This is a genomic window from Paramesorhizobium leguminum, assembly GCF_003217235.1.
GTDB lineage: Bacteria > Pseudomonadota > Alphaproteobacteria > Rhizobiales > Rhizobiaceae > Paramesorhizobium > Paramesorhizobium leguminum.
This window is the reverse complement of record NZ_QJTF01000009.1, coordinates 1-57,671: the sequence shown is the minus strand read 5'-3', so window position 1 is coordinate 57,671 and position 57,671 is coordinate 1. Positions and strand designations below refer to the sequence as shown.

Here is a 57,671-nt window from a genome sequence, read left to right as displayed (position 1 = left end):
ATCGGCAGCGAAATGGTGATGATCAGAAGCAGACCGATGAAGATGGACATGACGATGCCGGGCACGTTCAAAAGGCCAAGGCCGAAGGTGACGAGGCCCATGACGAAGGCGGCGATGACGACGCCGCCGATGGTGCCGGAGCCGCCGAGGATCGAGACGCCGCCGAGCACGACCATGGTGACCACTTCGAGCTCCCAGCCCTGCGCGATGGATGGGCGGGTGGAGCCGAGACGCGAGGTCAAGCAGACGGCGGCGATGCCGCTCATCAGGCCTGTCAGCAGGAACAGGATGAATTTCACCCGCTCCACCGGAATGCCGGAAAAGCGCGCGGCGAAGGCATTGTTGCCGATGGCATAGACGCGGCGGCCGAAGCTGGTGGCGTGGAGCAGGATGGCGAAGAGGACCGCGCTGACGGCGAACAGCACGAACTCGAACGAGAAGACCCAGAAGACATAGCCCTGTCCGAAGTAAGCGAAGCTTTCCGGATAGTTGCCATAGGCCTGATCGCCCAGCACAATATAGGAAATGCCGCGGAAGAGGCTCATCGTGCCGATGGTGACGACGATGGAGGGAAGTCCGAGGCCCGCCACCAGCAAGCCGTTGAAGGCGCCGCACAGAAGCCCGACGCTGATGCCGATGCAGACCAGACCCGGCGTGCCGATGCCGATTTGCGCCGCCGCGCCCATGGCGGTCGAGGCGAGCGCGATGATGGCGGCGACCGAGAGGTCGATCTCGCCCGATATGATCAGCAGCGCCATGGCGAAGGCGATGAGCGCCTTTTCGGTGAAGTTGAATGTGGCGTCCGACAGGTTCCAGGCGTTGAGGAAATAGGGCGAGGCGAAGGAATTGGCGATGAAGATGGCGATTGCCACGCCGAGGAGGAGCACCTCCCAGCTTGCCAATGCCCGCGTGAAGGAAGTGCCGAGACGGTCGGGGATAGGGCGTTTTTCGGGGACAGCGCTCATGCCGTGGCCTCCGAATAAGTCTTGGCCGCCTTGTCGCGCAGGATGATGCGGCCGCGGCGCTTTTCAGCCCTTGCATTGAAGATGACGGCGAGGATGATGACCGCGCCGGAGATTGCCATCTGCCAGAAGGGCGAGATGTCGATCACCGGCAGCGCATTCTTGATGACGCCGAGGAAGAGCGCGCCGAGCACGGTTCCCGCCACCGTGCCGATGCCGCCCAGCGTCGAGATGCCGCCGATGACGCAGGCGGCAATGCTGTCCAGCTCGAAGCCGGCGGCGATATCGACATAGGCGACGGCATAGCGCGACACCCAGAGATAGCCGCAGAGCCCAGCCAGCGCGCCTGACAGCACGAAGGCGAAGAAGCGGGTGCGTCCGACATCGATGCCGGCATAGACCGCCGCGGTGGGATTGCCGCCGGAGGCATAGAGCGCGCGGCCGAAGAAGGTGCTGACCATCATGATGTAGACGAGGATGACGATGGCCACCGCCGCCCAGCCGAGGATGGGCAGGCCGAGGAAGACGTGGCGCGGGGTGTTGAGGAAGACCGGCGTCATCTGGTGCGCATTGACCCAGCCGCCGCCGGAGAGGACGAAGGCCATGCCGCGATAGATGGTGAGCGTACCCAGCGTTACGACGATGGGCGGGATGCCGATCTTCCAGACGAGCAGGCCGTTGATCGCGCCAAGGATGGAGCCGATGCCGAGCGCGATGACGATAAGCAAGGCGAGAGGCAGTTCCGGGTGGGCGGCGTTGAGCATCGCTACGGCCATGCCTGTAAAGGCGAGATTGGCGGCGACTGACAGGTCGATGGATTTGGTCAGGATCACAGCCATCTGGCCGAGCGCCAGGATGATGAGGATCGACGTATCGTTGAAGATGCCGGCGAGGTTCTTTGGCGATGCGAAGCCCGGCGCGCGGCTGGAAAAGCCGGCAACGAGGATGGCGATGATGCCGAAGAGCAGGATTTCGCGATTTTTGAGGATACGGTTCATGTCAGGCATTTCCTGTTGCCGCGCGCACCAGCGTTTCCGCATCGAGCGATTGCCTGTCGAAGAGACCCGCCGACAACCCCTCGCGCATGACGAGGACGCGGTCGGACATGCCCAGAATTTCCGGCAGTTCGGATGAAACCATGATGATGCTGAGACCCTCCGCCGCAAGCTCGCTGATGAAGGCGTGGACGGCGGCCTTCGAGCCGATGTCGATGCCCTTGGTCGGCTCGTCGAGGATGATGACCTTGGGCCGGGTGGCGAGCCATTTGCCGATGACCACCTTCTGCTGGTTGCCGCCGGACAGCGTACCCACGGGTACGGAAAGGGCGGCGGCGCGCAGGTCGAAGCGTTCGGCATAGCGCCGCGCCAGGGCGAATTCTTCCGCCGAGCGGAGGAAGCCCGCGCGGGAGGTGCGGGCAAGCGATGGCAGCGAAATGTTCTGGAAGATCGGCATTTGCGCCACTGTGCCGTGCCGCCCGCGCTCTTCCGGCACATATACGATGCCATGAGCAATCGCATCGCGCGGCGAGCGGATCGTTATCTCGCGGCCTTCGAGCGTCAGGCTTCCGCCGGACGGGCGCGTCACGCCGAAAAGCGACTGGCAGAACTCCGAGCGGCCCGCGCCGACGAGGCCGTAAATGCCGAGGATTTCGCCGCGCCGGAGTTCGAAGGAGATGTCGCGGAATTCGGTCGGGTGCGAATAGTTCGCGACATCAAGCACGGTTTCGCCCAGCTTCACGTCCACCTTCGGGAAGGCCTGATCGACCGAGCGTCCGACCATCAGCCGCACGATCTCGTTCTGGCTCGCATCCTTCAATGAGCCATGGCCGACAGCGCGGCCATCGCGGAAAACGGCGTAATTTTCCGCGATTTCGTAGACCTCATCGAATTTGTGGCTGATGAACAGGATCGCCTTGCCCTGGCTTTTCAGCCGCTCGATGATCTTGAAAAGGTCGTCCACTTCCTTGCGCGACAGGGCGGCGGTGGGCTCGTCCATGATGACGATGTTGCTATCTACCGAAAGCGCGCGGGCGATGGCGACGAGATGGCGCTGGGCGATGGAAAGTTCCTTCAGCTTGGCGCGAACATCGACCGTTGTCTCCAGCGAATGCAGCAGCGCCAGCGAGCGGGCATTGAGCGCCTTCCAGTCGACAAGGCCGAGCCTTGTTTTGGGCGCGTGGCCGAGATAGATGTTTTCGGCTACCGACAATTCATCGAAAAGAACGGTTTCCTGATGGATGGCGGTGACGCCGTGGTTGGTGGCAGCTTGTGCCGTACCGAAGGTTACGGGCTTGCCGTCGACCAGAATCTCGCCTTCGTCCGGCTGGTAGATGCCGGTGAGGATTTTCACCAGCGTCGATTTCCCCGCGCCGTTCTCGCCGATCAGCGCCGTCACAGTGCCGGGATAGAGGGCGATGTCGACGTTATCGAGCGCCCGCACGCCGGGAAATGATTTCGAGATGCCGCGCATTTCGAGGAGGGGGGCTGGATGGGCTCGCTCCTGAAGGGGTGGTTGGGCGGCTGAATTCATGGGTTGGACCTGGAGTTTTAAATAGAAACGTTGGTGGGGCACTTCACCCCCCTCTGCCCTGCCGGGCATCTCCCCCTCAAGGGGGGAGATTAGACCTTCATGAATGCTCGGCACCAATCGCAGACGTTGCAGATTGAGCGCGGAGGGTTGTGTCAGCCAATCTCCCCCCTTGAGGGGGAGATGTCCGGCAGGACAGAGGGGGGTGAAGTGCCCCACCACATTTGAAAGCTTTAAACAGCCGCACCGGCAGTTCCATTCTGCCGGGTGCGCCGACCCTCACCCGCGATCAAAACACCTTGGCGAACTCGTCGACGTTCTCAGCGTTATAAACAAACGGATCAGACATAGCCGCCTCGCCGTTTTCGCCGATCTTGATCTTGCCCATGCGTCCGGCGTCGATCTCGGTGCCCGGCTTGCCGTCGGCGTCGCCCTTGACGAGGTGATAGGCGATTTCGGTGGCGGTGTAGCCGAGGTCGATCGGGTTCCAGATGGCGAATTCCTTGGTCGCGCCGGACTTGATGGCGCCGGCCATTTCCGAGGGAAGGCCAAGGCCGGTGACGTAGACCTGGCCGATCTTGCCTACATCCTTGACGGCCTGCGAGGCCGCGAGGATGCCGACGGTCGTGGGAGCGACGATGACCTTGACGTCCGGGTGTGAGGTCAGGATGCCCTGCGCTTCGCGATAGCTCTTATCGGCCAGATCGTCGCCATAGACGGTGGTCACAAGCTTGAGGCCGGGATATTTAGGCAGCTGCTTCTTCATTTCCTCGATCCAGATGTTCTGGTTGGTCGAGGTGGTGGTGGCCGAGAGAATGGCGAAGTCGCCCTTGCCGTCGGGCAGATGATCGGCGGCGAGCTTCAGGCACATATTGCCGATCAGTTCGTTCGACGAGGGGTTCAAATGCATGATGCGGCCCGCGGGCGCGACGCCCGAATCCCACGAGATGACCTTGATGCCGCGCTGCGCCGCTTTCTTGAGCGCCGGAACGACCGCGTCGGGATCGTTGGCGGAGATGGCGATGGCATCGACCCCCTGCGCGATCAGCGAATTGATGACTTCGATCTGGCCTTCCGCCGTGGTGGTCGTCGGGCCGGTGTAGATGATCTCGACATCGCCCAGCTCCTTCGCCGCTTCCTGCGCGCCCTTGTTGGCGGCTTCAAAGAAGCCGTTACCGAGCGATTTGACGACGAGCGCGATCTTCATCGGCTCAGCCTGAGCCTGCGCGGCGATCATGGATACGGCAAGTGCCGTGCCGAGCGCCAGTTTCTTCAATAAATTCATGCTTTAGTCCTCCCTTGGTTGTTCTTGCCCGCCTCTTCCATTGCTATGCCACGGAAGAGGAATCCTCCTTCTTCGTCGCCGCCGTCTGCGCCACGATGAGCTGAATGCCCGCATCCTCCACCATGCGCCGTGCCGCGTCGCTTACACCATCGTCGGTGATAACAGTCGTCACCCGCGCCAGCGGGCACAGGATCAGGCTGGAGCGGCGCGTGAACTTGGTCGAATCGACCATCAGCACCAGCTCATCCGCCTGATTGATCAGCTTCTGCTCGCTCTGGATGATCAGCGCATCGGATTCCATGACACCGAGCGGGCCGACGCCTTGCGACCCCATGAACATGCGGCGCGCATAGAAATTGCGCGTCACGTCATTGTCGAAGGGGGAGAGGATCAGGCTCTGCTCGCGATAGATCGCGCCGCCGGGCACGATGACCGTGCTCTTGGAATGCTTGACCAGATGTTCTGATATGGCGAAGGAATTGGTGAGCACTTGCAGGCGACGCGCTGCCAGATAATGCACCATCTGGAAGGTCGTCGTGCCACCATTGATGATGACCGCGTCGCCTTCCTCGCAAAGCGCCACGGCCTCGCGCGCGATGGCGCGCTTCTTGTCGATGTTTTCCGATTCCGAAACACGAAAAGGGCGGCCGGCGAGGCTGGCAAGCTGGGGCGGGTGGACGGCTTCCGCGCCGCCGCGCACACGGCGAAGGCGGCCCTGCACATGCAGCGCGGCGATGTCACGGCGGATCGTCGCTTCCGATGCCTCGGTCAGCTCGACAATATCCTGAATGGTGACAACAGGCTTTTCCTGAACAGCGCTCAGGATGATGCGGTGGCGCTCGCGTTCGTGCATGGTTCCTCCCTCATCTTTCTATCTCGCAACCGAGTTGAACTTGTCAATCGGAATCAGTCAAAAATAATCATGCTGCATCGCAATATGAAAATTCATGATCGAATATGATTGACAGTGAAAGTTCGCTTGCGCCATATCTCTCGCCAATAACCAGGATTGGGAGGATGACATGGCGGCTGAGGTTCGGCTTCTGGAAAACCGTTGGGACGATGCGAAGGCGGCGGCCTTGGACGAGCCGGGCAAGCTGCTCTATCGCTCCAATCTGCTGGGCGCCGACAAGCGCATCACCAATTATGGCGGCGGCAACACCTCCGCCAAGGTGACGGAGACCGACCCGCTGACCGGCCAGCCGGTGCAGGTGCTCTGGGTCAAGGGCTCCGGCGGCGATGTCGGCACGATCAAGCTCGACGGCTTCGCGACGCTCTATCAGGACAGGCTGGAGGCGCTGAAAGGCATCTATCGGGGCGTCGAGGATGAGGACCGCATGGTCGGCTTCCTGCCGCATTGCACGTTCAACCTGAACCCCCGCGCGGCTTCCATCGATACGCCGCTGCATGGCTTCGTACCTTTCATGCATGTGGACCACATGCATCCCGATGCAATCATTGCAATCGCGGCTTCGAAGAATTCGAGGGAATTGACCAAGGAGATTTTCGGCGATGAGATCGGCTGGCTGCCGTGGCGGCGTCCGGGGTTTCAGCTTGGGCTCGATCTCGAAGCCTTCGTCAAGGCGAACCCGCAGGCCAAGGGCGTGGTGCTGGAAAGCCATGGCCTCTTCACCTGGGCTGATGACGCCAAGGCCTGTTACGAGCTGACGCTCGACGTGATCAACAAGGCGATCCGCTGGCTGGCGGAAAAGACCGAGGGCAAGGCGGCTTTCGGAGGCGCTATAGTCAAGAGCCTCGATGCGGCGGAGCGTCGTGCTGTCGCCGCGCGGCTGATGCCGGAAATCCGGGGGATGATCGGCAAGGGCGAGCGCAAGCTTGGTCATTTCGATGATCAGGACGCGGTGCTCGAATTCGTCAATTCCAGGGATTTGCGCCTGCTGGCTGCGCTGGGTACGAGTTGCCCGGATCATTTCCTGCGTACCAAGATCCGTCCGCTGGTGCTGGATTTCGATCCGGCCAAGCCGGATGTCGACGCGGTGGTCTCAGGGCTGGAAAAGGCGCTGGAGGATTATCGCGCCGATTACACGCGTTATTACGAAGCGTGCAAGCACCCCAATTCGCCTGCGATGCGCGATCCCAATCCGGTGATCTTTCTCGTTCCAGGCGTCGGCATACTGTCGTTTGCGCGCGACAGGGCGACGGCGCGGATCGCGGGTGAATTCTATGTCAACGCCATTAATGTGATGCGCGGCGCTTCGTCGGTTTCCGAATATCAGGGGTTGCCGGAGCAGGAGGCCTTCGACATCGAATATTGGCTTCTCGAAGAGGCCAAGCTGCAGCGCATGCCGAAGCCGAAGAGCTTGGCTGGCCGTATCGCGCTCGTCACCGGCGGGGCGGGTGGTATCGGCCGGGCCACGGCGGAGCGGCTTGCGGGCGAGGGCGCGTGCATCGTGCTTGCGGATATCGACGCGGAATCGCTCAAAAGCGCTCATGCGGATTTCGCCAAGCGTTTCGGCGCCGATGTGGTTCGCAGCGTTGTGCTTGATGTCACCGACGAGGCCGGCGTCATCGCTGCCTTTGCCGAGACGGTCGTGGAATTTGGCGGGCTCGACATTCTGGTGTCGAATGCCGGCATTGCCTCTTCCGCGCCGGTCGAGTCCACCGAGCTTTCGATGTGGAACCGCAATATCGACATTCTGGCGACCGGTTATTTCCTCGTCTCGCGCGAGGCCTTCCGGCTGTTCCGCCGCCAGAAGCTTGGCGGCAATGTGATCTTCGTCGCCTCCAAGAACGGCCTTGCCGCATCGCCCGGCGCGTCCGCTTATTGCACCGCCAAGGCTGCTGAAATCCATCTGGCGCGATGCCTGGCGCTGGAAGGCGCGGATGCGGGCATCCGCGTCAACACGGTCAATCCGGATGCGGTGCTGCGAGGGTCGAAAATATGGAACGGCGAATGGCGGGAGCAGCGGGCGGCTTCATCGAAGATCGAGGTGACCGATCTGGAGGAGCATTACCGTAATCGCTCGCTGCTGAAGCTGAATGTGTTTCCGGAGGATATTGCGGAGGCGATCTATTTTCTCGCGTCGGATGCGTCGGCCAAATCGACCGGGAATATCATCAATGTCGATGCGGGGAATGCGCAGAGTTTTACGCGGTGAGGGTGATAACGTTTAGATAAATGCGCCTGAAACACCCCCCTCTGCCCTGCCGGGCATCTCCCCCTCAAGGGGGGAGATTGGCCTTCATTGATGCCGGCACTAATCGCTAACGTTGCAGAACGGGGGCGGAGCGTCATGTCAGCTAATCTCCCCCCTTGAGGGGGAGATGCCCGGCAGGGCAGAGGGGGGTGTCATCCAGTGACAACGAGGGAGGAACACATGTACGACTTGAGGATGTCCGGTGATCTCATCGCCGCCGAAAACGCCGCGCGCGAGGGTGCGCTGAAGAACGACTACGAAGCGCTGGGCGCAAACCTGGCGCGCCGTAACATCGATATCGAGGCGATCACGGCGCAAGTGGCGCAGTTCTTCGTCGCCGTCCCCTCCTGGGGCGTGGGGACGGGCGGCACGCGCTTTGCCCGCTTCCCCGGCATCGGCGAGCCGCGCAATATCTTCGACAAGCTCGACGATTGCGCCGTCATCCAGCAATTGACGCGGGCGACGCCCAATGTCTCGCTGCATATCCCGTGGGACAAGGCGAATCCGAAGGAGTTGAAGGCCAAGGCTGAGGCGCTGGGGCTGGGCTTCGACGCGATGAATTCCAATACGTTTTCCGATGCGCCGGACCAGCCGCATTCCTACAAATTCGGCTCGCTCAGCCATGTCGATCTGGCGGTGCGGGCGCAGGCGGTCGAGCACAATATCGAATGCATCGAGATCGGCGAGGCCATCGGCTCCAAGGCGCTGACGGTTTGGGTTGGCGATGGATCGAATTTCCCCGGCCAGTCGAATTTTACCCGAAGCTTCGAGCGCTATCTCGCCGCGATGGGCGAGATTTACAAGAATCTGCCCGATGACTGGCGCATCTTCTCCGAGCACAAGATGTATGAGCCGGCTTTCTATTCGAGCGTGGTGCAGGATTGGGGCACGAATTATCTCATCGCCTCGATGCTTGGGCCGAAAGCCTTCTGCCTCGTCGATCTCGGCCATCACGCGCCGAACACCAACATCGAGATGATCGTCGCGCGGCTCATCCAGTTCGGCAAGCTGGGCGGTTTTCATTTCAACGATTCCAAATATGGCGATGACGATCTCGATGCGGGGGCTATCGAGCCTTACCGATTGTTTCTTGTTTTCAACGAACTGGTGGATGCGGAACATCGCGGCGTTAGGGGATTCCACCCCGCGCATATGATCGACCAGTCGCACAATGTTACCGACCCGATCGAGAGCCTGATCTCCAGCGCCAACGAAATCCGCCGCGCCTATGCGCAGGCGCTGCTGGTGGATCGCGAAGCTTTGAGCGGCTATCAGGATGACAACGATGCGCTGATGGCGTCCGAGACGCTGAAACGGGCCTATCGCACGGATGTGGAGCCGATTCTCGCCGAAGCGCGGCGCCGGGCGGGCGGGGCGATTGACCCGGTCGCCGCCTATCGCGCGAGCGGGTATCGGCGGAAGGTGGGTGACGAGCGCCCGGCGGTGAAGGGCGGCAGCGGCGGGATTGTATAGTCGTTATTTAATCGCATGATCTTATCCGAAAAGTCTGCAACTTTTCGGAATCATGCTTTTGTCGCAATCTTGCGCGGGCGGCCACCCTTGAGACCGTTCGCGCGGGCTGCGGCGGCCTTGGCTGGTGATGTCGCCCGTCCGGCGAGACTTGCCATATAGGCTTTGGTTCCGAAAATTCCTGCGACCAACCGCGGCACGTAGAGGTCGGCATCGAGACGGGGCCAATGCAGGTTGAATCCCATACCATCGATCTCGATTATTTCGAGATCGTCGTCATCGGCGCCGTTCAGATCTTGTATGAGATGGGCGGGGAATATGTAGGTGCATCCATTCATAAGATCGACTGTCACCCGCCCCGTGGCGCGGTCGTAACGGGCCGCTGATGCGCGAGGTTCCGTTTCCAGCATCTTCCGACCGCGCGCTTCCGCCGCCTTGAATTCCTCGTCAGTCAACTCGCCCATGAATTCGCTTCCATTCCAGCATGAATTCGTGGAGCTTGCAGATTTGCCCCTCACCCTTACCCTCTCCCCGTGAAACGGGGAGAGGGGGACGTTTCGCATTTGCGCCTCGTTGTTCTATCCGAGATGCCTGGCACAACGAAGAATGTATGCAGGCACCGCCTATGTCTCCCTCTCCCCGTTTAAACGGGGAGAGGGTAAGGGTGAGGGGCATTCCACAATGCTTGAAAGTACTATCACAGGTGAAGAACTTCCGGAACAACAAATAAAAACGGCAGCCGTGAGGCTGCCGTTTTATTTTAATATTGATGCCGGAAGGCGAGATTACTCGCTGGCGGCTTCCGCCGGGGCTTCGGCTGCAGCCTTGGCTGCGGCTGCCTTGGCGGCTGCATCTTCCTCGGCCTGCTTGGCCATGGCGACGCGCTCCTGGGCCTTCTTGCCCGGAACGGCCTTTTCAGGGTTGCTGCGGGCAGGGCGCTTGGCGAGGCCGGCCTGATCGAGGAAGCGGAGCACGCGGTCGGTCGGCTGCGCGCCATGGCTCAGCCAATGGGTGATGCGGTCGGAATCGAGCGTGATGCGCTCGGCATCCTTCGGCAGCGTCGGGTTCCAGGCGCCGACCTTTTCGATGAAGCGGCCATCGCGCGGGGCGCGCACGTCGGCGATGACGATGTGGTAGTAAGGACGCTTCTTCGAGCCCGCGCGGGCCAGACGGATTTTCAACGACATTTCATTCTCCTGTTGGTCTTCTTATGCCGCTCGCGGCAATGGTTGGTCGATGCCGCGCCGCGACATTCGGTTGGTTAGCCGCCGTTAAGCTCGGCAGCGGTGTTTTCGTGATGACGGATCACTTCCTTGACGATGAAGTTCAGAAACTTCTCGGCAAAATCGGGGTCGAGGCTCGCATCCTGCGCGAGGCGGCGCAGGCGCTCGACCTGGGCTTTCTCGCGGACCGGATCGGCGGGGGCGAGGCCGTGCTCGGCCTTGAGCACGCCCACCGCCTTGGTGCAGCGGAAGCGCTCGGCGAGCATGTGAATGAGCGCGGCGTCGATATTATCGATCGAGGCGCGAAGGGAGGCAAGCTCAGGGGGGAGGCTCTTGTCGTTCATGGCCATCACTTCTTCTTCGGCAGGCCGGGGAGGCCGCCTAATCCACCACCAAGACCGGGAAGCTTCGGTCTACCAAGGCCGGGGAAGCCACCGCCGGGCAGGCCCGGCAAACCGCCGCCCTTGGTCAAGCCGGCGGCTTCCGCCTGTTTGGCAAGCGCCTCAAGCTGCTTGGGGTCCATGTTCGAAAGGTCGGGCATCCCGCCTATCCCGCCCATGCCGCCGAGACCCATCTTGCCGGCGAGGCCGCCCATCATCTGTTTCATGATGCCGCCCTTGCCCTTGCCGCCCATGGCTTTCATCATGTCGGCCATCTGGCGATGCATCTTCAGCAGCTTGTTGATGTCTGCAGCGTTGGTGCCGGAGCCCTTGGCGATGCGCTGCTTGCGGCTGTGCTTCAGCATATCCGGATTGCCGCGCTCCGCCGCCGTCATCGAGCCGATGATGGCGAGCTGGCGCTTGAAGAGGGTGTCGTCGAGGCCGGCGGCGGCTACCTGATCCTTCATCTTGGCCATGCCGGGCATCATGCCCATGATGCCGCCCATGCCGCCAAGTTTCTGCATCTGACGCAGCTGGTCGGCAAGGTCGTTCAGATCGAACTTGCCCGACTGCATCTTCTTCGCCATCGCCGCCGCTTTTTCGGCGTCGATGTTTTCGGCAGCCTTCTCGACCAGCGAGACGATATCGCCCATGCCCAAGATGCGGTCGGCGATGCGGCGGGGATAGAATTCCTCCAGCGCATCCATCTTTTCGCCGGTGCCGATCAGCTTGATCGGCTTGCCGGTGACGGCGTGCATCGATAGAGCCGCGCCGCCGCGGCCATCGCCGTCCATGCGAGTGAGCACGATGCCCGTGATGCCGACGCGCTCGTCGAAGGAACGGGCGAGATTGACGGCGTCCTGTCCCGTCAGCGCGTCGGCGACGAGGAGAATCTCATGCGGATTGGCCTTTTTCCTGATGTCGGCCATCTCGACCATCAGAGGCTCGTCGATGTGCGTGCGGCCCGCCGTATCGAGAATGACTACGTCATGGCCGCCGAGCTTCGCGGCCTGTACAGCGCGCGCCGCGATTTCCACCGGTGACTGGCCCGCGATGATGGGCAGCGTGTCGACGCCGGTCTGGATGCCGAGCTGGCGAAGCTGCTCCTGCGCGGCGGGCCTGCGCGTATCGAGCGAGGCCATCAGGACTTTCTTCTTCTGGCGCTCGGTCAGCCGCCTGGCGATCTTGCCCGAGGTCGTCGTCTTGCCGGAACCCTGCAGGCCGACCATCATGATGACGACGGGGGCAGGAGCGTTCAAATCTATGGTGACGCCTTCGGCGCCGAGCATCTCGACCAGCTCGTCATGGACGATCTTGACGACCATCTGGCCGGGCTTGATCGACTTCAGGATCGCCGCGCCGACGGCCTTTTCGCGGACGCGGTCGGTGAAGGAACGCACCACGTCGAGCGCGACATCGGCCTCGATCAGCGCGCGGCGCACCTCGCGCAGCGCCGCCGCCACATCCTGCTCGGACAGGGCGCCGCGACCGGTGAGGCCGTTCAATATGCCGCCTAGGCGTTCCTGTAGCGTTTCAAACATCCGTTTTCCTTTTACCCGTGCGAGTTCTCGCACAAAGGTAGGCTATTCCCCGCCAAAGCCAAAGAGCTTGAACCGACGCAAAGCGGAACGACACCCGAGGGCGCATTGCGCTGTCGGGTGTGGACCTCCGGGATCTGTTTATACCAAATGGGTCCCGGTCGGCTGCTCGGAGACAAGGCTCGTCGCGGATTTCATGGCGCTTAAAGAGGAAAATCGGGCAAAAGTCAACCGTTTCCGACACGTAGCCCTAAAGCACCCGGGGCAGAAGTGTTGCGCGAAAACCGCGTGGCGTAACAAAAGCTGATGAGAAGAAGCAAGTTCAGCGGTGGGTGCTTTCTGTTCCTGCTTGGTTTGGGCAATTTCCTCGTGTATTGGCCGTTTTGGGCCGGGTAAAGGCAATAGAATCGATCATTGAGGAGAATGGAATGGCACGCTTGTTCCGCAAGGGCAGCATGAGCACATTTTGTGCGGCGGCATTGGCCGTCGTGTTTGCGCCGGTCGCCGCCGCTCAGGCCGCGCAATGCGGAAACACGGCCGCAGGCTACCCGGCCTGGGTGCAGGGTTTCAAACAGGAGGCCGCGGCGCAGGGCATCAGCAGCAAAGCGCTGAACGCGCTCGGCGGCACCCAGTACGCCACCAAGACGATCTACGCCGACCGCAACCAGAAGAGCTTCAAGCTTTCGCTCGACGATTTCATGAGGAAGCGCGGCGCCGAGACCATCATCAAGCGTGGCAAAGGCCTGAAGCAGCAGAACGCCGCGCTCTTCGCCAGCATCGAGAAGCGCTATGGCGTTCCTGCCGGGCCATTGATCGCCATCTGGGGCATGGAGACCGGCTTCGGCGCCTTCATGGGCAATCAGAATACGCTCTCCGCCGTTGCGACGCTCGCTTATGACTGCCGCCGTTCCGATTATTTCACCAACCAGCTCTATGCCGCGCTCAAGCTCATCGACAAGGGAGATTTGGCTCCGTCGGCGGTCGGCGCCGCGCATGGCGAGATCGGCCAGACGCAGTTCCTGCCGGCCAATGTGCTGAAATACGGCGTGGATGGCGACGGCAACGGACATATCGACATGGCCCGCTCCAAGGCGGATGCGCTTGCCTCCACCGCGAATTTCCTGCGGGGCCATGGCTGGCAGCCGGGCGCCGGCTATCAGCAGGGCGATGCCAATTTCGTCGCGCTTCAAGGCTGGAACGACGCCGGCGTCTACCAGAAGGCGATTGCGATTATTGGCAGCAAGATCGACGGGTAAGGGACCGACCCTTCATCCTCGTGGTTCGAGGCTCGCTTCGCTCGCGCCTCACCATGAGGATGAAGGAGCGCTGGCGTTCCAGTAGCCCTCATCCTGAGGTGCGGAGTGGAGCGAAGCGGAACAGAGCCTCGAAGGGCGAGGGCGCTTGGTGCTGATTATTCCGAAGACGGCCGGATAAAATCGCCCGTCTTGCGGTCCATGACCCACAATTCGCCGGTGGAGATATCGAACCAGGCGCCGTGAAGGGTGAGATGACCCTTCTTCTCTTGCGCGTCGATATAGGGGAAGCTGCGCAAATTGGCGATGGAGTAGCGGATCGAGATGCGCTCCAGCGCGGTCTGCCGTTCGCCCGAGGTCATCAGCGTATTGGCCGAAACGGCTTCCGCGGCGGGGGCCACGAGGCTCATCCACCGGCCGATGAAATCGCCGGGGGAAAGCGGGGCGCTTTCGGAATCGAGCGCCGCCTTGATGCCGCCGCAGCGGCCATGGCCGAGCACGACGATATGTTTGACGTGCAGGCTCTGCACGGCAAATTCGAGCGCGGCGGAGGTGGAGTGATATTCGCCGTCCGGCGCGTAGGGGGGCACCAGATTGGCCACATTGCGGAGCACGAAAATCTCACCGGGCCGAGTGTCAAAGATGATTTCCGGCGCCGAGCGCGAATCGCAGCAGGCGATCACCATCGTCTCCGGGGTCTGCCCGCCTTCGGCCAACTCCCGGTAACGCAAGGATTCATCCGTGAAACGCCCGGACATGAAGTTGCGGTAACCGGCAAGAAGCGTCTGGGGAAGACCGTTGCCGGAAAGATCATTGTCGGAAAGATCGTTCATAGCTCAGCCAATAACCCTCGGTTTGCGGAAGATCAAATCGTTTTAAGACTGCGCGACGCAATCAGGCTCGTAGTCCCTTGGTGGGGTGGACGAGACGACGCACCTGCACCATGGCCATTGGGGTGGAGAAACTGGAGGAATCCGCCTCCAGCATCAGTTCATCCGCGCCGCGCTTGGCCGCGCGCGCCATCACCTCGAAAACGGCCGCTGTTGTGGCCTGTAGTGCTTTCTCCAACGGAAGACCGGCCATGATGCGAGAGAGAAAGATGGCGGAGGTCAAGTCACCAAGGCCGTTGGTGGGGCCATCGACATGGCGATGCTCGGCCATCATCGCCAGGGTCGGGGTGAGCAGGAGATTGCCGGTGCTCCCCGTCATCATCGGCACGGCGGAGGTGACGAGCATGGTGGCGGGGCCGGTCTCGAGCGCCGCCTCCATGATGGTCTTGTTGTCCTCCAGCGGCACGCCGGTGAGCCAGGCGAGCTCGAACCGGTTGGGTGTCGCGATGTCGGCCAAAGGCAGGAGCTGGTCGCGAACGGCGCTTGCCGTGGCTTCGGAGACGTAAAGGCCTTCCTTATCGCCGATGACGGGATCGCAGAGATAAAGCGCGTTGGGGTTCTTCGTCTTGATGGTTTCGACAAGCCTCGCGATGCTTGCAGCTTGCGACGCCTGACCCAGGAAGCCGGTCAGAACGGCGCCGACTTCTCCCAGCCAGGGCGCACGCTCCAGATCAGCGATGAGATCGTCGAATTCCTGTTCCGATGGTATGATACGCTTGGCGGGACCGTGGCCCGGATGCCAAGGCAGGATCACCGTCGGCACGGCCCAGACGGGATGGCCCAGCGTTTCCAGCGCGAAGACGACGGCGCGGTTGCCGACCGAACCACGCACGACATGGCTGGATATGACGAGAACGGCGTTTCTATCAGACGCTTGCGAATTCTGCATCGCGATCATTGCTCATGGAATATCATTGTCCGCTTAAACTGACAGGTGGAGAGGATGTTCTCAAGTGGGTTTGCCGAGATAACTCAAAAGCCACAGGATCGCGGCGGCAACCAGAACCAGGCCGAGCACGCGCCCGATACGCGTTCCCCAAACTTCGATGGCATCCGCCTGGTCTGCATCGGCAGCGGAAAGGTGATTTTTCGCCCGTTCGAAGCCGCGCGCGACCATGCCGTGGTCGGGATCCGATTCGCGGTTTATCCTGTCGAGGATGCGGCGGGCTTCCGCCTGGCCTTCATCATTGTTCTTCTGTTCTTGCATCATTGCACTCTGCGGTTGTTTTATTCTGGGTTATACGGAAATTATTTGCTGTTTTCTTCTTTCTTCTTGAATGTGCTTACTCTCGTATTACCATGCCGGAATGGCACTATCATTTCATGCCACCGGATCAAAACGTCGAGAGCCGATATCAGGAGATACGCATGACAGCTGTTACCATTTCGCGGCCCTTTGGCCGTCGTCTTTTGTCCGCGCTTCTGCTGGCGGTGTTGACGCCGCTGCTCTCGGCGTGCGGCTTCAACACCATCCCGACCCAGGAAGAGCAGGTCAAGGCGGCATGGAGCCAGGTGCTGAACCAGTATCAGCGCCGTACGGACCTGATCCCCAATCTGGTGGCGACGGTGCAAGGCTACGCCACGCATGAACAGCAAACATTTACCGATGTAGTCAATGCCCGCGCCAAGGCAACGCAGGCGACGGTGCAACTGCCGCCCGATGCGCTCAATAATCCGCAGCTTTTCAAGGAATTCGAGCAGAACCAGGCCAATCTGACCGGCGCCCTGGGACGGCTTATGGCGATAGCGGAAAACTATCCCGACCTGAAAGCCAACCAGAACTTCCTGGCGCTGCAATCCCAGCTTGAAGGCACTGAAAACCGCATCGCGGTGGCGCGGCGCGATTATATCGAGGCGGTGCGGGTTTATAACACTTCGCTGCAAACCTTGCCGACGATGCTTTGGAAGCTGATCTGGTTCCACGACAACAAGCCTTTGCCGACCTTCTCGATCAGCGAACAGGCACAGCAGGCGCCTACGGTGAAATTCAACAACTGACGGGCGGAGCTGCCGTGATCGATCGGATGTGGCGCGATTTGCCATTTATACATGGCGCAGTTTGCCCCTCACCCTTACCCTCTCCCCGTGAAGAACGGGGAGAGGGGGGGGTAGGCGTTGACGCTTTTTCCTTCTCCCCGTATTTCACGGGGAGAAGGTGCCGGCAGGCGGATGAGGGGCATTTCCAGAGACCCGCACGATGGCTTCGTATGGTGATGGGCGCCGTGATGGCGCTTGTCGCCCTCACGGCCATCGCGGCGGCGGATGCGCCGCTGCCCGCGCTGACGGGGCAGGTGGTCGATGACGCCAACGTCATCGATCCGCAGACGCGGGCCGCGCTTGAGCAAAAGCTTGCCGATTTCGAGGCGAAAACCTCCGATCAGGTGGCCGTCGTCACCGTGCCGAGCCTTGATGGCGATGATATCGATGATTTCTCGAACCGGCTGTTTCGCAGCTGGGCGCTCGGGCAGAAGAAGGAAAATAACGGCATCCTCCTGGTGGTCGCGCCCAATGATCGCAAGGTGCGCATCGAAGTGGGCTACGGCCTGGAAGGCACGATGACGGACGCGCTTTCAAGCGTCATCATCCGCAATGGCATCGTCCCGGCCTTCCGGCAGGGCGACTATTCTGGCGGTATCTCCAAGGGGGTCGATGGCATATTGGCCGTGCTTGGCGGCGATGGCGCGGATATCAAGGCGCAAGCGCAACAAGACGCCCAGGCGCAATCTTCCGGCGGGGGGATCGACTGGGGTTCCATGATCTTCCTCGCCTTCTGGCTGTTCATTTTCTTCGGCGGACTCATTTCCTCACTGGTGGCGCGGCTCTTCGGGCGCAAGATCCCCCCGGGGCGCTACAGCGCCGCCCGCGGCGCGCTTACCGGGTTCGGCACCGGCCTGCTTCTGGGCGGGGGCGGCTTCGGTGGAGGCGGGTTCGGCGGCGGGGGAGGATTTGGCGGTGGCGGTTTCATGGGCGGCGGCGGCTCGTCCGGCGGCGGCGGCGCATCGGGAAGCTGGTAGGGGAGAACATACGTGCAGAAATACTTGAGCGCCGGCGATCGCGCCCGCATCGCGGAAACGATCCGCACCGCGGAAGAAAAGACCAGCGGTGAGATCTACGCCGTTTTGGCGCATCGCAGCGACGATTATTTCTTCGCCGCCGGGTTCGTTGCCGCTTGCGGTGTGATCATTGCCTCGATTATCGCTGCGTTTCTGGCGCATTGGTACTGGTTCGAGATTTCGCTGCCGCTCTTCGGGCTCGCGATTTTGCTGGCCTTCATCTGCGTCATCCTGGTGATCTGGCTCGTGCCTTCCATCCGCTTCGCGCTGGTGCCGCATCGCATCCGCTACCATCGCGCGCACCTCAACGCGATGCAGCAGTTCCTGGCGCGCAACATTCATGTCACGTCGAAACGCACCGGCGTTCTCCTGTTCGTCTCGTTGGCGGAGCGCTATGCCGAAGTTGTCGCGGATGCGGGCATCAATGCCAAGGTGCAGCAGAAGGACTGGAACGATATCGTCTCCATCCTGACCCAGCATGCCTCGCGCGAGGAAGTGGCGGACGGTTTCGTTGTCGGCATAGAAAAAGCCGGCAAGCTGCTAGCCCGGTATTTCCCGGCGAAGAGGGGGAACCCGAACGAGCTGGGCGATCATGTGGTGGAGTTGTGAGGGGGTAGAGCAGTTCGTGAACCGTTGTCGGGGTGGAAATGTTGAGGCATGGATTCCTGTGATAAGCACAGGAATGACGGAGTGGGGTGACGAAGTGGGTGATTTGTCTTTCCGAGAGGAGTTGCAGAGGTAGCTTTAGCCAACCTCGTCATTCCTGTGCTTGTCACAGGAATCCATGCCTCAACGCTTCCGAAGCCGCTACCTGCCACTCCATCTCTCGTGAGAAGACGTTTTTTCGTTCGCTTTCATCTTTTTCCGGCTCATTTTCTTGCTTTGTCACGCGAAGTTCACCGTTCGAAGGCAGTTATGGGTCGCCACGGCAAGCCAATCTGATAGGTTTGCGAGAAATTTCTTTCCCACGGGAGTATGGAAGTGTCAGCCAGGCAGCAAGAAGTCGGGGGAATCGCGGACAAGGGGAACGACAAGGAGGCGCTGAAAGAGTTCGCGACTCTTCTGTTCGAATGGGCGCCTCCGGAAGATCTTGCCGAGTACGATAGCGCCGCCCTCAATGAATCCACGCGTCTGGCATTTGCGGAACTTACCCAATTTCGCAAGGGCGATAGCATTGTTTCGGTCAGCAGCGCCAACAAAGTGCTTCGCGCCGGACGGCCGGTGACGATCGTTACGCTGGTCAATGACAACATGCCCTTCCTGCTCGATTCGGTTTTGGGAGAAATAGCTGAGCGGGTGAATGCGGTTTATATGGTGCTGCACCCGGTGCTCGATGTGACGCATGGCAAGGGCGGCATCAGTATACATGGCGAGGCGCCCGGTCCCGAACCGAAGGGTACGGATCGCGTCAGCGTCATCCAGATTCACCTGCCGGCGCTGGACCATGCTGTCGGTGAGGAACTTTCCGGCGCGCTCAAGACAGTGCTCGGTCAGGTGCGCGCCGCCGTTCGGGACTGGAAGCCGATGCTGGCGCGCCTCGACAAGGCGATCGAGGCATATAAGACCAATCCGCCGCCGGGAAAGAAGAAGAATGTGGCGGAGGCCATCGAATTCCTCGAATGGCTGCGCGACAACAATTTCACCTTCCTGGGCTTGCGCGAATATGATTACCGGCGCAAGGGCAAGAAGCGCGAGCTCGTCCATGCCGACAAGCCGCAGCTGGGAATCTTGAGCGATCCCTCCGTGCGCGTCCTGCGCCGCCACGGCGCGGGCACGACGGCGACGAGCGAGACGTTTGCGTTTCTCGACGGGCCGGAAGCCGTTATCGTAACCAAGGCGAATACGCGCGCGCGCGTGCACCGGCGCGGGTATCTCGATTATGTTGGGGTCAAGCTGTTCGACAAGTCCGGTGACGTCACCGGCGAATTGCGGTTCGTCGGCCTTTTCACCTCCACTGCCTATACGCGCTCGGTCATGAAGATCCCCTATCTGCGTCCCAAGGTGGATGCGGTCATCAAGCGGCTGGGGTTCAATCCGCAGGACCATTCCGGCAAGGCGCTGATCAACGTGCTGGAGGATTATCCGCGCGACGAACTGTTTCAGGTCGATATCGAAACGCTGGAGGCCAATGCGGAACGCATTCTGGCGCTGGGCGAGCGGCCACGCATACGGGTCCTTCCGCGCATCGATCCATTCGGGCGTTTCGTCTCGGTTTTGGTTTATGTGCCGCGCGATCGCTACGATTCGATCGTGCGTGAGAAGGTCCGTCAATATCTCCTGCGCGTCTATGACGGGCAGGGTGTCGACTACCACCCGTCCTTTCCCGAAGGGTCACTGGCGCGCATCCACTTCATCGTCTGGCGTGACGACGGCGCTACGCCTGAGGTGACGCGCGAAGCACTGGAAGCGGAAATCCGCGCGATCGTGCGCACGTGGGAAGACGCGGTGCAGGAAGCAGCGGAATCATTCGAGGGGCCTGCCATCCCCGGCGGAGCCAGCATCGTGGCGCTGGCCTCCGGTTTTCCCGATTCCTATCGCGACAGTTTCAGGCCAGAGGAGGCGCTGGTCGATGCCGGGCGTATCGCGACGCTTTCACCGGAAAATCCGCTTTACGTGGATTTCTACAAGCACCCCGGCGATGGGCCGGACACGGTATCGCTGAAGATTTATCATTATGGCGCGGCGTTGGCACTTTCGCAGCGCGTGCCGCTTCTTGAGAACATGGGCTTCCGGGTAATCAGTGAGCAGACGTTCGATCTTCCCGGCCATCTGTCCGGCGCGGATGGGGGCAGGGTGCATGTGCATGACATGCAACTCGTCAACGCCTTTTCGGTCCCGGTCGATCTGCGCGACGACGGCGCTCTTCTGGAGGAGGCCTTCCGCGCCATATGGAACGAGACCGTCGATGACGATGGTTACAACGCGCTGGTACAAACAGCGCGGCTGTCAGTTCGCGAAATCATGATCTTGCGCGCCTATGGCCGTTACCTTCGGCAGGCCGGCATCGCCTATCCGCAAGAGTTCATTGCCGCCGCGCTCAATCGCTATCCGGCAATCGCTCGCAATCTTCACAACCTCTTCGATCTGAGGTTCAATCCGGCGCGCGCGGGCGAGGACAAGAAGGCGGACGCGGAAAAGAAGTTCCGCGACGAGATCGATCTGGAGCTGCAATCGGTTCCGAGCCTTGACGACGACCAGATCGTGCGCCGCTTCCTCAATCTCATCGAGGCGACGCTGCGCACCAATGTCTTCATGCCGGCGGCGGATGGTTCACCGCGTACAACGCTCGCCTTCAAGCTCGATCCGCATCAAATAGACGGATTGCCGGACCCGCGTCCATGGCGCGAGATATTCGTCTATGGGCCTGATGTGGAGGGCGTGCATCTGCGCTTCGGTCCGGTGGCGCGCGGCGGCATTCGCTGGTCGGATCGCCCGCAGGATTATCGCACCGAGGTTCTGGGCCTCGTCAAGGCGCAGCAGGTGAAGAACGCGGTGATCGTACCTGTTGGAGCCAAGGGCGGGTTTTATCCCAAGCGGTTGCCGGCCGGCGACCGCAACGCAATCTTCGAGGCGGGAAGGCAGGCCTATATCATTTTCATTTCGACGCTACTCTCCATCACCGATAATATCATCGATGGACGCGTAACGCATCCGCATGACGTCGTTCGGCACGATGGGGACGATCCCTATTTCGTCGTCGCCGCCGACAAGGGCACCGCGACCTTCTCGGATACGGCGAACGCCATCAGCCAGGCGGATGATTTCTGGCTTGACGATGCCTTCGCCTCGGGCGGGTCGGCGGGTTACGATCATAAAAAGATGGGCATCACCGCGCGCGGCGCTTGGGAAGCGGTGAAGCGGCATTTCCGCGAGATGGACACCGATATCCAGACGACGCCTTTCACTGTCGTCGGCGTCGGCGACATGTCGGGCGATGTGTTCGGCAACGGGATGCTGCTTTCCCCGCAAACCAAGCTCATCGCCGCTTTCGACCATCGCGATATCTTTATCGATCCGACCCCCAATGCGGAAACATCGATCGCCGAGCGTCAGCGGCTGTTCGATCTGCCGCGTTCGAGCTGGCAGGATTACGACCGCTCGAAAATTTCCGAGGGCGGCGGCGTCTATTCGCGTACCCTGAAAACAATCACGCTGTCGCCGCAGGCGGCGCAGGCCATCGGCATCGCCAAGACGGATGTCACGCCGCTGGAACTGATCAACGCGATCCTGAAAGCGCCGGTCGATCTCCTCTGGTTCGGCGGTATCGGCACCTATATTCGTGCCAGCACGGAGAGCGATGCACAGGCGGGGGACCGCGCCAATGACGCAATCCGCATAACGGGGAGCGAGGTGCGCGCCAAGGTTCTCGGCGAGGGCGCCAATCTGGCGGTCACTCAGCGCGGGCGTATCGAGTTCAGCCTGCTCGGTGGCCATTGCAATACCGACGCCATCGACAATTCGGCTGGGGTCAACACGTCCGACGTCGAGGTGAATATCAAGATCGCGCTGGCGGCGGCGATGCGTTCGGGCAGGCTGGAGCGTCCGGCGCGCAACAAGCTTCTCGCGGCTATGACAGATGAGGTGGCGGCGCTGGTGCTGCGCAACAATTATCTGCAAACGCTGGCGATCTCGCTTAGCGAACGGCGCGGGCTGGCGGACCTGCCCTACCAGGCGCGGTTCATGAAGGATACGGAAAGGCAGAAACTGCTCGATCGCCGGATCGAATATTTGCCCGATGATCATGCCTTGGCTGAGCGAGAAGCGCGCGGGGAACCGCTCACACGGCCGGAACTGGCAGTGCTGCTCGCCTATGCCAAGCTGGTGCTGGTGCAGCAGATCGTGGACAGCGACCTGCCGGATGAGCCCTATTTCGAGCCGGAACTGTTCGGCTATTTTCCGAAACGGATGGTAAAGCCCTATGCGGCGGAGATTGCCGGCCACCGGCTGAAACGGGATATCATCGCCACGCTTCTGGGCAATGATGCGATCAATCGCGGCGGTCCCACATTCGTCAGCCGGTTGCAGGACATGACCGGCAAGACGCCTGCTGAAATTATCCGCGCCTATGTGGCTGTGCGTGACGGTTTCGAGCTGGGCGGTCTCTATGACGCCATCGACGCGCTCGATAATCAGGTGCCCGGCACGGTGCAGAATGAGTTCTATGCACAGGTTTCGCGTATGCTGCACCGAACGACCGCCTGGGTTCTGCGCAACCATAATTCCAGCGCCTCGCTCGGCGAATTCGTGGAGGCGATCCGCAATGCTCGCCGCGCGATCGAGCCGCGCCTGGGCAAGCTGCTGCCTGAGTTCATGGCTGGTGTCGTCTCAGATGATGCTGCGAGTTTGGAGGGGAAGGGCGCATCCGAGGCGCTCGCAACGCGGCTTGCCCGGTTGCAGATCGCGTCCGTCGTACCTGACATCGCACTTATCGCGCATCGGGCGAACTCGGATCTCATTGCGGCTGCCAAGGCCTATTTCACTATCACCGAGGCTTTCCGCATCGGACGGGTGGAAGAGGCGGCGCGGGCTATTCACGTTACCGATTATTATGACGGCATGGCGCTGGCACGCGCCAACGACACCATCGCCGAAGCCACGCGGGCAATCGCGGTGGCGGCGCTTAATCGTTTCGGGGGTGAGAAGAACCCGGCGGCGGCATGGCTGACAAGCGGAAATGCCCAGGTGGACGCAACGCGGCAGCGCATGACGGCACTGGTGGAAGGCGGAGACCTGACTGTTTCGCGGCTTGCGGTTGCGGCGGGGTTGATGTCTGATCTGGTGGGGTAGGGCTGAAATTGCCCCTCACCCTTACCCTCTCCCCGTGAAGAACGGGGAGAGGGAGGCATTGACGATACCGCCTCCTTCATGTTCCCCTGCACCTGGCAGAAAAATAGAGCGGGACTTTTATGTCCCCCTCTCCCCGCTGGCGGGGAGAGGGTAAGGGTGAGGGGCATTCCAGGTGGCAATCACCGAAACAATACCCGCGCGCGCGGACCAGCGCGGCATATGGGGCTGGATGCTGTTCGACTGGGCGGCGCAGCCCTTTTTCACCGTCGTCACGACATTCATCTTCGGCCCTTATTTCATTTCCCGGATGGCCGCCGATCCGGCGGTGGGGCAGGCCGCATGGGGATATGCGGTCGCGCTTGGGGGACTGGTCATCGCCGTGCTCTCGCCGGTTCTGGGATCGATTGCCGACCAGACCGGCGCACGCAAGCCGTGGATTGCCTTCTTCTCTGCAATCCAGATCGTCAGCCTCATGCTCCTGTGGTTTGCCGCGCCCGGCTCCAGCCTGTTCTGGGTGCTGATCGCTTTTTCCTGCGCCTCGGTCGCGGCGGAATTTTCCATCGTCTTCAACGATTCCATGATGCCGCGGCTCGTCTCGAAAGACGAGGTCGGGCGGATCTCCAATATCGCCTGGGGGCTCGGCTATCTCGGCGGCATGATCGTGCTGATCTTCATCGTCACGTGCCTCGCCGCCTCGCCGCAGACGGGCAAGACGATCATCGGGATTGAGCCGCTGTTCGGGCTCGATCCCGCGAAGGGCGAGGATGCGCGGGCGGCGGGGCCGATTTCGGCGCTGTGGTATCTCGTCTTCATCCTGCCGATGTTCCTGTTCACGCCGGATGAGAAGAGGCGGTTGTCGCTTGGGCTTGCGGTGAAACGGGGTTTGAGCGAACTCAAGGAAACGCTCGGCGAGGTACGGCAGCGGGCCAATATATTCCGGTTTCTCATCGCCCGGATGATCTATCAGGACGGCGTCAATGCGCTGCTGGCGCTCGGCGGCGGGTTTGCGGCGGCGATGTTCGGCTGGTCGATCACCGAGATCGGGCTGTTCGGCATCATCCTCAACGTGGTGGCGATCTTCGGGTGCCTCGCGGCGAGCCGGATAGACGTCGCCTTAGGCTCGAAAGCGGTGGTGATGCTGTCGCTCGTGCTGCTTCTTCTGGCCACCATCGGCATCGTTTCCACCGGGCGCGACTATACGCTGTTCGGACTTTTACGCCTTTCCGGCGAGGATCACGGCGGCTTGTTCGCCACCGCCGCGGAGCGGGCCTACCTGGTGTTCGGCGTCTTTATCGGCATCGCGTTTGGTCCTGTGCAGGCCTCGTCGCGCTCCTATCTGGCACGCAGCGTCAGCGCCAAGGAAGCGGGCCGCTATTTCGGCATTTACGCGCTTGCGGGTCGGGCAACGAGCTTCCTCGGGCCATTTCTCGTCGCAAGCGTGACGGCCTTGAGCGGCTCGCCGCGCCTCGGAATGGCGGTGCTGGTCGTGTTTTTTGTTGCGGGATTGGTGATGCTTGCGGGGACGCCGTATCCGGCGGTGGAGAGAAGTGAGGTACCCCCCTCTGCCCTGCCGGGCATCTCCCCCTCAAGGGGGGAGATTGGCTGACACAATCCTCGGCCTTCATTCTGCAACGTCTGCGATTGGTGCCGAACGTTGATGAAGGCATAATCTCCCCCCTTGAGGGGGAGATGGCTGGCAGGCCAGAGGGGGGTACTGTCCCATCGGCATTTCAATTTTGCTTAATGCCTAAAATGCCTCATCCCGGTAAAGACCATGGCAATGCCATGCTCATCGGCAGCGGCGATCACCTCCTCGTCGCGCATCGAGCCGCCCGGCTGGATGACCGCCGTCGCTCCGGCCTCGATGGCTGAGATGAGGCCGTCGGCGAAGGGGAAGAAGGCGTCGGAGGCGACGACCGAGCCCTTGGTCAGCGGTTCGGAAATGCCTGCGGCTTCTGCGGCATCCTCCGCTTTGCGCGCGGCGATGCGTGAGGAGTCCACCCGGCTCATCTGGCCCGCGCCGATGCCGACGGTGGAGCCGTCCTTGACATAGACGATGGCGTTCGACTTCACATGCTTGGCGACGAGGAAGGCGAATTTCAGGTCGGCCATTTCCTTGTCCGTCGGCGCGCGCTTCGTCACCACCTTCAAATGGCGATCATCGATGACACCGTTGTCGCGGGTTTGCATGAGAAAGCCGCCGGCCACGGTCTTGACGGCGAAGCCCGGCTCGCGCGGGTCGGGCAGGCCGCCCGTCACCAGCAGGCGCAAATTCTTCTTGGCGGCGACGATGGCCTTGGCTTCCTCCGTCGCATCCGGCGCGATGATGACCTCGGTAAAGACCTTGACGATTTCTTCCGCCGCTTCCGCGTCGAGCGTGCGGTTCAGCGCGACGATGCCGCCGAAGGCGGAGACGGGATCGCAGGCGAGCGCGTTCAGATACGCGTCCTTCAGCGTCTCGCCTTCCGCCACGCCGCAGGGGTTGGCGTGCTTGATGATGGCGACTGCGGCGGTGCGGGCCGGATCAAATTCAGCCACCAGTTCGAAGGCAGCGTCGGTATCGTTGATATTGTTATAGGAAAGCTGCTTGCCCTGAAGCTGCGTCGCGGTGGCGACGCCAGGGCGCTTCTCGCCTGTCAGATACAGGCCAGCCAACTGATGCGGATTTTCGCCATAGCGCATTTCCTGATGGAGCTTGCCGATGACGGCGCGCCAGGCGGGCGCTGCCAGCGACGTCTCACGGGTAAACCATTTCGCGATGGCGGTATCGTAGGCGGAGGTGCGGGCGAAAGCTTCGGCCGCCAGCTTCTGGCGGAAGGCGTAAGGAAGCGAGCCCTGATGAGTATCGAGCTCGGCCAGAACCTTCGCATAATCGCCGGGATCGGTGACGATGGCGACATAGGCGTGGTTCTTGGCGGCGGCGCGGATCATCGCCGGGCCGCCGATATCGATGTTCTCGACAATGGTGGAATAGTCGGCGCCCTGCTCGCGCACCTCCTCAAACGGATAGAGGTTGATGACGACCAGATCGATGCCGCCGATGCCATGGGCCTCCATCGCGGCGGCGTGCTCGGGGTCGTCGCGCACCGCCAGCAAGCCGCCATGGACGGCGGGATGCAGGGTCTTGACGCGGCCATCCATGATTTCGGGGAAGCCGGTGATATCGGAGACATCGCGCACCTTTATTCCCTCAGCCGCAATCGCCTTCGCGGTGCCGCCAGTGGAGATGATCTCGATGCCGTGCTTCTCCAGCGATCGCGCGAAGTCGATCAGGCCGGTCTTGTCGGAGACGGACAGAAGCGCGCGGCGCACGGGACGCATATCGGGGGCGGGGATATTCTTGGAGGTGACAGCCATGGAACAGGTCTCTACGTCGAGGGAATGGGGATAGGCGGCGGGTTAGCACAGGCGGCCATGGAATCCTATCCTCTTGCTGCCGGCTTGACACTGTTTGCTCTCGTCCTCGCACTTTTTGCCCGAGTGAAGAGAACAACAGGCACCGTTCAAACGTAGCTGCCCAGCGCGATGCGGGTGAAGCGCCAGTTGACCTCGGGGAGTTCCGATGCCGGGAATGAGAGAACGATCTGCTTCGTTCTCACCGGGCCGCGGAAGCCGGCGAAGAAGATTGAATCGTCGAGTTCCGGCGCAACCTCGACGGTGGAAAACGCCCACGTATCATCGCGTTCGGCGCGCATGATCAGGAGGCCATCCTCATCGACCGAGATATCCACCGTGGGGTGAATATGAAACCGGATGGTAATGTTGTCGCGACCGTTGGCACGGGGGGGCTTGTCGCCCGCGCTCACGAAACGGTCGCGGCCTTCGATGACGCTGCCATTATGCGAGAGCACGATGGAGCGTTCATGATAAATGCCGAACAGCCTGGCATAGCCATCGTGCCGGGCGATGAAGCCCTGTTGGTCCATGCCTTCGATGCGCTTGATCGGCACCTTTGTCGGGCCGGCGATGATCGGCGTGCCCAGCATGTTGGAAAGGCCGCTGCTGAGGCTGAACCGGCATGACGACGTGTCGTTGACGGTCGCGGTGGAATGGGCGGCGGTGGAGCGTCCGAGCGGGCGGAATTCAGGTGGGCCATACCGGTCGATGCCGGCATTGATGATATAGCGCTGCCGGCCCGATGACATCTCGAAGGCGAGGCAGCCGGCATGGGCATCGCGCGAGGCGGTGACGGGCGGGGGCAGGCCGGTGTCGGCAATGACGGTTGTGGAACCCATGGAAAGCCGCTCATAGCCCGAATGCGGCGCATGGGCGAGCGGCGAGCCCGCCGTCTCGTCATGGCGGAGCACGGCGATGATGCGCTCAGGCAATGTCGGGCCGACGCCGTTGAAAAGCGCCAGGCTGCCATCGTGATGGCGGAAGAAACGCAGCGCCGGCAACATGCGTTCGACCGCTTCGATGAGCGCCTTCGGGGGTGCCTCGGCGCCGTTGGCATAGGTCTGGCGCAGAGGCAGCAGGTCGGCCAGCAGTTCCAGGAGGGTCATTGGATTGCGCGAGATGTGGCCGCCATCAGGCAGGATCTGGCGGATCAGCTCGTGCTCCAGATGTCGCCGCGCGGCACGGGCGGTCGCGGGGGAAACGGGAAGTGCAAGCGAGGCGAAGGCGAGCGCGATGCGCGCCCGGAGTTTTTCCTCGCCATCATCCATGACTGCCGCCACGGTTCTGAGATAACGGACCTGTACGGCGAGCGAGCGCATGAATTTGCGGTAGGCGGGAAGTTCCGCCCCGGCAAGGATGAGATTGGAATGCTGCAGCCAGGCGATGATCCGCTGGGCGGTGATATCGGGCGCCCAGGGAGCGCCCCCCATGCGCCGGCCATGCAGCGCGATCCAGTCATCGACGAGGGCGCGGGCATTGACCGTTGCAAGCTCGTTGTTGGCCGCGCGCAAGTGGCGCAGCCAGCTGAAATTATGCAGCGCCGTTTCCCACGCGACCGTTGGCGGCTCAATAGCGAAAGGCGAGCGGCCGCCGGTTTCGACCGTGCGACCGGCCAGCGAGAAGCGGCCGTGGTAGAATTCCTGGGCGATCTGGGGATCGGCGATGCGCAAATCCGGCGGGGCTATCAGCACGCGCTCCGGCGTGAAGCCGGTGAAACGCCAGCGGAAGAGCGGACCCATGCGGACGCGCCGGCGCATGCGCCGCCACATTTGCGCGGCAGCCAGCCCCCAGAGATGCGGCGTTTCGCTGAGCGCGACCGTCACGCGTTTGTTCTCCTTGTCCCCCGCGGCGGGGTGTGTTGCTTTTTGCAATTTATGTTTCACTAATAGTAAAGCTTTTGTTAACCATACGTTATGAAAGGATTTAGTTCGAGAAAATAAAGCAATCGAATCCAATAGTTATAGAGCAATACGGCGAAATCTCGCCGCGAAGAAGCCATCCATTCCGGAAAGCCTGATATCGGCATTAGGGAAATCCGCAGGGGTTGACCGCAGATAGCCTTCCGGCGTCACCAATCCTGCCAAGCCTGGAAACTCCTCCTGCGATATAGGATATGCTTCCAGCAAGGGGTTGTCGAGCGCCTGCCTCGCCACCGCTTCGCCTTCCGATGGATCGAGCGAGCAGTTGGAAAAGACGATGATGCCGCCCGGCTTTACCAGTTCAACGGTGCGAGCCAGCAATTGCGCCTGAAGCGTTGCGAGCTTGGCGATATCATCAGGCGATTTCGTCCATGGCACGTCGGGGTGACGGCGCACCGTGCCGGTGGAGGAGCATGGCGCGTCGAGCAGCACGGCGTCGAATTTTTCCTCCGGCTGGTATTGCGCCAGATTGGCCTCGACCGTCTGCGCCTGCAGCTTCAGCCTCTCCAGATTGCCGCGCAGGCGGGCGAGGCGGCTGGCGGAGATATCGATGGCGGTCACATCCGCTCCGGCAAGGGCAAGCTGCGCCGTCTTGCCGCCCGGCGCGGCGCAGAGATCGGCAACGCGTTTGCCGCTGATATCGCCGAAAAGACGGGCGGGCAGGCTGGCGGCGGCGTCCTGCACCCACCACTCACCGTCGGCAAATCCGGGAAGCTCGGGCAGGGCAGTTTCAAGCTTGGCGAGCCGTACCGTACCGTTCGGCATGACGATGCCGCCGAGGCGTTCGGCCCAGCCTTGCGGGTCGCTCTTTACTGTCAGATCGAGCGACGGCTCCACAGCTTGGATCGCCAGGATGGCGGCGGCTTTTTCCGTGCCATAGGCTTTCACGAGGCTTTGCGCAAACCATGCGGGCGCGTTGGGAGCCGGGGTGGAAAGCGTGTCCTTGTCGCGGGAGAGACGGCGCAGAATCGCGTTGACCAGCCCGGCGTACCGGCGGTTACGCGGATCGTCATTGGCGGCGGTCACGGCCAGATCGACGGCGGAATGGTCGGGGATATCGAGATAGAGAATCTGCGCGGCGGCGATATGGAGGAGCGTCTTCAGCGCCACCGCGTTTTCCGGCAGCGGCCTGTCGAGCAATTGCATCAGCAGCGCATCGATGGTGCCGCGATTGCGCAAGGCTGCGCCAAGAATGGCGCGCACCAGCGAACGGTCGCGATCATCGAGCGCCATATAGTGGGGATGGCCGTGCTGATTGTCAGTCAGCCCATCGAGCGAGGTTTTCTTCTCGATGACGGCGCCAAGCAGCCTTGCGGCGCATTGGCGCGCGGCGAGGCCTGGACGGTCAGCGGCTTTCGGGGGATTTTGTCTTTTCACATGCTTTTTCGGATGGGAAGCGGCCCCGCCGCCGGTCACGACCAAGGGCCTTTCGGCGGCTGGGCATCGTGATCGTCGCCATAGGTTCCCCAAGGCTGGAGGGGCGTCTGTTGGCCATCGCCCCAAGGTGAGCGGGGCGTTGGGGCAGGGGATATAGTGGCGTCGGGCATATAATTGCTGCTTCCTGTTTCACCGGCCATCGCCTGCAGGGCGGCGATGCGGTTCTGTGTGTCGGGGTGGGTCGAGAACAGATTGTCCGCGCCGCGCCCGCTCAGGGGATTGATGATGAACATATGCGCGGTGGCGGGATTGTGTTCCGCCTCCTCGTTGACGATATCATGGCCGCTGGCGATCTTGCGCAGCGCCGAGGCGAGCCAGAGCGGGTTGCCGCAGATTTCCGCGCCGCGCCGGTCGGCGGAGTACTCCCGGGTACGGCTGATCGCCATCTGCACGAGCATGGCCGCAAGCGGCGCGACAATCATGGCAACGAGCACGCCGACGAAACCCAGCGGATTGTTGTTGTCGCGGTTGCCGCCGAAGAAGAAGGCGAAATTGCCGAGCATGGAAATCGCGCCGGCGAGCGTCGCTGTTATCGTCATGGTCAGCGTGTCGCGGTTCTGGACGTGGGCCAACTCATGGGCCATCACGCCGGCGAGTTCCTGCGGGCTGAGGCGCTGGAGCAGGCCGGTCGTCGCCGCTACGGCGGCGTTCTCCGGGTTGCGCCCGGTGGCAAACGCGTTGGGCTGCGGATTGTCGATGACGTAGACCTTGGGCATCGGCAGGCGCGCGCGCTGGGCAAGCTCCTTGACGATGCGGTAATATTCCGGCGCGGTGCGCTCGTCGGCTTGCCTAGCGCTATACATGCGCAGCACTACCTTGTCGGAGTTCCAGTAGCTGAAAATGTTCATCGCCGCGGCGATGACAAATGCGATCATCATACCGCTCGTGCCGCCGATAAGGTAGCCGAGGCCCATGAACATCGCCGTCATAAAGGCGATCAGCATGGCAGTGCGCATCGTGTTCATTCTACAGTCTCCGTCGCGAAGCAGGCCAGTTTGCCTCGAAATTCCGTTCTGCCTATATGATGGTATCGAGGCCGCCAAGCTTCAATGCATTCGAAGGATCAAGGTATGAGCGAGAAAAAGGATATTCCACCCGCGGCTGAGCGGGCGCTGAAGGAAGCGGAGGAACGCCGGCGTGAGGAGGCGGCCGAAAAGCCGGAACCGCGCGAGATCGGCGGGCGCGGGGGGAAGGACCCGGCGCGGTTTGGCGATTGGGAGATTAAAGGCAGGGCGATTGATTTTTAAGCGGCGTTGTCCATCCGCTCTTTAAAGTTTTCATTTTTAGATGGAAATGTTGGCGAGGCAGTACCCCCCTCTGCCCTGCCGGGCATCTCCCCCTCAAGGGGGGAGATTACGCCTTCATAGACGCCCGGCACCAATCGCCGACGTTACAGAATAAATGCTGCGACTCATGTCAGCCAATCTCCCCCCTTGAGGGGGAGATGCCTGGCAAGGCAGAGGGGGTATATAGCGAAGCCATTAAAACAGGAGCCGCTTTAAGCGGCTTCCGCCGGTATGACTTCAGCAGCAATCTGCTCGCCGATTTCGCGCTCGGCGACAGCCAGTTCATAGGCTGTCTGCATGTTGAGCCAGAACTGGGCGCTGTTGCCGAAATAGCGAGCGAGGCGCAGGGCTGTTTCCGGAGAAATGCCGCGCTTTCCGTTGATGATACTGACGATCCGGCTCGAAGGCAGGCGCAGGGCCAGTGCCAGCTTGTTGGCGGACATTTCCCGCGCTTCAAGCTCTTCCTTCAACATCTCTCCGGGATGAACTGCAAGCATGGCTCTATCCTCTCAATGGCCTTTTTTGCTTATTGCCTGTTCTGCCTGTTCGCGATCAGCCCATCCACCACGCCGGGGTCGGCAAGCGTCGAGGTATCGCCGAGCGAGCCGAAATCGTCTTCCGCGATCTTGCGCAGGATGCGGCGCATGATCTTGCCGGAGCGGGTCTTTGGCAGACCGGGCGCGAACTGGATCTTGTCCGGCGTGGCGATGGGGCCGATTTCCTTGCGCACATGGGTGACCAGTTCCTTGCGCAACTCGTCGCTTTCCTCCGTGCCGGCCATCAGCGTGACATAGCAGTAGATGCCCTGCCCCTTGAGGTTGTGGGGATAGCCGACGACGGCGGCCTCTGAGACGAAATGGTGTGAGACCAGCGCCGATTCCACTTCCGCCGTGCCGAGCCGGTGGCCGGACACGTTGAGAACGTCATCGACGCGTCCGGTGATCCAGTAATAGCCGTCCTCATCGCGGCGGCAGCCGTCGCCGGTGAAATATTTGCCCTTGTATGTCGAGAAATAGGTCTCGATGAAGCGCTGGTGGTCGCCATAGACGGTGCGCATCTGGCCCGGCCAGCTATCGGCGATGCAGAGATTGCCGTCCGCCGCGCCTTCCAGCACCTTGCCCTCCTGATCGACCAGCTGCGGCTGGACGCCGAAGAAGGGTCTTGTCGCTGAGCCGGGCTTCAGCTTCGTTGCGCCAGGGAGCGGGGTGATCATGATGCCGCCGGTTTCCGTCTGCCACCAGGTATCGACGATGGGGCAGCGATTATCGCCGACGACGTGATAATACCATTCCCACGCTTCCGGATTGATCGGCTCGCCGACGGAGCCGAGCAGGCGCAGGCTTTGCCGCGAGGAGCGCGTGACGAAATCGTCGCCCGCGCCCATCAGCGCGCGGATCGCCGTCGGGGCGGTATAGAAGATGTTGACCTTGTGCTTGTCGATCACCTCCCAGAAACGGCCGTAATCGGGATGGTTCGGCACGCCTTCGAACATCAGCGTGGTCGCGCCATTGGCGAGCGGGCCGTAGAGGATATAGGAGTGGCCCGTCACCCAGCCGACATCGGCGGTGCACCAGTAGATATCGCCGTCGTGGTAATCGAAAACGTATTGATGCGTCATCGAGGCATAGACGAGATAGCCGCCTGACGTGTGCAGCACGCCCTTGGGCTTGCCGGTGGAGCCTGATGTGTAAAGGATGAACAGCGGGTCTTCAGCATTCATCGGAGTGGGGGCGCATTCCGGTTCAGCCGCCTCGGTTTCCTTGTGGTACCAGAGGTCGCGGCCCGGCACCCAGCCGATCTTGCCGCCGGTGCGGCGCACGACCAGCACGTTTTTGACGTCCAGCTCCTGCTTCGCCGCGATTTCGATCGCCGTATCGGTGTTGGCTTTCAGCGGAATCGGCTTGCCGCCGCGCACGCCCTCATCGGCGGTGATGACGAAGGTCGACTGGCAATCGACGAGACGACCGGCCAGGGCATCCGGCGAGAAGCCGCCGAAAACGACCGAATGGATGGCGCCGATGCGCGCGCAGGCGAGCATCGCATAGGCGGCTTCGGGGATCATCGGCATATAGATGGTGACGCGATCGCCCTTTTTGACGCCGTGCTTTTTCAGCACATTGGCGAGGCGGCAGACCTCAGCGTAGAGTTCGCGGTAAGTGATCTTCTTGTCGAAATAGGGATTGTCGCCCTCCCAGATGATCGCCACCTGATCGCCGCGCTTCTCCAGATGGCGGTCGATGCAATTATAGGAGACGTTGGTCTCGCCATCCTCGAACCATTTGATGGAGACATCGCCGGTGAAGGAGGTGTTCTTCACTTTGGTGAAGGGCTTGGACCAATCGATGCGCTTGCCATGTCTGGCCCAGAATTCCTCCGGGTTCTCGACGCTTTCGCGATACCATTCTTGATACGTCGCGTCATCGATGAGCGTATTCGCCTTCGCGTCCGGCAGGACGGGGTAGATTTTTTCCGACATGATTCCTCCGCTTGGGCTGGAATGTCTCCTCGTCCAGCCTTTTGAACCTTTCTAGCAAGTGCGCGGGCGCTTCGCAAATTAGACGAAGGGTTGGGAGTACTTAGCGGTTCATATGGGAATGGAAAACACCAATGTTCTGGAACGCCCCTCACCCTTGCCCTCTCCCCGTGAAATACGGGGAGAGGGGGCGTCAACGTTGCCACTGCTTTCTTCCTCCCCCCCCCCCGCCGGGCAGGAAGAAAAGGTGAAAACGCCTATGTCCCCCTCTCCCCGTACTTCACGGGGAGAGGGTAAGGGTGAGGGGCAAATCGCAGGCGATCCGTCAAAACAGGAATCTCTAAGCGCGGCTGCCGAAAATGGCCGAGCCGACGCGGACGGAGGTGGCGCCGAAGGCGATTGCTGTTTCGTAATCGGCCGACATACCCATGGAGAGCTTTTTCACCCCGGCCTCACGGGCGATCTTCTCAAGCAGCGCGAAATGCGGGCCGGGATTTTCATCCGCCGGGGGAATGCACATCAGGCCCTCGATGGCGAGGCCGTGCGTCTCGCGGCAATGGGCGACGAACGCGGCGGCTTCGGTCGGCGCGATGCCCGCTTTTTGAGGCTCCAGCCCGGTGTTGACCTGCACATAGAGCCGGGGAAAACGGTTCTGCATTTTCATCTCGGCGGCAAGCGTCGCGGCGATCTTCTCGCGATCTACGGTCTCGATCACATCGAACAGCGCCACCGCATCGGCGGCCTTGTTGGATTGCAGGGGGCCGATCAGGTGCAGTTCGACGCCCGCATAATTTTCCTTAAGCGCCGGCCATTTGGCCTCCGCCTCCTGCACGCGGTTTTCACCGAACACGCGCTGGCCCGCTTCCAGCACGGGGCGGATCTCGTCCGCATCGAAGGTCTTGGAAACCGCGACGAGCGTAACCGAGCCCTGCGGACGCTTCGCTTCGCGTTCAGCATTCGCAATCGCGTTGCGGACATTTTCCAGGCGCTCAACAGCATCGGACATTGTACTAAAGCTCCTTTTTAGCGCCGTTTGGGCTCGCTAACTATCTGTGATGGTTGACGCCCTCGCCAATCCATGGTGAAGGTCCGCCCAAATATTCCAAATCCTCTTTGCAAGAGAAAAACGGTCATGGCAACCGAACGCTATAATCCGCGCGCAGCGGAAACTCATTGGCAGAAGGTCTGGGAAGACGCCAGGATCTTCGAGACTGACAACGACGATCCGCGCGAGAAATATTACGTCCTCGAGATGTTCCCCTATCCGTCGGGCCGCATCCATATGGGCCATGTGCGCAACTATGCGATGGGCGATGTGGTGGCGCGGTACAAGCGCGCCAAGGGCTTCAATGTGCTGCATCCGATGGGCTGGGACGCTTTCGGCCTGCCGGCGGAAAACGCGGCGCGCGACAACAAGATCAACCCGCGCCAATGGACCTATGCCAATATCGCGACGATGAAAGGTCAGCTGCGCAAGATGGGCCTCTCGCTCGACTGGACGCGCGAAATCGCGACCTGCGATCCGAGCTATTACCGGCACCAGCAGAAGCTGTTCCTCGATTTCTGGAAATCCGGGCTGGCGGAGCGCAAATCGGCCAAGGTCAACTGGGACCCGGTCGATATGACCGTGCTCGCCAACGAGCAAGTCATCGACGGGCGCGGCTGGCGCTCCGGCGCCTTGGTCGAGCAGCGCGACCTGACGCAATGGTTCTTCAAGATCACCTCGATGGGGCAGGATCTGCTTGACGGTCTCGACACGCTCGACCGCTGGCCGGAGAAGGTTCGCGTCATGCAGCAGAACTGGATCGGCCGGTCGGAAGGCCTCCTGATCCGCTGGGCGCTTGACAAGGCCACCGCGCCTGCGGGGGAGAGCGAGCTGGAAATCTATACGACCCGGCCCGACACACTCTTCGGCGCGTCCTTCATGGCGATCTCGCCGGACCATCCGCTGGCGAAGAAGGTTGCGGAGACGAACCCGGCCTTGGCGGCCTTCGCCGAGGAATGCCGTCGCATGGGCACCTCCGTCGCCGCGCTGGAAACAGCCGAGAAGAAGGGCTTCGACACGGGCATTCGCGCCGTCCATCCTTTCGATGAGAACTGGACCGTGCCGGTCTATGTCGCCAATTTCGTGCTGATGGAATATGGCACTGGCGCGATTTTCGGTTGCCCGTCGGGCGACCAGCGCGACCTCGATTTCGCCAATAAGTACGGGCTGCCGGTGGTTCCGGTGGTCATGCCTGAAGGCGCTGACGCCGCGACGTTCCGCGTTGCCGATGAGGCCTTCACGGATGATGGCGTGATGATCAATTCGCGCTTCCTCGACGGGATGAAGCCTGAGCAGGCTTTCGAGGAAGTGGCGAAGCGGCTGGAGAACACGACCATCAATGGCCGCCCGCAAGGCGAGCGCAAGGTGCAGTTCCGCCTGCGCGACTGGCTGATCTCGCGCCAGCGCTATTGGGGCTGCCCGATTCCGGTGATCCATTGCGATGCGTGCGGCGCGGTGCCGGTTCCGGATAAGGACCTGCCCGTATTGCTCCCTGACGAAGTCAGTTTCGACAAGCCCGGCAACCCGCTCGATCATCATCCGACGTGGAAGCATGTGGCCTGCCCCAATTGCGGCAAGGATGCCCGGCGCGACACCGACACCATGGATACTTTCGTCGATTCGTCCTGGTATTTCGCGCGGTTCACCGATCCGTGGAATGAAAAGCAGCCGACGACGCTTGCCGCTGTCGACGGTCCCTCGGGCTGGCTCCCGGTGGACCAGTATATCGGCGGCGTCGAGCACGCGATTCTGCATCTTCTCTATTCGCGCTTCTTCGTCCGCGCCATGAAGGCGACCGGGCATGTCAATGCGGTCGAGGAGCCGTTCCAGGGGCTGTTCACGCAGGGCATGGTGGTGCACGAGACCTACCGCGACAAGAACGGCTGGGTCGCGCCCGCCGATATCCGCATCGAGGAGAGCGACGGCGTGCGCAAGGCCGTGCTGGTTTCGACTGGCGAGCCGGTGGAGATCGGCTCCATCGAGAAGATGTCGAAATCCAAGAAGAATGTCGTCGACCCTGACGATATCATCGCCTCCTACGGCGCGGATACGGCGCGCTGGTTCATGCTGTCCGATTCGCCGCCCGACCGTGACGTGATCTGGACCGAATCAGGCGTCGAGGGCGCGCATCGCTTCGTGCAACGCGTCTGGCGACTGGTTTCCGAGGCGGCGCCGGTGCTGAAGACTGTGGCTCCGAAGCCGGCCTTTGAAGGCGAGGCGGGGCTGATTTCGAAAGCAGCACACAAGACGCTGAAGGCAGTGGGCGAAGACATCGAGAAACTGGCCTTCAACAAGGCCGTGGCCCGTCTTTACGAACTGACGAATGTGTTGGCCGCCCCGTTGCAGACGGCGGCAAGCGGCAACGCGGATGCTGTTTTGCAAGGCTCGCTGCGCGAGGCGGTAGACATGCTCATCGCAATGATCGCGCCGATGATGCCGCATCTGGCGGAAGCCTGCCGGGCGGAGCTTGGGGTTGAAGGTCTGGCCGCCACGGCGCCCTGGCCGGCCTTCGATCCGGCGTTGATTGTGGAAAACGAAATCACGATGCCTGTGCAAATCAACGGCAAGAAGCGAGGGGATTTGACAATCGCCCGCGATGCGGATCAATTGACCGTGGAGAAGGCTGTGCTCGAACTTGATTTCATCAAGTCGGCCCTGAATGGGAGCGCGCCGAAGAAGATCATCGTCGTGCCGCAGAGGATCGTCAATGTCGTTGCCTGATCGCGCTTTTTTCGGAGCCAAAATGAGGCAGTCCGCATTTTTTGCCGTGCTGGCGGGAACCTTGCTTGCTGCCGCGGGATGTACTGTGCAACCGCTTTATTCCGGCGGAGGGCCGGAAACATCTCTTGGTGGAAGCGTTCAGCCCGCCATGCGCGAGAAGCTTGCTTCCATCGAGATCGAGCCGGCCACCACCCGTTATGGGCAGGAAGTGCGCAACAAGCTGATCTTTCTCCTGAGCGGCGGGGCAGGGGAGCCAGTCAGCCCGGCCTATCGCCTTTCGCTCGGAGTCACCTCATACACAACGGCGGCAGTCAGCGTCGATATTGGTGATTCGACCGACAGGACCGGTCGCCCTTCGGCCGGTACGGTGAACGTGTCGTCGAATTACGTGCTGCGTGACGTGGCAGGCAAGCCGGTCGCCAAGGGTACCCGTTCTGTCAGATCCTCTTTTGATCGGCCACGCCAGGAATTCGCGAATTTGCGTGCCGAACGTGACGCGCAGGACCGGGCGGCGGAGGAATTGGCGCAACAGTTGATGCTGGCTCTGGCGCAGAATATGGCGCGGCAGCGCTGAGAGACAAGATGGTGCGGGTGGGTGAAGGGGCGTTGGCGCTCCAGTAGCCCTCATCCTGAGGTGCAAAGCGTAGCGGAGCCTCGAAGGGCGAGGGCGCTTGGGGCGCCCCCGCCAAACGTATCACGCGATCTTCTGCCCCGTCTTCGCCCAATCGGCGAGGAAGGACTCGAGGCCCTTGTCCGTCAGCGGGTGCTTGACGAGCGCCTTGAGCGTGGCGGGCGGGACCGTGACGACATCGGCGCCGATGAGAGCCGCTTCCTTGACGTGGTTCACCGTGCGGATCGAGGCGGCAAGGATTTCGGTCTTGTAATCGTAATTGTCGTAGATAGTGCGGATTTCGGCGATCAGCTCCATGCCGTTGATGCCCATGTCGTCAAGGCGGCCGACGAATGGCGAGATGAAGGTCGCGCCGGCCTTGGCGGCGAGCAGCGCCTGATTGGCAGAGAAGCAGAGCGTGACGTTGACCTTGCGACCTTCGGAAGTGAGCGCCTTGCAGGCCTTGAGGCCATCGAGGGTCAGCGGCACCTTGATGCAGATATTGTCCGCGATCTTCGAGAGAACCGCGGCTTCCTTCATCATGCCGTCATAGTCGATGGCGGTGACTTCAGCCGAGACGGGACCGGCGACGATATCGCAAATCTCCTTGGTGACTTCCAGAATGCTGCGACCCGATTTCAGGATCAGGGAAGGATTGGTGGTCACCCCGTCGAGGAGGCCGAGATCGTTCAGCTCGCGGATTTCCTTCACATCGGCGGTATCGACAAAGAATTTCATTTCAGCGTCCTCCATAATAGGCTGGCGGGATATCGATGTGGCCCTTAGAACCGCATGATCTCACCCCTTAAAGTGGGTTTTCTTTACTCCAAAGCCAAGCCAAGGTCACGCGATCATGTCAAAAGATTCGCAAACCTCGCACAAGCAAGTCCAGGAAAAGTGTGAAGCGGTTTTCCGTCCGGACTTGCGCAAGGGACAAAGGACGGTTCCCGTGCTCGTTCCGATGCCGGCGGAACGGCCCTATTCCTACGCCGTGCCGGAGGGGATGAGCGTCGTTCCGGGGTCGATCGTGCGGGTGCCGCTGGGGCCGCGCGAGGTGGTCGGCATTGTGACTGACGGTGAGACGGATACGGTCGATGCGAAGAAATTGCGTTCGATTTCGGCAGTTTTCGACTGCCCGCCGGTGGAACCGGCAATGCTGCGCTTCGTGCAGTGGGCGGCGGATTACACGCTTTCGGCTCCGGGCATGGTGGCGCGCATGCTCCTGCGGGTTCCCACGGCCTTCGATCCCGAGCCGCCCATCCCGGGCCTGCGCCATGCGGGTGCGCAGCCGGGCCGGCTGACGGACGCGCGTGCCCGCGTCATGGAACTCGTCGAAGACGGCATGGCATGGACGCGCTCCGGTCTTGCGCATGCCGCCGGTGTATCTACGACCGTGGTTGAGGGGCTCAAGGCGCAGGGGGTCTTCGAAGAAGTTATGATCCCGCCGCCGCCGGTGGTGGCCCTCCCCGATATCGATTACGCCCGCGCGGACCTCTCGCCGGACCAGCAGGCGGCGGCGGATATGCTGGTGGCGAATGTTTCGACTCAGGCGTTTTCCGTTTCTCTGCTCGATGGCGTGACCGGCTCGGGCAAGACGGAGGTCTATTTCGAGGCGGTGGCGAAGGCCATCGAGCAGGGGCGGCAGGTGCTGATCCTGTTGCCTGAGATCGCGCTGACGCAGCAATTTCTTGACCGTTTCCACAATCGTTTCGGGGCGAAGCCCGCCGAATGGCATTCCGACCTGGCGCCACGGATGCGTGAGCGCGTCTGGCGGCAAGTGGCGGAAGGGAAGGTGAAGGTGGTGGCCGGCGCGCGGTCGGCGCTGTTCCTGCCGTTCCGCGATCTTGGGCTGATCGTGGTGGATGAGGAACATGATCCGGCCTACAAGCAGGAGGATCGGGTGTTCTACAATGCCCGCGACATGGCGGTGGTGCGCGGGCATATCGGCGGCTTTCCGGTGGTGCTCGCCTCGGCGACGCCTTCAGTCGAAAGCCAGGTCAATGCGGAGCAGGGGCGTTACAAACGCATCAGGCTCTCCTCCCGCTATGCCGAAGCGGCGATGCCCGATCTCAAAACCATCGACATGCGCCGGTCCCCGCCGCCGCCGGGCCGGTTCCTGTCGCCGGTGCTATCAGGGGCGATCGCCAAAACGCTGGAGCGCAAGGAGCAGGCGCTCCTGTTCCTCAACCGGCGCGGTTATGCGCCGCTGACGCTGTGCCGGGTTTGCGGGCATCGGTTCCAGTGTCCGAGCTGTTCGAGCTGGCTGGTGGAACATCGTTTTCGCGGCCAGCTGATGTGCCACCAATGCGGCTACCATGAACCGGTGCCCCAATCCTGTCCGGAATGCGGCACGCTCGATCATCTGGTCGCCTGCGGCCCCGGCGTGGAGCGCATCGCCGAGGAGACAGAGGCGGCGTTTCCCGATGCGCGGATCATCGTGCTTTCCTCCGATCTCCTTGGCGGCGTGAAGCGGTTGCGGCTGGAGCTTGATGCTATCGCCAAGGGTGAGGCGGATATCGTCATAGGCACGCAACTGGTGGCGAAGGGGCATAATTTCCCTGATATGACGCTGGTCGGCGTCATAGATGCGGATCTGGGGCTCGCCAATGGCGATCCGCGCGCCGCCGAGCGGACGTTCCAGCTGCTCAATCAGGTGACGGGGCGGGCGGGACGCACGGGACGCAAGAGTCTTGGCTTGCTGCAGACCTACCAGCCCGACCACCCGGTGATGCGCGCCATCGTCTCGGGCGACGCGGCGGCCTTTTACGCCCGCGAAATCGAGGAGCGAGAACGCGCGGGCTTGCCGCCATTCGGTCGGCTGGCGGCGTTGATCGTTTCGGCCAATACGCGCGCTGAGGCGGAGAGCCATGCGCGCGGCGTACGCCGGGCGGCGCCGTCATCGCCTGAAATCGCGGTGCTGGGTCCAGCGGAGGCGCCGTTGGCGCTGATTCGCGGACGGCACCGTTTCCGACTGCTTATCCATGGGACGAAGCGCGCGGACATACAGGCCTTCATCCGCGCGCTGCTTGTTGCTGGGCCGAAGGAACGCGGGTCGGTGAGGGTGCAGGTGGATATCGATCCGCAGAGCTTTTTGTAGAGAGGTCAAATGGAAACGCTGGCGGGACAGCGCCCCCCTCTGTCCTGCCGGACATCTCCCCCGCAAGGGGGGAGATTGGCTGACACGGCTGACAGCTTTCATCCTGCAATGCTGGCGATTGATGCCAGACGTCGATGAAGGCGCAATCTCCCCCCTCGCGGGGGAGATGCCCGGCAGGGCAGAGGGGGGCGACGTAGAGTGCCAACGTTTCCGTTGGTTGTGAAAAACGCAACAAGCGCTTTTTGTCGCACTTTTCTCCTATGTGCTCTATAGAGCCGAACCAAATTTCAGAAGCATGAGGAAACGACATGGAATTCTATTGGCCCGCGAGTGATGGGGAGTGGCTGGCTTGGGTTTCGGCCCTCCTCACGGTGCTGTTCGGACTCGTTCTGTTTCTCGCGCCGGGCCTGTCGATGAAGCTGTTGCGCCTCTCGCCACTCAACGAGCGCCCCGAAGCTTTCGCCTCGATCCGCGCGACAATGGCGGGGTTTCATATCGGGCTGGGCCTCTCCTGTCTCATCTTCGCGCAGCCATTCCTCTGGCTGGCACTCGGAGCGGCATGGGGGTTCAGCCTGTTCGGGCGGCTTATCTCAATGATGTCGGACAAGGGCAACACGCTTTACAACTGGATAGCGGCGCTCATCGAATTCTTGCTCGCCGCTGCGCCGCTGCTTTTTGCTTTTGGATTTATCGCCTGACCCGCAATTGCGACAAAGGTGACTAAAAACAGAGGGATTCCCGTGTTGCGAGTCCCGCCCGTTCATGCTAGACGGCAAGCGAATTTCAGCGGAGATGTTACGCACATCTAAAATGCGCTGAGAAAAATCAATAAAGTCAAAGGCTTAGGCTGACCTGTCTTTCAGGCCCGAGTCTTGGCGATTAAACCAGAGAGCCGATTGTCCGTGACCGAAACTTCATCGCTCATTTCAGGTGTCGCGCGGCGTTATGCCGGATCACTTTTCGATCTGGCGCTGGAAGCAAATTCCGTTGCCGGCGTCGAGAAGGATCTTGGCCGCTTCGAGGCCCTTCTGAATGGCAGCGACGAGTTGAAGCGCCTGATTTCCAGCCCTGTTTTCTCGACCGAGGAGCAGGTGAAGGCGATTTCGGCCATTGCCGACAAGGCTGGCATCGATGGTATCGTAGGCAACTTTCTTCGTGTCGTGGCAAGCAATCGCCGGCTTTTTGTGCTGCCCGGCATGATCGCGGCGTTCCGCCAGATCGCTGCGACGCATCGCGGCGAGGTTTCCGCCGATGTTACCGCGGCCCATGAACTGACTGCCGCACAGCAAAACGAATTGAAGGCGACGCTCAAGAGTGTTGCCGGAAAAGACGTGACGATCAATGTCACCGTCGATCCGTCGATCCTCGGCGGCCTCATCGTGAAGATGGGATCGCGCCAGATCGATACCTCCCTTCGCACCAAACTTTCTTCTCTCAAGCTTGCACTGAAAGAGGTCGGCTGATGGACATCCGCGCTGCGGAAATTTCCGCAATCCTGAAAGAGCAAATCAAGAATTTCGGCAAAGAGGCGGAAGTCTCCGAAGTTGGCCAGGTTCTGTCCGTCGGTGACGGTATCGCCCGTGTCTACGGTCTGGACAATGTCCAGGCCGGTGAGATGGTCGAATTCCCCGGTGGCATTCGCGGCATGGCGCTGAATCTCGAAAGCGACAATGTCGGCGTCGTTATCTTTGGCCCGGATCGGGGTATCAAGGAAGGCGATACCGTCAAGCGTACCGGCTCCATCGTCGATGTTCCCGTCGGCAAGGGGCTGCTCGGTCGCGTGGTTGACGGTCTCGGCAATCCGATCGACGGCAAGGGCCCGATCGTGGCGACTGAGCGCCGTCGCGTCGACGTCAAGGCGCCCGGCATCATCCCGCGCAAGTCGGTGCACGAGCCGATGTCGACAGGCCTCAAGGCTGTCGATGCGCTTATCCCGGTTGGTCGCGGCCAGCGCGAGCTGATCATTGGCGATCGCCAGACCGGCAAGACCGCGATTATTCTCGATACGATCCTGAACCAGAAGTCGGTTCACGATTCCGGTCCCGAGAAAGAAAAGCTCTACTGCGTCTACGTGGCCATCGGCCAGAAGCGTTCGACCGTCGCGCAGTTCGTGAAGGTGCTTGAAGAGCGCGGCGCGCTCGAATATTCGATCATCGTCGCTGCCACCGCCTCCGACCCGGCGCCGATGCAGTTCCTGGCGCCGTTCGCCGGCTGCGCCATGGGCGAATATTTCCGCGATAACGGCATGCACGCCCTCATCGGCTATGACGATCTGTCGAAGCAGGCCGTCGCCTACCGCCAGATGTCGCTGCTGCTGCGCCGTCCTCCGGGCCGTGAAGCCTATCCGGGCGACGTGTTCTACCTGCACTCCCGCCTTCTGGAGCGCGCGGCAAAGCTCAATGACGACAATGGCGGCGGTTCGCTGACCGCGCTTCCCGTCATCGAGACGCAGGCGAACGACGTGTCGGCCTATATTCCGACCAACGTGATCTCGATCACCGACGGCCAGATCTTCCTCGAGACCAATCTGTTCTATCAGGGCATCCGTCCCGCCGTGAACGTCGGCCTCTCGGTGTCGCGCGTCGGCTCCGCCGCCCAGATCAAGGCGATGAAGCAGGTTGCCGGTTCGATCAAGGGCGAGCTTGCGCAGTATCGCGAAATGGCTGCCTTCGCGCAGTTCGGCTCCGATCTCGATGCCTCGACGCAGCGCCTTCTCAATCGCGGCGCGCGCCTGACCGAGCTCCTGAAGCAGCCGCAGTTCTCGCCGCTGAAGACGGAAGAACAGGTCGCGGTGATCTATGCCGGCGTCAACGGCTATCTCGACAAGCTCGCCGTCAACCAGGTGAGCCGGTTCGAGGATGGACTGCTTTCCTTCCTGCGCAGCGAGCACAAGGATGTGCTCGATGGTATCCGCACGGAGAAGCAGCTTACCGATGACCTCAAGGCCAAGCTCAAGGCGGCGATCGACGCGTACGCCAAGAACTTCGCCTAAGTTTTGTTTTAGCCGCATGGTTCTGCAATTTTGCGGAATCATGCTCTGACGGGATGAACGGATGCCTTCACTTAAGGATCTGAGAAACCGTATCGCCTCGGTCAAGGCGACGCAGAAGATCACCAAGGCGATGCAGATGGTCGCCGCGGCGAAGCTGCGTCGCGCGCAGGAAGCCGCCGAGGCAGCACGGCCTTATTCGCAGCGCATGGGCGCGGTGCTCGCCAATATCGCGCAGAATGTGAGCGGCGACGACGCGCCGAAGCTGATGGCCGGGACGGGCGCGGACAACGTGCATCTCCTCGTGGTCTGCACGGCGGAACGCGGCCTCTGCGGCGGTTTCAACTCGCAGATCGCGCGTCTGGCGCGCGACCATGCCCGCAAGCTGCTCGCCGAAGGCAAGACGGTGAAGATCGTCACCGTCGGCAGGAAGGGCGCCGATATCCTCAAGCGCGAGTTCGGGCAGCTCATCATCGATCATTTCGACATGCGCGAGGTGAAGCAGGTTGGCTTCGCCAATGCCGATGCGATCGGCCGCAAGATCATCGCGCTGTTCAATGATGGCGCTTTCGATATCTGCACGCTGTTCTATTCGGAATTCAAATCGGTCATCAGCCAGGTGCCGACCCCGTTACAGCTCATCCCCGCCTCCGCGGGTGGCGAGACGGCGGCTGACCAGGCCAAGGGCGCGATTTACGAATACGAGCCAGATCCGAGCGCTATCCTGAATGATCTCATCCCGCGCAACATTTCCGTGCAGATTTTCCGGGCGCTCCTGGAAAATGTAGCCGGCGAGATGGGCGCGAAGATGAGCGCGATGGATAATGCGACGCGCAATGCCGGCGACATGATCAACAAGCTGTCGATCACGTATAACCGCCAGCGTCAGGCTCAGATCACCAAGGAACTGATCGAAATCATTTCGGGCGCGGAAGCGCTCTAAGTTTTGGTTTAGCGCATGATCCCGAAAAGCGAGCCAACTTTTCAGGATCGTGCTAACGGAAGGTAAGGATCGATGGCAAAAGCAGCGACCCCCAAAACGACCGCCGAGGCCACGCCGGCTCCGGCAGAGAAGGCCGCGCCGAAGGCCGCGGCTGCAAAGACCCCTGTGAAGGCTGCCGGCGCGAAAGCGCCGACTGCCGCGAATCAGGGAAAAGGCAATGCGGGCCGCGTCAAGCAGGTCATCGGCGCCGTGGTCGACGTGCAGTTCGATGATCATTTGCCGTTGATCCTGAACGCGCTGGAAACCTCGAACCTCGGCAACCGCCTGGTTCTGGAAGTCGCGCAGCATCTGGGCGAGAACACCGTCCGCACCATCGCCATGGACTCCACCGAGGGTCTGGTGCGCGGACAGGAAGTTTTCGATACCGGCGCTCCGATCGAAGTTCCGGTCGGTGAAGCCACGCTTGGCCGCATCATGAACGTGATCGGCGAGCCGGTTGACGAAGCCGGTCCGATCGACACGTCTGAGCGTCGCGCCATCCACCAGAACGCGCCTGAGTATGTCGAGCAATCGACGGAAGCGCAGATCCTCGTCACCGGCATCAAGGTCATCGACCTGCTCGCTCCCTACGCCAGAGGCGGCAAGATCGGCCTGTTCGGCGGCGCCGGCGTCGGCAAGACTGTTCTGATCATGGAGCTGATCAACAACGTCGCCAAGGCGCATGGCGGTTACTCCGTGTTTGCCGGCGTTGGCGAGCGTACCCGCGAGGGCAACGATCTTTATCACGAGATGATCGAATCGGGCGTCAACAAGCCCGGCGGCGGCGAAGGCTCCAAGGCGGCGCTCGTCTATGGCCAGATGAACGAGCCGCCCGGTGCCCGCGCCCGCGTTGCGCTGTCGGGCCTGACGGTTGCCGAGTATTTCCGCGACAAGGGCCAGGACGTTCTGTTCTTCGTTGATAACATCTTCCGCTTCACGCAGGCGGGTTCGGAAGTGTCGGCGCTTCTTGGCCGTATTCCTTCGGCCGTGGGCTATCAGCCGACTCTGGCGACCGACATGGGCGCTCTGCAGGAACGCATCACGACGACGACCAAGGGTTCGATCACTTCGGTGCAGGCCATCTACGTGCCCGCCGACGATTTGACCGATCCGGCGCCGGCTGCTTCCTTTGCCCACCTTGACGCGACGACCACGCTGTCGCGCTCGATTGCGGAAAAGGGCATCTACCCGGCTGTCGATCCGCTCGACTCAACCTCGCGCATGCTCGATCCGATGATTGTCGGCGAAGAGCATTACGCTATCGCCCGCCAGGTGCAGTCGATCCTGCAGCGCTACAAGTCGCTTCAGGACATCATCGCGATCCTGGGCATGGACGAGCTTTCCGAGGAGGACAAGCTCACCGTCGCCCGTGCCCGCAAGATCGAACGCTTCCTGTCGCAGCCGTTCTTCGTCGCCGAAGTCTTCACCGGCGCGCCGGGCAAGCTTGTCGATCTCGCCGACACGATCAAGGGCTTCAAGGGCCTTTGCGCCGGCGAATACGACCACCTTCCGGAAGCCGCCTTCTACATGGTCGGCTCCATCGAGGAAGCCGTGGAGAAGGCGAAGCGTCTGGCTGCGGAAGCGGCGTAAATCAAAGGGAGTAGTGAGATAGTGAGATAGTGAGATAGTGGAATAGAAGATTCTGTTCACTGTTCACTGTTCACTGTTCACTAATTGAACATGGCTGAAGCCTTCAATTTTGAACTGGTATCGCCGGAACGTCTTCTGCTTTCCGCGGAGGTCACGGAAGTCGTGGTTCCCGGAAGCGAGGGCTACATGACGGTCATGGCCCGTCATGCTCCCCTGATGACCACCATCATGCCGGGGGTTATCCGGGTCAAACAGGTCGATGGCAAGGAAGACTCCTATGTGGTTTTCGGCGGTTTCGCCGACATCTCGCAGGAGGTCTGCACGGTTCTGGCGGAATCTGCGGTGCATGTCGATGATCTGAACCGCGATGAGCTTCGCCGCCGTATTCATGACGCGCGGGAGGCACTGAGCGGCGCCGCGACGCATGAACACCGCACTGCGGCCGAGGAGTTCCTGCATCAGCTGATGACGCTCGAAGGCTCCATCCTGCCGGCGTAGTCCACGCTATATTCGAAGACAGAGAAAGCGGCCTCGTTCGGGCCGCTTTTTTTATTTGTTTGCGGAGGCCGGAGATGATAGTGTTGTGGCTACATAATGGCTACAGCACAGGAGGGTCGCATGCGTACTGACACAGTGGTCCGAGCCCGCATTGACACGGAGACGAAGGAGCGGGCAACCGCAGCTCTCGAAGCCATGGGCCTTTCGGTCTCCGATGTCATCCGCCTCCTTATGTTGCGGATTGCCGATGAGCAGCGTTTGCCGTTCGCCGTAAAAGTGCCGAACGCCGCCACCCGCGAGGCCATTGCAGAGCTTAAGGCTGGCAAGGGAAAGCGATTCATCAACGTAGAGGATCTGATGGCGGATCTTAATGCGGACGATTGAGCGCTCAACGCGATTTATGCGAGATTACAAGCGCGAGTCCAAAGGCCGTCACGGCAAAACACTCAATACAGATATTGTTCCCATCTTAAAGGCGCTCGCCAACGATGAAATGCTCGAATCCCGTTACCGGGATCATAGTCTCAGCGGCGATTGGGCTGGATTTAGGGACTGCCATGTCAAGCCAGACCTCATATTGATCTATCAAAAGCCTGACGCGGATACTTTATGGTTAGTGCGGTTGGGATCGCATAGCGAGATTTTCGGCTAGAGATCAAGGCGCCAAGGTTCGCAAGTAGCCGATCAATTTCGCTGCAGCGGACATGGCCTCGTCCGGCTCCCGGGCGAGGATGGCGTCGATGAGGGCAATGTGTGCCGCGGTTGAGGCGGCAAGGCCGTCGTCGCGTTTGAGGTGATACCAGAAACGGCGGCTATGGGTCTGGAGCGGACCGGCGAGCCGGGCGGCAAAGGCATTCGTCGCGGCCTGGCCAAGGACGGCGTCCAGCGCTTTGTCCGCATCCAGGAACCGGGCGATATCATTGTCCGCCGCCGCCTCTCGCATCGCGGTTGCCGCGGCTTCCAACCGTTCCCGGTCACGCGCGCCGGCAAAGCGCGCGGCATCGCGCGCCAGCATCTGCTCAACACCTTGGCGCGCGTCGAGAACCTTGGTAAAATCCTTTGGGTCAAGCGGGCTGACGGCGATGCCGGAGCGCGGACGCACTTCCAGCAATCCTTCCCAGGCGAGTCTCTGGATCGCTTCACGAACCGGCGTTCGTCCCATCCCTGTCAGTTCAATCAGCGTTCGCTCAGTGACCACCATGTTCGGTTCGAGAACGAGTGTGATGATTAGCCGTTCGAGTGTGCGATATCCCTGCTCAGCGAGGCTGTCCCCTGCCAGATATTCGAATTGAAGGCTCGTCAATTGGTTCTCCTCCCAAAGCGCGCTTGACCATGCTGGAGGGTAAAGATATATCACTAATATATCAATTCTTACCGCGTGATCTTGTCCGAAAAAGTCCGCAACTTTTTCGGGATCATGCTTTAGAGCCGTAAAAAGGGGAAGCGGCGCATGTCCGGCACCGAGAAACACGATCATGAAATCGTCGTCATCGGCGCAGGCATTATCGGAATTTCCATCGCGGCTTTTCTGGCGGAAGCCGGACACAAGATCCTGGTAATTGACCGAAGCGGCATCTGCGAGGAAACGAGTTCGGGCAATGCCGCCGCGCTCGCCTTTTCCGATATATTGCCTTTGGCTTCCAAGGGTGTTCTGGCCAAACTGCCGGGCTGGCTTCTCGATCCACTCGGACCGTTCACCATCCGCCCTTCCTATCTGCCGAAGCTCGTGCCCTGGCTCTACCGTTTCTGGCGGGCGAGCGGGGAGGGGCCCCAAGCGAACAGTTTGTTGGCCCAGGCGGCGATGATGCAGCTGGCCGAAACGGAGATGCTTTCGCTTATGGAGCGCGCGGGTGTTTCCTCCATGCTGCGCGAGGACGGCTCGCTTGAGCTCTATGAAAGCGAGGCGGAGCTCAAGGCGGCGCAGCCCGGCTGGGATGCGCGGGAGAAGGCGGGCATCGCCTATTGGCATATCAGGGGCAAGGAACTGGCGGAATATCAGCCGGGGCTCAGCTCGCGCTTCATCGTCGGCAGTTTCGTGCCGGACTGGCGGACGGTGAGCGATCCCAAGCTGCTCGGACAGGCGCTGTGGGCGTATGCGGAAAGGGCCGGGGCGCGATTTATGCGGGGCAAAGTGGAGAGCCTCGCAGCTTCCGAGGGAAAGACCGCGATCCGGCTGGCGGATGGCCGTATGATATCAGCGGACAAGCTTGTTGTCGCAGCCGGCGCGTGGTCACATCATCTCGCCCGGCAATGCGGCGACGCCATACCCCTGGAGACCGAGCGCGGCTATAACACTACGCTGCCCGTAGACAGTTTCGATCTGAAACGCCAGTTGATTTTCGGCGGCCACGGCTTTGTCATGACGCCGCTGGAAACGGGTATCCGCGTGGGCGGCGCCGTGGAGTTTGGCGGTCTCGATCTGGCGCCAAACTTTGCGCGCTCGCAGGCGATGCTGAAAACGGCCGCAAAGTTTTTGCCAGGCTTGAAGACCGAGGGCGGGCGGCAATGGATGGGCTACCGCCCATCGCTGCCGGATTCGCTTCCCGCAATCGGCCGGGCAAAAGACTTGCCCAATGTTTTCTACGCGTTCGGCCATGGTCATCTGGGGCTTACCCAGTCCGCCGCAACCGGACGCTTGATCCGCGACCTCCTTACCGGGCAAACTCCGGCGATCGATCTCAAACCTTTCAATCCCCAACGTTTCTAAAAGGCTCCGAACATGGCCAGGCACTCCTTCTTCTGCGTCGATGGGCATACCTGCGGCAATCCAGTGCGATTGGTGGCAGGGGGTGGCCCGAACCTGCAAGGTTCGACCATGATGGAGAAGCGGGCGCATTTCTTGGCGGAATATGACTGGATCCGTATGGGCCTGATGTTCGAGCCGCGCGGCCATGACATGATGTCAGGCTCGATCCTCTACCCGCCGACGCGGCCAGATTGTGATGTGGCGGTGCTGTTCATCGAGACCTCCGGCTGCCTGCCGATGTGCGGGCACGGCACCATCGGCACGGTGACAATGGCGATCGAGCAGGGGCTGGTGAGGCCGAAGATTCCCGGAAAGCTCAATCTCGATACGCCCGCCGGTCTGGTGGCGATCGAATATGAGCAGAACGGGCAATATGTCGAGCGTGTGCGGCTCACCAATGTGCCGGGTTTTCTCCATGCCGAAGGTCTCGAAGTCGAATGCCCGGATTTGGGGCCGCTCAAGGTGGACGTCGCCTATGGCGGCAATTTCTATGCCATCGTCGAGCCGCAGGACAACTACACCGACATGGCCGATTACAGCGCCCTGCAGCTCATCGGCTGGAGCCCGGTGCTGCGCCAGCGCCTCAACGAGAAATACAAGTTCCAGCACCCGGAACTGCCCGATATCAATCGCCTCACGCATATCCTCTGGACCGGCAAGCCAGTGAGCCCCGAAGCACACGCACGCAACGCGGTGTTCTACGGCGAAAAGGCCATCGATCGCTCGCCCTGTGGTACCGGAACCTCGGCGCGGATGGCGCAGCTTGCCGCGAAGGGCAAGCTGAAGCCCGGCGACGATTTCGTGCATGAATCGATCATAGGCTCGCTCTTCCATGGCCGGGTCGAAAAGGCGGTCGAGGTGGCCGGGCGTCCGGCCGTCGTTCCTTCCATCGCAGGTTGGGCGCGCATGACCGGCTACAACACGATCTTCATCGATGATCGTGATCCATTCGCACACGGGTTCGTCGTCGCCTGACGCAGAGTATTATAGTTAGCCGCGAAACTATGTGGAAATCTCGTTTAAATCGGAACGGCTAGGGGATAGGCCCGAAATTTTGCGGGTTTTCGAAGAAAATGTCTGTAAATACGAAGGGTGGCCTATGAGCCCTTCGTCTCATACAAAAATGGTTGCTTTCCGCGTGGCAGCGGTTAGGTGTAAAGCGGATCGGGAAATAAGGGAACCGCCCAAAAAGGGCAGCAAATAACGTCCCGTTCCGAGTTAAGGGTGGCTTTATCGATGGAATATTTTATCCAGCAAGTGATCAACGGGCTGACGCTCGGCTCGATCTACGGCCTGATCGCGATCGGCTATACGATGGTCTACGGCATCATCGGCATGATCAATTTCGCGCATGGCGATATCTTCATGCTCGGCGCCTTCATGGCGCTTATCGTCTTTCTCGCGGTGGTATCGATCCTCGGCAGCGTGCCCGTCGGGCTGGCGCTGTTTCTGATGATTGTCCTGATGATGGTCGTGGCGATGTGCCTGACCAGCCTCTGGAGCTGGACCATCGAGCGCGTCGCCTATCGGCCATTGCGCGGATCGTTCCGGCTCGCGCCGCTGATCACCGCCATCGGCGTGTCGATCGCGCTTTCCAATTTCGTGCAGGTCACGCAGGGGCCGCGCAACAAGCCGATCCCGCAGTTGATCAACAGCAACTTCACGGTCTTTGGTACGGGCATCACCATATCGCTGAAGCAGATCATCATCATCGTGGTGACCTCCGTGCTGCTGGCTGCTTTCTGGTATCTCGTCAATCGCACCTCGCTCGGCCGCGCCCAGCGCGCCTGCGAGCAGGACCGCAAGATGGCGGCGCTGCTTGGCATCAATGTTGACAGGACTATCTCCATGACCTTCGTCATGGGCGCCGCGCTCGCGGCTGTCGCCGGTACGCTGTATCTCATGTATTACGGCGTGATTTCGTTCTCCGACGGGTTCATCCCCGGCGTCAAGGCATTCACCGCGGCTGTGCTCGGCGGCATTGGGTCCCTGCCGGGCGCGGTGATCGGCGGGTTGCTCATCGGTCTCATCGAGGCTTTGTGGTCGGCTTATTTCTCCATCGACTACAAGGACGTGGCGGCGTTCTCCATCCTTGCCATCGTTCTCATCTTCATGCCTTCCGGCATTCTTGGCCGTCCTGAAGTGGAGAAGGTGTGATCATGGCCGAACTTTCCAAGCCCGGCACGCAATCCGTATTCATTCCGGCCATTCGCGAAGGCATCATGGCAGGCATCATCGCCTTTGGCCTGTTCGTGCTGATCGTCGGCTTCCGCGCCGATGCGAACATCAGCAACGAACTGGTTCTGGAGCAACGCTGGGGCTTGCTGTTCACCATGGTGGGTATCGCAGCCGTCGGTCGTTTTCTCTTCAAGGCGTTCCTCTCGCCCTGGATGGCGGCGCGCAAGGCACACGCAAGCGCCAAAACCGAAATCGCCGGGGAGCCCTCCTTCTTCCGGCGCCATTTCTCGCAGATCGCCATCGGTTTCCTGGTTGTCTATCCCGTTCTCATCGTTTCCATGGTGGGCATGCAGGGATCGCTGAAGTGGGTGGATAATTTCGGCATCCAGATCCTGATCTATGTGATGCTCGCCTGGGGGCTGAACATCGTCGTCGGCCTCGCGGGTCTGCTCGATCTCGGATATGTCGCGTTCTATGCGGTCGGCGCTTATTCCTATGCGCTGCTCTCGAGCTATTACGGCCTGTCGTTCTGGATTTTGCTGCCGATGGCGGGCATCTTCGCGGCGACATGGGGTGTCATCCTCGGTTTCCCGGTGCTGCGCCTGCGCGGCGATTATCTCGCCATCGTGACGCTCGCCTTCGGCGAAATCATCCGTCTTGTCCTCATCAACTGGACAGCGGTGACCAAGGGCACGTTCGGCATTTCCGGCATTGCCAAGGCGACGCTGTTCGGTATTCCGTTCACCGCCGGGCCAAATGGTTTCGCGGCCATTTTCGGCCTGCCGCCCTCATCGGCCTATTACAAGATCTTCCTCTATTATCTGATCCTGTGCCTGGCGCTGCTGACGGCCTGGGTGACGATCCGGCTGAGGCGCATGCCGGTTGGCCGGGCATGGGAAGCGCTGCGCGAGGATGAAATCGCCTGCCGGTCGCTCGGCATCAATACGACGACGACCAAGCTGACCGCATTCGCCACCGGCGCCATGTTCGGCGGCTTCGCGGGGTCCTTCTTCGCCGCGCGGCAAGGGTTCGTCAGCCCGGAATCCTTCGTGTTCCTGGAATCGGCGGTCATTCTGGCCATTGTGGTTTTGGGCGGCATGGGTTCGCTCGTCGGCATCGCCATCGCGGCGGTGGCAATGATCGGCGGAACGGAAATCCTGCGCGAGATGAGCTTCCTCAAGCTCATCTTCGGGGAAAGCTTTACGCCGGAACTCTATCGCATGCTGATCTTCGGCCTCGCCATGGTGGTTGTCATGGTGTGGAAGCCGCGCGGCTTCGTGGGAAGCCGTGAGCCGAGCGCATTCCTGCACAAACGCAAGCTCGTTTCCGGATCCTTCACCAAGGAAGGGCACGGCTGATGTCGGCGATGGAACCCATGACTGGTCAAGCTGCAATGGAACCAATCCTCAAGGTGGAACATCTGTCGATGAAGTTCGGCGGGCTGATTGCCATCAACGACCTGAGCCTTTCGGCGAAGCGCGGCGATATCACCGCCATTATCGGTCCGAACGGCGCGGGCAAGACGACCGTGTTCAACTGCATCACGGGCTTCTACAAGCCGACGGGCGGGATGCTGACGCTGACGCGAGCGAGCGGCGAGAAGTTTCTTCTCGAGCGTCTTCCCGGCCATCTCATCACCGACAAGGCGAAGGTGGCGCGGACGTTCCAGAACATCCGCCTGTTTTCAGGCCTGACGGTTCTGGAAAACCTGCTGGTGGCGCAGCACAACATGCTGATGAAATCATCAGGTTATACAATCCTCGGACTGCTTGGTTTCCCCGCCTATAAACGGGCCGTGAAGGAAGCGACCGAAAAGGCGCGGTACTGGCTCGAAAAGATCAATCTGATCGACCGGGCGGACGATCCGGCGGGCGATCTGCCCTATGGCGACCAGCGCCGCCTGGAAATCGCGCGCGCCATGTGCACGGACCCGGAGCTGCTCTGCCTCGATGAGCCGGCGGCGGGGCTGAACCCGCGAGAATCGGCTGAACTGAACAAGTTGCTGCTCGATATCCGCCGGGAGACAGGCACATCGGTTTTGCTGATCGAGCACGATATGTCCGTGGTGATGGAGATTTCCGACCATGTGATCGTGCTCGAATACGGCACGAAGATTTCCGATGGGAAGCCCGAAGCGGTTCGCAACGATCCGAAGGTGATCGCCGCCTATCTCGGCGTCGACGATGAGGAGATCGCCGAAGTGATCGAGGGGGCGCAGGCTGCCCATGCCGCCGACCCGGTGGACGCAGCGGTTGCGCTGCTTGCCAAGGAGGCGGTGGCCGAAGAGGGACACGACAAGCCTGCCGAGGGGAGCAAATGATGCCGGCCACGAACACGCTTCTCAAGGTCGAAAATGTCGAGACCTATTACGGCAATATTCGCGCGCTCAAGGGCGTGGACATCACGGTCGATGAAGGTGAGATCGTCGCCCTCATTGGCGCCAACGGCGCCGGCAAGTCGACGCTGATGATGACGATCTGCGGCAGCCCGCAGGCGCGCACCGGTCGGGTCATCTTCGCCGGGCAGGATATCACCCGCCTGCCGCCGCACGAAATCGCGCATTTGCGCATCGCGCAATCGCCGGAAGGGCGGCGGATTTTTCCGCGCATGAGCGTGATGGAAAATCTGCAGATGGGCGCAAGCCTCGACAATCTGGCGTTTTTCGACGAGGACGTGCGGTTGATGTTCGATTTGTTCCCGCGGCTCAAGGAGCGCATCAACCAGCGCGGCGGCACGCTTTCGGGCGGCGAACAGCAGATGCTGGCGATCGCGCGCGCGCTTATGGCGCGTCCGAAGCTATTGCTTCTGGATGAGCCCTCGCTCGGCCTGGCGCCGCTGATCGTCAAGCAGATCTTCGAGGCGATCAAGGAATTGAACCGCACCAAGGGATTGACCGTCTTCCTGGTCGAGCAGAACGCTTTCGGCGCGCTGAAGCTGGCGGATCGTGGCTATGTCATGGTCAACGGCTCGATCACCATGAGCGGTTCGGGCAAGGAACTGCTCGCCAATCCGGAAGTGCGCGCGGCCTATCTCGAAGGCGGAAGTCACTAATTTGTTTAGCCGCATGAACTTATCGAAAAGCGTGCCAACTTTTTGCGGACGCTGACCTTCGGTTCGGGATCATGCTCTAGGGAGACGTTGCCATGCAGGGCATACTCTACGAGGAACCGACATTCGGATATTTCCTCTTCGTTACATGCATTCTCGGAGGCTGGGCGGCATGGATGACGGGGCGGGCCTGCGCCCAAACCTGGCGAACCTATCCCGCTTTCCTCCTTTACATGATCCCGCTCGGCTTTGCCGTGCGCTTTATCCATCATGCGCTTTTCAACGGAACCATGCTGTCGCTGCATTATTTTGTCGTCGATACCATCGTTCTCCTGATCATCGGCACAATCGGCTTTCGCTATACCCGCACCAGCCAGATGGTGCGGCAGTATGGCTGGCTTTACGAGAAGGTTTCTCCGCTCTCCTGGAGGGCAAAGAACTCCTGAATGCTTCATTTAAATCGAGCCTGACGCCGTCTGGAAAACACTCCATATTTTCGGCGTCATGCTCGGAATAATCGCGCTGATCCCGGCACGAATCAGCGTGACAAGGGCCGGGAAATCGGCAAGTGTGTCAGCCAAGCGGTGCGTGGGGCATCGCATGGGGTTGCGTAAAAAGAATGGGAGTTATCCATATGAAGAAATCACTGTTTTCCGGCGTTGCGCTTGCGGCGATGCTGGCGTTTAGCGGCAGCGCATCGGCCGATATCCTGTTCGGCATCGGCGCTCCGCTGACCGGCCCGAACGCGGTCTACGGCGCGCAGATCCAGAAGGGCGCCGAAGCGGCGATCAAGGAGATCAACGACGCCGGCGGCATCAATGGCGAGAAGATCAAGATCGTTCTCGGCGATGACGTTTCCGATCCGAAGCAGGGCATCTCGGTCGCCAACAAGTTTGCCGCCGAAGGCGTGAAGTACGTCATCGGCCACTTCAATTCCGGCGTGTCGATCCCGGCTTCCGAGGTTTATGCCGAAAACGGCATTCTCGAAATGTCGCCCGCCGCCACCAACCCCGTCTATACCGAGCGCGGCTTGTGGAACACGTTCCGCACCTGCGGCCGTGACGACCAGCAGGGCACCATTGCCGGCAAATACATTGCCGACCACTTCAAGGATGCCAAGATCGCCGTCATTCACGACAAGACGCCTTATGGTCAGGGCCTTGCCGACGAAACCAAGAAGGCGCTCAATGCTGCCGGTGTCAAGGAAGTGGCCTATGAAGGCGTCAATGTCGGCGAAAAGGACTACTCCGCCCTCATCGCCAAGCTGAAGCAGGAAGGCGTCACCGTTCTTTATTGGGGCGGCCTGCACACGGAAGCCGGCCTGATCATCCGCCAGCTCGCCGACCAGAACCTGAAGGTTACGTTCATTTCCGGTGACGGCATTGTCTCCAACGAACTGGCTTCGATCGCCGGCGACGCTGTTGCCGGAACGCTCAACACCTTCGGCCCCGATCCGCGCAACAATCCGGACAATGCCGAGCTGGTGAAGAAGTTCCGCGATGCCGGTTTCGAGCCGGAAGCCTATACGCTCTATTCCTATGCGGGCGTCCAGGCGATTGCCGCCGCTGCAAAGGCTGTCAAATCGAACGATCCACAGGAAGTTGCAAAGGCATTGAAGGGCAAGGAAACCTTCAAGACCGTTCTCGGCGATATCTCCTTTGACGAAAAGGGCGACCCCAAGCTTCCCGGCTACGTGATGTACGAGTGGAAGAAGGGCGCGGACGGCAAGTATACCTACGTCCAGAAGTAAGCTGCCTTTTTAGGATTGATCGAAGTGCCCGGCCATCGTGCCGGGCATTTTGGTTTTGAATGGAGGGTGCTCGTCACTCAACCCCCCTCTGTCCTGCCGGACATCTCCCCCTCAAGGGGGGAGATTGGCTGGCATTATGCTCTGCCTTCTGCGACGGTGCTGATTGGGCGCCGAACGTCGATGAAGGCTAATCTCCCCCCTTGAGGGGGAGATGTCCGGGAGGACAGAGGGGGGTATTGGCCCGCCAGCATTTCTATTTCATCATGAAATTGAAAAGCCCATCATCTGAACTGACCCCCGAAAGTTGGATGTCAACCTTCGGGGGTTTTTCATGTCCAGGCACAGCACTGCTTTCAAGCATTCTGTTGTGGAATTTTATCG

The 57,671-nt window shown here is 61.1% G+C and carries 48 protein-coding genes and 1 pseudogene (1 of these 49 running past the window's edge); 28 read left to right on the top strand and 21 right to left on the bottom strand.

The features are described 5' to 3' along the window. The 5 genes from C7477_RS09410 to C7477_RS09390 all read right to left on the bottom strand — a co-directional run. Window positions 1-965, bottom strand: the 5' portion of a protein-coding gene (locus tag C7477_RS09410; RefSeq protein WP_110751424.1) for an ABC transporter permease. The gene continues 37 nt to the left of window position 1, outside the view; only the first 965 of its 1,002 coding nucleotides appear in the window; it begins with the start codon at window positions 963-965; the stop codon falls past the left edge of the window. Then, on the bottom strand, window positions 962-1,960 hold the full coding sequence (locus C7477_RS09405; protein WP_110751423.1) for an ABC transporter permease: 999 nt from the start codon (window positions 1,958-1,960) through the stop codon (window positions 962-964). The genes C7477_RS09410 and C7477_RS09405 overlap by 4 nt, the downstream gene beginning before the upstream one ends. A gap of 1 nt (window position 1,961) precedes the next feature. Continuing rightward, on the bottom strand, window positions 1,962-3,491 hold the full coding sequence (locus C7477_RS09400) for a sugar ABC transporter ATP-binding protein (RefSeq protein WP_110751420.1): 1,530 nt from the start codon (window positions 3,489-3,491) through the stop codon (window positions 1,962-1,964). 286 nt (window positions 3,492-3,777) lie between these two features. After that, entirely contained in the window at window positions 3,778-4,773 is a 996-nt protein-coding gene (rhaS, locus tag C7477_RS09395; protein WP_110751418.1) for a rhamnose ABC transporter substrate-binding protein, read from the bottom strand. Between the two features lie 43 nt (window positions 4,774-4,816). Then, window positions 4,817-5,626 carry a DeoR/GlpR family DNA-binding transcription regulator gene (locus tag C7477_RS09390; RefSeq protein ID WP_110751416.1) on the bottom strand — a complete coding sequence of 270 codons (810 nt, stop codon included), beginning with the start codon at window positions 5,624-5,626 and terminating at the stop codon, window positions 4,817-4,819. 169 nt (window positions 5,627-5,795) lie between these two features. Between C7477_RS09390 and C7477_RS09385 the strand changes: the two genes are divergently transcribed. Both C7477_RS09385 and rhaI read left to right on the top strand, forming a co-directional pair. Continuing rightward, window positions 5,796-7,892 (top strand): bifunctional rhamnulose-1-phosphate aldolase/short-chain dehydrogenase, encoded by a 2,097-nt coding sequence (locus C7477_RS09385; RefSeq protein WP_110751414.1) that lies wholly within the window; start codon window positions 5,796-5,798, stop codon window positions 7,890-7,892. A gap of 219 nt (window positions 7,893-8,111) precedes the next feature. Beyond that, on the top strand, window positions 8,112-9,404 hold the full coding sequence (rhaI, locus tag C7477_RS09380; RefSeq protein ID WP_110751412.1) for an L-rhamnose catabolism isomerase: 1,293 nt from the start codon (window positions 8,112-8,114) through the stop codon (window positions 9,402-9,404). A 50-nt stretch (window positions 9,405-9,454) separates the two neighbouring features. On the opposite strand, the gene C7477_RS09375 is transcribed toward rhaI, so the two are convergent. From C7477_RS09375 to ffh, 4 genes are all read right to left on the bottom strand, one after another. Further along, on the bottom strand, window positions 9,455-9,865 hold the full coding sequence (locus tag C7477_RS09375) for a DUF2442 domain-containing protein (protein ID WP_110751410.1): 411 nt from the start codon (window positions 9,863-9,865) through the stop codon (window positions 9,455-9,457). A gap of 321 nt (window positions 9,866-10,186) precedes the next feature. After that, the gene (rpsP, locus tag C7477_RS09370; RefSeq protein ID WP_110751408.1) at window positions 10,187-10,588 is read right to left on the bottom strand and encodes a 30S ribosomal protein S16; all 402 of its coding nucleotides are present in this window, start codon (window positions 10,586-10,588) and stop codon (window positions 10,187-10,189) included. A 74-nt stretch (window positions 10,589-10,662) separates the two neighbouring features. Beyond that, window positions 10,663-10,968 (bottom strand): chorismate mutase, encoded by a 306-nt coding sequence (locus tag C7477_RS09365; RefSeq protein ID WP_110751561.1) that lies wholly within the window; start codon window positions 10,966-10,968, stop codon window positions 10,663-10,665. A gap of 5 nt (window positions 10,969-10,973) precedes the next feature. Further along, a complete protein-coding gene (ffh, locus tag C7477_RS09360; protein WP_110751406.1) occupies window positions 10,974-12,545 on the bottom strand; it encodes a signal recognition particle protein in 1,572 nt (523 codons plus the stop codon). A 452-nt stretch (window positions 12,546-12,997) separates the two neighbouring features. Between ffh and C7477_RS09355 the strand changes: the two genes are divergently transcribed. Continuing rightward, window positions 12,998-13,798: a lytic murein transglycosylase gene (locus tag C7477_RS09355; RefSeq protein WP_110751559.1), complete on the top strand. Its 801-nt coding sequence runs from the start codon at window positions 12,998-13,000 to the stop codon at window positions 13,796-13,798. A gap of 155 nt (window positions 13,799-13,953) precedes the next feature. Here C7477_RS09355 and C7477_RS09350 read toward each other — a convergent pair whose 3' ends face one another. From C7477_RS09350 to C7477_RS09340, 3 genes are all read right to left on the bottom strand, one after another. Beyond that, the gene (locus C7477_RS09350) at window positions 13,954-14,628 is read right to left on the bottom strand and encodes a carbonic anhydrase (RefSeq protein ID WP_110751404.1); all 675 of its coding nucleotides are present in this window, start codon (window positions 14,626-14,628) and stop codon (window positions 13,954-13,956) included. Between the two features lie 61 nt (window positions 14,629-14,689). Beyond that, the gene (gene pdxY / locus C7477_RS09345) at window positions 14,690-15,574 is read right to left on the bottom strand and encodes a pyridoxal kinase PdxY (RefSeq protein ID WP_110751557.1); all 885 of its coding nucleotides are present in this window, start codon (window positions 15,572-15,574) and stop codon (window positions 14,690-14,692) included. Between the two features lie 60 nt (window positions 15,575-15,634). After that, the gene (locus C7477_RS09340; protein WP_110751402.1) at window positions 15,635-15,895 is read right to left on the bottom strand and encodes a hypothetical protein; all 261 of its coding nucleotides are present in this window, start codon (window positions 15,893-15,895) and stop codon (window positions 15,635-15,637) included. A gap of 158 nt (window positions 15,896-16,053) precedes the next feature. Here C7477_RS09340 and C7477_RS09335 point away from each other — a divergent pair, with 158 nt between their 5' ends. The 5 genes from C7477_RS09335 to C7477_RS09310 all read left to right on the top strand — a co-directional run bounded on the left by C7477_RS09335 (window position 16,054) and on the right by C7477_RS09310 (window position 25,131). Beyond that, complete coding sequence (locus tag C7477_RS09335; RefSeq protein ID WP_110751555.1) at window positions 16,054-16,683, top strand: LemA family protein; 630 nt, start codon at window positions 16,054-16,056, stop codon at window positions 16,681-16,683. Between the two features lie 209 nt (window positions 16,684-16,892). Then, window positions 16,893-17,699, top strand: a complete 807-nt coding sequence (locus C7477_RS09325; RefSeq protein WP_110751398.1) for a TPM domain-containing protein — start codon at window positions 16,893-16,895, stop codon at window positions 17,697-17,699. A 12-nt stretch (window positions 17,700-17,711) separates the two neighbouring features. Beyond that, the gene (locus C7477_RS09320) at window positions 17,712-18,347 is read left to right on the top strand and encodes a TPM domain-containing protein (protein WP_110751396.1); all 636 of its coding nucleotides are present in this window, start codon (window positions 17,712-17,714) and stop codon (window positions 18,345-18,347) included. Between the two features lie 366 nt (window positions 18,348-18,713). Further along, window positions 18,714-23,525, top strand: a complete 4,812-nt coding sequence (locus C7477_RS09315) for an NAD-glutamate dehydrogenase (protein ID WP_110751394.1) — start codon at window positions 18,714-18,716, stop codon at window positions 23,523-23,525. Between the two features lie 229 nt (window positions 23,526-23,754). After that, window positions 23,755-25,131 carry an MFS transporter gene (locus tag C7477_RS09310; RefSeq protein WP_110751553.1) on the top strand — a complete coding sequence of 459 codons (1,377 nt, stop codon included), beginning with the start codon at window positions 23,755-23,757 and terminating at the stop codon, window positions 25,129-25,131. Between the two features lie 134 nt (window positions 25,132-25,265). On the opposite strand, the gene purH is transcribed toward C7477_RS09310, so the two are convergent. The 4 genes from purH to htpX all read right to left on the bottom strand — a co-directional run bounded on the left by purH (window position 25,266) and on the right by htpX (window position 31,242). Further along, window positions 25,266-26,882 (bottom strand): bifunctional phosphoribosylaminoimidazolecarboxamide formyltransferase/IMP cyclohydrolase, encoded by a 1,617-nt coding sequence (purH, locus tag C7477_RS09300; RefSeq protein WP_110751392.1) that lies wholly within the window; start codon window positions 26,880-26,882, stop codon window positions 25,266-25,268. A 146-nt stretch (window positions 26,883-27,028) separates the two neighbouring features. Continuing rightward, window positions 27,029-28,744, bottom strand: a complete 1,716-nt coding sequence (locus C7477_RS09295) for a heparinase II/III family protein (protein WP_110751390.1) — start codon at window positions 28,742-28,744, stop codon at window positions 27,029-27,031. Between the two features lie 135 nt (window positions 28,745-28,879). Next, a complete protein-coding gene (locus tag C7477_RS09290; RefSeq protein ID WP_425373544.1) occupies window positions 28,880-30,262 on the bottom strand; it encodes an RsmB/NOP family class I SAM-dependent RNA methyltransferase in 1,383 nt (460 codons plus the stop codon). Beyond that, window positions 30,253-31,242: a zinc metalloprotease HtpX gene (gene htpX, locus C7477_RS09285; protein WP_110751388.1), complete on the bottom strand. Its 990-nt coding sequence runs from the start codon at window positions 31,240-31,242 to the stop codon at window positions 30,253-30,255. The genes C7477_RS09290 and htpX overlap by 10 nt, the downstream gene beginning before the upstream one ends. An 84-nt stretch (window positions 31,243-31,326) precedes the next feature. Between htpX and C7477_RS09280 the strand changes: the two genes are divergently transcribed. Next, window positions 31,327-31,524: a DUF1674 domain-containing protein gene (locus tag C7477_RS09280; RefSeq protein WP_110751386.1), complete on the top strand. Its 198-nt coding sequence runs from the start codon at window positions 31,327-31,329 to the stop codon at window positions 31,522-31,524. Between the two features lie 251 nt (window positions 31,525-31,775). Here the strand turns inward: C7477_RS09280 and C7477_RS09270 are convergent, their stop codons facing one another. From C7477_RS09270 to C7477_RS09260, 3 genes are all read right to left on the bottom strand, one after another. Next, window positions 31,776-32,060, bottom strand: a complete 285-nt coding sequence (locus C7477_RS09270) for a HigA family addiction module antitoxin (RefSeq protein WP_110751384.1) — start codon at window positions 32,058-32,060, stop codon at window positions 31,776-31,778. A gap of 29 nt (window positions 32,061-32,089) precedes the next feature. Next, complete coding sequence (gene acs / locus C7477_RS09265; RefSeq protein ID WP_110751382.1) at window positions 32,090-34,039, bottom strand: acetate--CoA ligase; 1,950 nt, start codon at window positions 34,037-34,039, stop codon at window positions 32,090-32,092. Window positions 34,040-34,376: 337 nt separating this feature from the next. Continuing rightward, complete coding sequence (locus C7477_RS09260) at window positions 34,377-35,042, bottom strand: YggS family pyridoxal phosphate-dependent enzyme (protein WP_110751380.1); 666 nt, start codon at window positions 35,040-35,042, stop codon at window positions 34,377-34,379. Window positions 35,043-35,168: 126 nt separating this feature from the next. Between C7477_RS09260 and leuS the strand changes: the two genes are divergently transcribed. Next, window positions 35,169-37,802, top strand: a complete 2,634-nt coding sequence (leuS, locus tag C7477_RS09255; protein ID WP_110751378.1) for a leucine--tRNA ligase — start codon at window positions 35,169-35,171, stop codon at window positions 37,800-37,802. Next, the gene (gene lptE / locus C7477_RS09250) at window positions 37,789-38,376 is read left to right on the top strand and encodes an LPS assembly lipoprotein LptE (protein WP_110751376.1); all 588 of its coding nucleotides are present in this window, start codon (window positions 37,789-37,791) and stop codon (window positions 38,374-38,376) included. The genes leuS and lptE overlap by 14 nt, the downstream gene beginning before the upstream one ends. Before the next feature lie 120 nt (window positions 38,377-38,496). Here lptE and fsa read toward each other — a convergent pair whose 3' ends face one another. Continuing rightward, window positions 38,497-39,150: a fructose-6-phosphate aldolase gene (fsa, locus tag C7477_RS09245; protein WP_110751374.1), complete on the bottom strand. Its 654-nt coding sequence runs from the start codon at window positions 39,148-39,150 to the stop codon at window positions 38,497-38,499. A gap of 115 nt (window positions 39,151-39,265) precedes the next feature. Here fsa and C7477_RS09240 point away from each other — a divergent pair, with 115 nt between their 5' ends. From C7477_RS09240 to C7477_RS09195, 9 genes are all read left to right on the top strand, one after another. Beyond that, window positions 39,266-41,509 (top strand): primosomal protein N', encoded by a 2,244-nt coding sequence (locus tag C7477_RS09240; RefSeq protein WP_110751372.1) that lies wholly within the window; start codon window positions 39,266-39,268, stop codon window positions 41,507-41,509. Window positions 41,510-41,817: 308 nt separating this feature from the next. After that, a complete protein-coding gene (locus C7477_RS09230; RefSeq protein ID WP_110751370.1) occupies window positions 41,818-42,207 on the top strand; it encodes an AGROH133_08824 family phage infection protein in 390 nt (129 codons plus the stop codon). A 204-nt stretch (window positions 42,208-42,411) separates the two neighbouring features. Then, the gene (locus tag C7477_RS09225) at window positions 42,412-42,972 is read left to right on the top strand and encodes a F0F1 ATP synthase subunit delta (RefSeq protein WP_110751546.1); all 561 of its coding nucleotides are present in this window, start codon (window positions 42,412-42,414) and stop codon (window positions 42,970-42,972) included. Next, window positions 42,972-44,501, top strand: a complete 1,530-nt coding sequence (atpA, locus tag C7477_RS09220) for a F0F1 ATP synthase subunit alpha (RefSeq protein WP_110751368.1) — start codon at window positions 42,972-42,974, stop codon at window positions 44,499-44,501. Before C7477_RS09225 ends, atpA begins: the two co-directional genes overlap by 1 nt. Window positions 44,502-44,562: 61 nt before the next feature. Beyond that, window positions 44,563-45,441 carry a F0F1 ATP synthase subunit gamma gene (locus C7477_RS09215; RefSeq protein WP_110751366.1) on the top strand — a complete coding sequence of 293 codons (879 nt, stop codon included), beginning with the start codon at window positions 44,563-44,565 and terminating at the stop codon, window positions 45,439-45,441. Window positions 45,442-45,513: 72 nt separating this feature from the next. Then, a complete protein-coding gene (gene atpD / locus C7477_RS09210) occupies window positions 45,514-47,070 on the top strand; it encodes a F0F1 ATP synthase subunit beta (RefSeq protein ID WP_110751364.1) in 1,557 nt (518 codons plus the stop codon). Window positions 47,071-47,160: 90 nt separating this feature from the next. Beyond that, window positions 47,161-47,568, top strand: a complete 408-nt coding sequence (locus tag C7477_RS09205; protein WP_110751362.1) for a F0F1 ATP synthase subunit epsilon — start codon at window positions 47,161-47,163, stop codon at window positions 47,566-47,568. Between the two features lie 120 nt (window positions 47,569-47,688). Further along, window positions 47,689-47,952: a type II toxin-antitoxin system RelB/DinJ family antitoxin gene (locus C7477_RS09200; RefSeq protein WP_110751360.1), complete on the top strand. Its 264-nt coding sequence runs from the start codon at window positions 47,689-47,691 to the stop codon at window positions 47,950-47,952. After that, the gene (locus C7477_RS09195; RefSeq protein WP_110751358.1) at window positions 47,939-48,220 is read left to right on the top strand and encodes a type II toxin-antitoxin system YafQ family toxin; all 282 of its coding nucleotides are present in this window, start codon (window positions 47,939-47,941) and stop codon (window positions 48,218-48,220) included. The genes C7477_RS09200 and C7477_RS09195 overlap by 14 nt, the downstream gene beginning before the upstream one ends. A gap of 3 nt (window positions 48,221-48,223) precedes the next feature. Here the strand turns inward: C7477_RS09195 and C7477_RS09190 are convergent, their stop codons facing one another. Next, a complete protein-coding gene (locus C7477_RS09190; RefSeq protein WP_245411789.1) occupies window positions 48,224-48,871 on the bottom strand; it encodes a GntR family transcriptional regulator in 648 nt (215 codons plus the stop codon). Window positions 48,872-49,018: 147 nt separating this feature from the next. On the opposite strand from C7477_RS09190, the gene C7477_RS09185 reads away from it, so the two are divergent. The 8 genes and pseudogenes from C7477_RS09185 (at window position 49,019) to C7477_RS09150 (ending at window position 57,290) form a co-directional block, all read left to right on the top strand. Further along, window positions 49,019-50,275, top strand: a complete 1,257-nt coding sequence (locus C7477_RS09185; RefSeq protein ID WP_110751354.1) for an NAD(P)/FAD-dependent oxidoreductase — start codon at window positions 49,019-49,021, stop codon at window positions 50,273-50,275. 12 nt (window positions 50,276-50,287) lie between these two features. After that, window positions 50,288-51,289, top strand: coding sequence for a 4-hydroxyproline epimerase (locus C7477_RS09180; RefSeq protein WP_110751352.1), 1,002 nt, complete (start codon window positions 50,288-50,290; stop codon window positions 51,287-51,289). Between the two features lie 261 nt (window positions 51,290-51,550). Beyond that, the gene (locus C7477_RS09175; protein ID WP_110751350.1) at window positions 51,551-52,471 is read left to right on the top strand and encodes a branched-chain amino acid ABC transporter permease; all 921 of its coding nucleotides are present in this window, start codon (window positions 51,551-51,553) and stop codon (window positions 52,469-52,471) included. A gap of 2 nt (window positions 52,472-52,473) precedes the next feature. Then, on the top strand, window positions 52,474-53,850 hold the full coding sequence (gene livM, locus C7477_RS09170) for a high-affinity branched-chain amino acid ABC transporter permease LivM (protein ID WP_110751348.1): 1,377 nt from the start codon (window positions 52,474-52,476) through the stop codon (window positions 53,848-53,850). Window positions 53,851-53,867: 17 nt separating this feature from the next. Next, a pseudogene (locus C7477_RS09165) lies at window positions 53,868-54,803 on the top strand (ABC transporter ATP-binding protein); the annotation flags it as partial. A 5-nt stretch (window positions 54,804-54,808) separates the two neighbouring features. Continuing rightward, window positions 54,809-55,543 carry an ABC transporter ATP-binding protein gene (locus tag C7477_RS09160; RefSeq protein WP_245411788.1) on the top strand — a complete coding sequence of 245 codons (735 nt, stop codon included), beginning with the start codon at window positions 54,809-54,811 and terminating at the stop codon, window positions 55,541-55,543. Between the two features lie 92 nt (window positions 55,544-55,635). Further along, window positions 55,636-55,986 (top strand): DUF6867 family protein, encoded by a 351-nt coding sequence (locus C7477_RS09155; RefSeq protein ID WP_110751344.1) that lies wholly within the window; start codon window positions 55,636-55,638, stop codon window positions 55,984-55,986. A gap of 188 nt (window positions 55,987-56,174) precedes the next feature. After that, entirely contained in the window at window positions 56,175-57,290 is a 1,116-nt protein-coding gene (locus tag C7477_RS09150; protein ID WP_110751342.1) for a branched-chain amino acid ABC transporter substrate-binding protein, read from the top strand. Window positions 57,291-57,671: the final 381 nt, after the last annotated feature.

Coding starts and splice junctions, on each gene's coding strand:
- C7477_RS09215 (WP_110751366.1), top strand. CDS start 44,563: ATGCCTTCACTTAAGGATCTGAGAAACCGTATCGCCTCGGTCAAGGCG.
- livM (WP_110751348.1), top strand. CDS start 52,474: ATGGCCGAACTTTCCAAGCCCGGCACGCAATCCGTATTCATTCCGGCC.
- C7477_RS09315 (WP_110751394.1), top strand. CDS start 18,714: ATGGAAGTGTCAGCCAGGCAGCAAGAAGTCGGGGGAATCGCGGACAAG.
- C7477_RS09390 (WP_110751416.1), bottom strand. CDS start 5,626: ATGCACGAACGCGAGCGCCACCGCATCATCCTGAGCGCTGTTCAGGAA.
- rhaI (WP_110751412.1), top strand. CDS start 8,112: ATGTACGACTTGAGGATGTCCGGTGATCTCATCGCCGCCGAAAACGCC.
- C7477_RS09385 (WP_110751414.1), top strand. CDS start 5,796: ATGGCGGCTGAGGTTCGGCTTCTGGAAAACCGTTGGGACGATGCGAAG.
- C7477_RS09400 (WP_110751420.1), bottom strand. CDS start 3,491: ATGAATTCAGCCGCCCAACCACCCCTTCAGGAGCGAGCCCATCCAGCC.
- C7477_RS09150 (WP_110751342.1), top strand. CDS start 56,175: ATGAAGAAATCACTGTTTTCCGGCGTTGCGCTTGCGGCGATGCTGGCG.
- rpsP (WP_110751408.1), bottom strand. CDS start 10,588: ATGTCGTTGAAAATCCGTCTGGCCCGCGCGGGCTCGAAGAAGCGTCCT.
- C7477_RS09200 (WP_110751360.1), top strand. CDS start 47,689: ATGCGTACTGACACAGTGGTCCGAGCCCGCATTGACACGGAGACGAAG.
- atpD (WP_110751364.1), top strand. CDS start 45,514: ATGGCAAAAGCAGCGACCCCCAAAACGACCGCCGAGGCCACGCCGGCT.
- ffh (WP_110751406.1), bottom strand. CDS start 12,545: ATGTTTGAAACGCTACAGGAACGCCTAGGCGGCATATTGAACGGCCTC.
- C7477_RS09160 (WP_245411788.1), top strand. CDS start 54,809: ATGATGCCGGCCACGAACACGCTTCTCAAGGTCGAAAATGTCGAGACC.
- C7477_RS09205 (WP_110751362.1), top strand. CDS start 47,161: ATGGCTGAAGCCTTCAATTTTGAACTGGTATCGCCGGAACGTCTTCTG.
- rhaS (WP_110751418.1), bottom strand. CDS start 4,773: ATGAATTTATTGAAGAAACTGGCGCTCGGCACGGCACTTGCCGTATCC.
- C7477_RS09185 (WP_110751354.1), top strand. CDS start 49,019: ATGTCCGGCACCGAGAAACACGATCATGAAATCGTCGTCATCGGCGCA.
- htpX (WP_110751388.1), bottom strand. CDS start 31,242: ATGAACACGATGCGCACTGCCATGCTGATCGCCTTTATGACGGCGATG.
- lptE (WP_110751376.1), top strand. CDS start 37,789: ATGTCGTTGCCTGATCGCGCTTTTTTCGGAGCCAAAATGAGGCAGTCC.
- C7477_RS09365 (WP_110751561.1), bottom strand. CDS start 10,968: ATGAACGACAAGAGCCTCCCCCCTGAGCTTGCCTCCCTTCGCGCCTCG.
- acs (WP_110751382.1), bottom strand. CDS start 34,039: ATGTCGGAAAAAATCTACCCCGTCCTGCCGGACGCGAAGGCGAATACG.
- C7477_RS09325 (WP_110751398.1), top strand. CDS start 16,893: ATGGTGATGGGCGCCGTGATGGCGCTTGTCGCCCTCACGGCCATCGCG.
- C7477_RS09340 (WP_110751402.1), bottom strand. CDS start 15,895: ATGATGCAAGAACAGAAGAACAATGATGAAGGCCAGGCGGAAGCCCGC.
- C7477_RS09405 (WP_110751423.1), bottom strand. CDS start 1,960: ATGAACCGTATCCTCAAAAATCGCGAAATCCTGCTCTTCGGCATCATC.
- C7477_RS09260 (WP_110751380.1), bottom strand. CDS start 35,042: ATGTCCGATGCTGTTGAGCGCCTGGAAAATGTCCGCAACGCGATTGCG.
- C7477_RS09335 (WP_110751555.1), top strand. CDS start 16,054: ATGACAGCTGTTACCATTTCGCGGCCCTTTGGCCGTCGTCTTTTGTCC.
- leuS (WP_110751378.1), top strand. CDS start 35,169: ATGGCAACCGAACGCTATAATCCGCGCGCAGCGGAAACTCATTGGCAG.
- C7477_RS09155 (WP_110751344.1), top strand. CDS start 55,636: ATGCAGGGCATACTCTACGAGGAACCGACATTCGGATATTTCCTCTTC.
- C7477_RS09270 (WP_110751384.1), bottom strand. CDS start 32,060: ATGCTTGCAGTTCATCCCGGAGAGATGTTGAAGGAAGAGCTTGAAGCG.
- C7477_RS09175 (WP_110751350.1), top strand. CDS start 51,551: ATGGAATATTTTATCCAGCAAGTGATCAACGGGCTGACGCTCGGCTCG.
- C7477_RS09375 (WP_110751410.1), bottom strand. CDS start 9,865: ATGGGCGAGTTGACTGACGAGGAATTCAAGGCGGCGGAAGCGCGCGGT.
- fsa (WP_110751374.1), bottom strand. CDS start 39,150: ATGAAATTCTTTGTCGATACCGCCGATGTGAAGGAAATCCGCGAGCTG.
- C7477_RS09280 (WP_110751386.1), top strand. CDS start 31,327: ATGCATTCGAAGGATCAAGGTATGAGCGAGAAAAAGGATATTCCACCC.
- C7477_RS09230 (WP_110751370.1), top strand. CDS start 41,818: ATGGAATTCTATTGGCCCGCGAGTGATGGGGAGTGGCTGGCTTGGGTT.
- C7477_RS09355 (WP_110751559.1), top strand. CDS start 12,998: ATGAGCACATTTTGTGCGGCGGCATTGGCCGTCGTGTTTGCGCCGGTC.
- C7477_RS09180 (WP_110751352.1), top strand. CDS start 50,288: ATGGCCAGGCACTCCTTCTTCTGCGTCGATGGGCATACCTGCGGCAAT.
- atpA (WP_110751368.1), top strand. CDS start 42,972: ATGGACATCCGCGCTGCGGAAATTTCCGCAATCCTGAAAGAGCAAATC.
- C7477_RS09240 (WP_110751372.1), top strand. CDS start 39,266: ATGTCAAAAGATTCGCAAACCTCGCACAAGCAAGTCCAGGAAAAGTGT.
- purH (WP_110751392.1), bottom strand. CDS start 26,882: ATGGCTGTCACCTCCAAGAATATCCCCGCCCCCGATATGCGTCCCGTG.
- pdxY (WP_110751557.1), bottom strand. CDS start 15,574: ATGCAGAATTCGCAAGCGTCTGATAGAAACGCCGTTCTCGTCATATCC.
- C7477_RS09310 (WP_110751553.1), top strand. CDS start 23,755: ATGCTGTTCGACTGGGCGGCGCAGCCCTTTTTCACCGTCGTCACGACA.
- C7477_RS09195 (WP_110751358.1), top strand. CDS start 47,939: ATGCGGACGATTGAGCGCTCAACGCGATTTATGCGAGATTACAAGCGC.
- C7477_RS09350 (WP_110751404.1), bottom strand. CDS start 14,628: ATGAACGATCTTTCCGACAATGATCTTTCCGGCAACGGTCTTCCCCAG.